Source organism: Campylobacter sp. IFREMER_LSEM_CL1097 (genome assembly GCF_025772225.1).
Lineage (GTDB): Bacteria > Campylobacterota > Campylobacteria > Campylobacterales > Campylobacteraceae > Campylobacter_D > Campylobacter_D lari_D.
In genome coordinates this window covers 56,929-114,599 of record NZ_JAKMRT010000001.1, presented here as the reverse complement: position 1 = coordinate 114,599, position 57,671 = coordinate 56,929, and the positions used below count along the sequence as shown (strand labels likewise).

Here is a 57,671-nt window from a genome sequence, read left to right as displayed (position 1 = left end):
TTTTAAAACACAAAAAAGAAATCAAGATTATCATACCTTAGAGTTCCTTTCAGAAGAAAAGGTAAATTCTGATGAGCTTTCTGCTGTAATTGCAGCTATATCAAACATAAGCGAAACAATAGCTTCTTTGCCATTAAATCTATACAAAAAAGAAAAAAATGGCTCTGTGTTGGCCACTAATCATCCTTTGTTTGATCTTATAAAAATTGCACCAAATGAAACCATGACACCATTTACACTTATAGAAGCTTTTATGGTGCAAATGCTTATTTATGGAAATGGTTTTTTATATCCTATGCGAAAAAGAAATGGGCAAATTTGCTCCATAGAACTTATAGAAAACAAAGATATTTCATTGTTTAAACAAAGTGGAAAATACTTTTATAGTGCATACTCTAGCAATGGCAGTGTTGTTTTAAGCTATGATGAAATAGTCAATGTTCCATACCACACAAAAGATGGTGTCAATGGAATAGCACCTTTAAGAAAAAGTAAAACCACAGCAAAGTTAGCTACAGCCATAGAGCAACATGGGCTTAGCTTTTTTCAAAATGGTGCTTTTACAAGTGGTGTTATTACTGTTCCAAATGAGCTTAGTGATCAAGCATATGATAGATTGAAAAAATCATTTAAAGAAAACTATAGTCAAAAGAAAGCTTACAACATATCCATTTTAGAAAGTGGCTCTACATTTACTCAAACTACAAGCGCAAATAAAGATAGTCAATTTATAGAAAGCAAACAATTTCAGATTATAGAAATTGCAAGATTATTTAACATACCCCCGCATAAGCTAGGAGATCTTTCTAGAGCAACATTTTCTAACATAGAACAACAAGAAACAAACTACATGGTTCAAACAATCACGCCTCTTACTACAAAAATAGAACAAGCATTTAATCGCTTTTTGCTTACTAAAAGCGAATGGGGAAAATATTATTTTAAATTTAATATCAATGCTATTTTAAGAGCTGATAGTGCTTCAAGATGGGAAAGCTATACAAAAGCTTTAAACAATGGAGTTATGAGTATTAATGAGGTTAGGGCATTAGAGGAGATGAACCCAATTAGCAATGGAAATGAACATCTTATAGCATTAAATTTAGGAAAGTTAAATGCACTAAAGGATGGGGTTTGGGAGAAATAGAAGTAGAAGGTCTTGTAGAATTAATGAAAGATTTAAACACACTGAGTAATTCATCATTATCAAAAGCTGCTAGAAAAGGCGCTATGAGTGTAAGCAAGGAAATAGCTAAGGTTTATAAAAAAACAGCACCTAAAGAAAGTGGTCTTTTAAGATCAAGTGTTAGGGCTGTTACAAGTAGAAATTTAGAAAAAGGTGTTTATAGGGCAGCTGCTGTTGTATTTAAAAAGAAAAAAGTAAGCCAAAAAAGATATGAAAAACTAAAAGGTTTTAAAAAATGGACTTTAGAGAAAAAGAATAAAAAGAAAAATAAAATAGAGTATTTTTCTAGTGCTTATTATGCACATTTTTTAGAGCATGGATTTTGGCATAGAGGAGGAAAAAACAAAAAAGGTAAAACAAGTTTTGTAAAAGGATATAAAACTATGGAAAATGCTACAAAAAAAATAGAACCAAAGGCAGATATTTTAGTTCAAAACGAATTAGAAAAAGAATTAAAAAAATTAGGGTTTTAAATGAAAATGTACAAAGAATTTTTAGTCCGCTTTCTACAAAATTTAGAAAATGAATTAAAACTAGATATTTATCCTATAAAAGCAACTATAGAAAGTAAAGAAAATTTTATAGTTTATGAAATAAGCAATGAAGAAATAGTTTTAAGTATTGATAATAAATTATTAGTAAAAGAAATAGAAATATCCCTTACCATATATAGTAAAAAGTATCAAAAGTTAAGAAATATAAAAGAAGATTTGGAAAATTTATTGTTTAGTATAGATAAAAAGCCAACAGATATACTCATAGCCGGAGAAGATGAAGAAAATGGTTTTTATTACAGTAATATGTTTTTAACTTTTAAATTTTAATACGCTTTCTAACGCCTCAAAGTTTTCTTAAAATCTATTTGTATTTTATTGCAAGGAGAACCAATGCCAAAAGAAAAAATAATTTCAGAAGCACCAGATGTTCAAGGTCTTAGAGTATTAGTTTTATCTCGTGCTATGGAAACAGCCGGATCTACACCAGTACAAGCAGGTTTTTTAACTAGCATTTCAGGACTTAAAGGAGGAAGTAGGGAAAGTCAAAAATTAAGCCCAATTAATGACAGAGATTATGAAGAAATAAATGCAGTAGGTAAAAAAACAAGTGCCACTGTGAATATGTCTTTGCTTTATAAATTTGTAAAAGATGGAAAAACGCAAGATTTTGAAGGTGTAAATTATCTTGAAAAGGCTTTTGAAGAAAATGAAGAAGTTTTTATTATTGTTGAGGTTAATGATGAAAGAAAAACAACTTTAAAAATCAAAATGAAAATAACGGGTTTTGAAGTTACCAGCGAAGCTAATAATAAATTTAGCGCAAATATTACAGCAGAAAAAATAGGAGAAGCAAAAGACATCACTCCTTTTAGATTTGAAGAAGGAGATAATATAGAGCATACTAGCGATGCGTTAAATGTAGGTGATGTTTATGCGGATAAAAAATCAAAAACGATCTATTACTATCCAAATCCAAGCACACTAAAAACGCCACAAACTAATGATGAAAGACTTGTATATATCTTTGATAGCGTTAGAGGTGTGTGTCCATATGCTAATAAGCAGATTTTTAATGAAAGTAAAGAATTTATAGATAGTGAGCAAGAACATGAGGATAAATGGGTAAAAGAAGATGATGAAAACATCATTCATGAAATCAAAAATGAGCCAACTCAAGGTCAAACTTATGAAGAATTAAAAGGCAAGACAATTTATTTTTATCCAAATCCTTTATCTCTTACATATCCAGCAAATAAAGATATAAGAAAAAAATACACATGCGATGGAAGCAGTGGTGTGGCTTCATCTGCCACTGAAGAAGAATTCAACATTAACAAATTTACACAAAAAGGAAGAAAAAAATGAATTTAAAAGATTTTTTACAAAACAATTCTCTTAAAACAAAGGAAATTAATATTGATGGCATTGATGAAAAAATAACCATAAAACAACTTTCTATGTTAGAACAATATGAGCTTATGAAAAATCATAAAATAGAGTTTAAAAAAGATAGTAAAGATGGTGATGATATTAATGAAATCAATATAGAAGCCATAAGCAACAACTCTAATTTTAGAACCGAAGTTGTCTTAAAAGGACTTGTAGAGCCAAGATTAAGCAAAAAAGAAATTACACAGCTTAATCAAGCTGCACTCGCTGTTATTTCTAAAATAGCTGATGAAATTTTAACCTTTAGTGTAGAAGTCCCAAAGCAAGAGAGCAAGGGCGATTAAAATATCGCCTAGCCCTTGCATTAGGAAAAACAATAGGCGAACTAGAACAAAGCATTACCCAGGCAGAATTTAATGAGTGGATGGAGTTTTTGTCTAATGAGCCTTTAGCTTGCGATAGAAATGAAATACAAATTAGTATTTTGCTTAGTATGATTGCATCTTTTATGGGAGTTAAAAACAAATGTGAAGATTTTTTACTAAGTGAGCATTTGAAGCCATCAATTAAGCAAAGTGCTAATACAAATCAAAATATAGATTTAAAAAAATTAGGTTTAGATTTTTTAGAACTTTTAGGATAATAAACTATGATCAATCTCCACGATAAATTCTTTTTCTTTTGGGTTTTCTTGCAAAATTTGACAAAACTGAACTTTTATATCATGATTAAAAAGATTGTTTTTTATACCAAATTGCATAGCTTTTGCACTAAGCAGAGCTTTTTGTGGTTTGTTTTCTTTAAGAAAAATATCAACAGCTTTAGTAAAGCTAGCAAGTTCTTCATCAATAATCTTTTCTTGAAATTCTTTTTTACTCTTAGTTTTAGCCATAAAAAACACCACAAGCAAAAACAGCAAAGTTATAAAAGTAAGTGGCTCATAAGAGTAAAAAAACATTCTAATACCTTTTTTTGTTTTCATTCTAGCTAAATTATATATAAAAGGAAATTAAAGTGGCAAAAAATGTAAAAGTTGGTATAAGTGTTGATACAAATAAAGGAGTGGTTAGTGTTAATAAGTTAAACCAAAGCTTTGTTAATCTAAATCAAAAAACAAAAGATACCAAAGAAAGCTTTTTGGGTCTATCTAAAGCGATACTAGATATGAATGCACATTTTGTGCAAAGCTATCATGGTTATAAAGCTATGTTTGATAGCGTGAGTAATTATGCCAAATCTTTTATAGAATTAAATGCTCAATATGAAAAAACAAAGAAGAATATAGCTTCCTTAATAGCTGTAAATTCATCCAATGTTACATCTTTTGGTAAGACACTAAATATACAAGAAAAATATCAATTGTCATTAAAACAAAGCGCTAAAACACTAGAGCAGTTTAATAATTTATCTGCTAAGTCAGGATATGCTGTATCAGATTTAGCGGATATTTTTTCTAGTTTTTATGCAGGTGCTTCAAAAAATATGAATTTTGATGAAAGTATAAAATCTTTTGAAAATTTAATGCAAACTCTTAAAATATCAGGTCTTGGAGTAGAACAGCTGAAAATGACAATAGATGGTCTTGGAGATGGAGCTGTATTATCAAGTTCTGATCTTGGTAGGTTTTTAAAACAAATCGGACTTACTAACGAAGCTATTAAAGAAGCTAATGCAAGTGGTAATCTATATAATTTAATTATTCAAAAAACAAGTGAAAATGTTAAGGTTGCTCAGCTAGCTCTTGGAGGATATGAAGATAATGTTAGACTTCTAAAGTCAAATATAGATAAATTAAAAAGAGAGCTGAGTAAGCCTATATTTGAAAGTGTAAATGAAAGCTTGTTAAAGCTAAATATTTACATGGAAGAAAATAAAGATAGTATTTCTAGTTTTATTAAAACTTTTCAGAGTTTAACACCTATACTTATTAATGTTTCTTTGGCTTTTGCTAGCTTAAAGGCATACTCTAAAATAGCTCCGATTTTATCTAAAGGATTTTTAGAACTAAAAGCTTCGATACTAGATACTAAAAATGCTTTATATCTACAAAGAGTCGGGTTGCTTTCTAATACTCAAAGTATAAATGAAATAAATAAAAGAACTATTGTTTTATCTAGGGGATTTAAAGCGTTATCAAATGTTGCCAAGAATGCTATACCTTTAGTTTTAATAGAAAGGTTGTTTGCTATAGAAGATGCTTTAGATAAAGCGTATGAGAAAACAGAAAAGTTAAATTCTTCTTTTAAAAGAAAAATTGAAATTTTAGATATAGAAGATTTGAAAAAACAAAAAGAGCAATTAGAAAAAGAGTTGGAAAGTATATCAGATATTGGAAGCTTTCAAAACACAATAGGAAATTTTTTAAAAGAATATTCATTTGAAATCATAGGGGATGATTATAAAAAAGCAATCTCTTATCTACAAAAAATAGATTTTTCTTTTATGGGGGCTATTAGAGAACAAAGTGTTGAAGATGCAAGAGAGATAGCAAATATTGCTCAAAAAATAGCATTTTTAGATGATAAAATTAAGCAAAATGCAAAAGAGGAGGTAAAACTAAAGAGTGTAGAAAAGCTCAATAAGGAGTTAAAGGATGCAGTTGAATTAATAACAAAAATTCAAATTCCAAAAATAGAAAGCCAAGAGTTAGAAAAAACAAACAAAGCTTTAGATGATTTAAATAAAAAATTATTAGAACTTGTTAGTATTAATAATTGGGAGCAAAATAATGCTTTAGTAGAGCAGGTAAACATTATATCTAATGCATTAGCTCATGCTGTTAAAGCTGATGAGGTTAAAAGAATACTAGATCAAGAAGAAAAAGCAAAACTTGCTCAAGAAAAGCATACTCAAATCATAAAAGAGCAAAATCAAGCACTCAAAGAACTTTCACAAATCACTATGAGTGAGTATGAAAAAAGCTTGGAATCTATCAATGAAAAATTAAAACATTTCAAAGAAATAGGTTTTGATAGTAAAACTATACAAAAAGCTAAAGAAGAAATGATTATAGATCTTGATTTAAAAGAGAGTGAAAAAGAATTTCAATCCTATAAGAGTTTAATGCTTGAATTTTATGAAAGTGTTGGTAAAAAACAAGAAGCTTGGGCTTTGAAAGAAATAGAATTAAGAGAGAAATTTGTAGATATTTTAGATAAAGAAGATCTCCAAAAACTTATAAAGACGCAAAAAGAAGCTTTTCTAAATGTAGAAAAAAATGCATCAAAAACATTTAAAAATGTAGAAAATGATTATCTTAAGATGATAGCAAATATGCAAAGAACCATAGAAAGTCGTTTTTTTGATTTTATAGAAGGAAAAATAAAAAATTTAAAAGAATTATTCATAGGTTTAGGCAAATCCTTAGCTATGGATATGCTATCACCTGCTATTAGTTCTATTAGCGGATCAATATCAAGCATTTTTACAAATTCATTAATGGGTGCGAACAATTCTTATCAAAATGTTAGTTTAATTTCTCAAGATTTAGGTTTAAAAAAAGATAATAATGGAAATTTTACCGGTGTTATAGATGGTAAAGAAGTTATTATATCTTCTAATGGAGAGGTTAAAAAAGGACAAGATGTGTTAAATGGTGTATCTAATGTGCTAAGTGGATTTAATGCATTAGAAGGTATTTTAAGTGGCTCTACATTTGAAAAAATACAAAGTTTTAGTAGTTTTAATTTTAGCAGTATTGGTGATAGTTTTACTTCTGTGTTTCAAAATTTTTCTAATTTAATAAAAAATATAGGAACACTAGGAAGCAATATTTTAAGTTTAGGAAGTGCATATCTTGGTAGTTTTTTTGGAGGGACTGCTTTAACTTCTTTTAGTTCTGGTGCTTTATGGAGTTCTTTAGGTATTGGCGGTATAAATGGAGCTTTAGCCGGTGGTATTGGTTCTACTTTGGGTTTTGTTGGTGGTTTAGCTACTAATGCATTAAGTGGTGGTCTTTTGGGTTATGGTATAGGAAAGCTTGGAGATATGTTATTTAAAGCTGATACTCATGCTGGAAGTGGTGGTGCTATAGGAGGAGTTTTGGGTTCTTTAATAGCACCTGGTATAGGTACTTTGGTAGGTGGTCTTTTAGGTAGTGTTATAGGTGGAATTTTTGGAAAAACTAAAGCTACCGGAAGTGGTCTAAGACTTTGGCAAGATATAAATTTTAAAGATCATTTTTCACAAGGAAATTTGCAAAGCTATATTGATTATCAAAAGAAAGGGTGGTTTAGTAAAAAAAGTTGGACTGAATATCAAAATATAAATGATAGAAAGATAAAAGAACTTAATCTATTTTTGGATAATCAATATGCATTATTAGAAAGGTTAGGGGCAAATTTAGACAAATACGAAATAAACGCAGGGAAATATAGTGGCAATTCTCTTATAGATACAGCCGTTCCAAATGCTTTATTAAAAAGTTTTTTAAATACTGATGATAATGAATTAATTAACGAACAAATCAAAGCCATACAGCAAGCTGCTAAAGAAGCAAATATATCTTATGCACAGCAACTTTCTAAGCAATTTGGTCAGTTTATGAGTATGCAAAGTAATATTTTAAGTCAAATATATAAAAATGATCCTGTGAAGGTGGCAAAAATTACTCTAGATGATACCATGTATGCACTAAAAACTGCCATTAGAAATGTAAGTGGTGGTTTTGATATCTTAGGGTTAAAAGAAGATGAATTTAAAAATATTTCACAAATTTCACTAGATAAACTTAATGAGGCTTATAATGAAAGCTTAAGAAATGATTTTTCAACTGAAAATGTAGAAGCTTGGGAGCAATTGTTACAAGCTTTAGCAAGTGCAAATGAGCAAGTAAATAACATCTTGCAAACCATTATTAATAAAACAAGTGAATTAATGCAGATAAATCAAAGTTTTGCAGGTGTTAATGGATTGGATACTAGTGTTTTTAAAGTTAATGATTTGCTTAATCAGTATGCTACTATAATGGGTGGATTAAAAGATGATCTAAGTAAAGAAGAACAAGATATTTTTAAAGATATTTTTAGTGCTAATGATAAGTTGTTAGAGCTTGGATATGAAGGAATAAATGATTTTTTAAGCACTGGTAATACTGAACTTAGAAAACAATTAATAGCCATTATCACTTCCTTTGAACAAATAATGAAAGAGCAAGGTGGTTTAGTTTTTTCATCAGAGCATTTGAATGAGTTAGCTAAGGTTGATGAGCTTATAAAAGCATATGAAGATGAGAATTCAAAAGAATATGCCAAAATTAAAATTAATGAAAACAATAAACTTTTAGAAAATTTAAACAATCAAAAAAATATTTTATCATCTCTTGCTAGCTTTAGTGATAATTTGATTAAGCAAACTATTCAAACACCTCAAATGATAAGTAAAAACTATGAAAAATTACTAAAAAAAGCTAGCGATGATTTTAAAAATAATAATTTTAATTCATCTTCCTTTGAAGAACTAAAGCAGGCAGCAAGTGCCAAAGCAAATGACTTAAGAAATTCATCATCTTATGAAGAATATCAATTTCAAATGTTAAAAATGGCTAATGATATGAAGGATTTAGGAGGTGAAGCTGATTTAAATACAATACAAGATGAGATTGCCAAAATCACATTAGAAAATGAAAAATTAAATGAAAAACTTCAAGAAACTATAAAAGATACATCTTCTATGACTTTAGAAGAATTAAAAAAATATAGAGAAACTCTTTTAGAGCAAAGCCAAAAAGAAGTTCAGGAAATGATTAAGTATCTTGGAAAAGATTCACCTATAGCAAAATACTTAGAAGGTATGATTAAAGAATTAAAAAATGGTAGTACTTTAAGTGTGGCTGCTATAGAAAATTTAAAATATGCTTTGCTTGCGTATCAAAACAATTCTAATAAAGTAGATAGTGAATTAAATCAAGAAATAAAAAACCCTAATAAAAAAGCGCTCGCTTTTGCAGATGGTGGAATAATAACACAAAAAACAAATGCTATTATAGGAGAAAATGGATATCCTGAGGCAGTTATTCCGTTAAAAGATGGTAAGGGATTAAAGGTTGATGTTTCTAATATATTTGAAAGATTAGAAACAGCTCTTTCTAAAGGTATAGATAATGGCTTTAAGCAATTAAATTCTAAATTTGATGGATTAATTACAAAAGTAGACAATGTAGATAAAGGCATTAAAAGACTTTGTATGGATATGTCAATTCTTACAAAACAAACAAGAGAAATTGTAGAAAGGATTGAGAAATGATTATAGTAAGACCTTTGGAGTTTATCATAGAGCAAAATACCATAAGCAAAGATAATACAGCTCTTTGGGATAAAGATAAAACATATAAGATCAACGATGAGGTTTCTTTTAAGGGATATATTTATAAAAGTGCTAGCGATGAAGACAAACATGAAGAACCAGATGTTTATTTCGATAAATGGGTAAAAATGCGTCCTACAAATGAAAATGCATGTTTTGATGATGAGGTAAATACGCAAAGTAAAGACAATAAAACTTGGAGTGTTATTATAGATGTTAAAGAAAGTTTTGATGCCTTAGCTGTATTAAATGCCAATTTATCCAAGATTAAAATACAAACATTGGATAAAAGGGTTATTTATGAAAAATCACTATTTTACAGAAAATCTCGCACATGGTGGGAATATTTTTTTGGTAGATTTAAAATCAACAAAGATGATTTTATATTTTTTAAATATCCCATTAATTCTAAAATAAAAATAACATTCTATGCTCTAAATGATATTGCTAATGTTGGACATATACTTTTGGGTAAAAAAGAAAAATTAGGTATTACTATACACCCTGCTAATCTTACTTATCTTAATTATTCTAAAACAAACACAAATGAATGGGGACATACTACTGTAGTAGATGGTAAAAAAGCGAAATTTTTAGAATTTATAGTTGCCTTAGAAAAAGCTCATTTTGATTACTATGATGATTTAATTGAAAGCATTTATAATAAAAAGACACTATTTATTGCAGATGAAAGTGAAAATGGGTTTAAAAAACTGACCACTTTTGGTATTTTAAAAGATTATTCAGCTCCTATTGAAGACTATGACTTTTTACAAATTAAATTAAATATACAAGGTTTGATATAAAATTTTTATATCAAGCTAACACGCATTTAAACGCCTCAAAAAATTTATAAAATCTATACAAAACATATTTTAAGGAAAAATATGAACTTTGTTAGATCAGATACTGCAAAAATAAGAAATATAGACAATGATAATAATATATTAAGTTTTGTCATGATTTCAAATTCTAATGCTTGTAAGCGTTGGGATTGGGATATGGGTGAATATCTTGAGGAATTAGATATCTCCGGTGCAAGATATAACGAATTAAGAACACTTTTTACAGACCATAATCCGAGCGTAGATAATGCTATAGCAAAAATTGAGAATATAAGAGTTGAAAATAACGAATTGGTTTGTGACTGTATTTTTGCAAAAGATGAGAGAAGTCAAAATATTTTTAAAAAATACAAAGATGGAATTTTAAGTGATGTATCTATCGGATATAAAATCTTAAAACAAACTATAGATAAAGACAGCAATCCCAAGAAAGTACTTGTAAATGAGTTTGAAATTTTTGAACTTAGTGCTGTTTGGAAAGGTGCAGATAAAAATGCAAAAAAACGCTTTTTTGATGAGCAAACACAAAAAGAAGCTAAAGCTTTAGCCCAAGCAAGAGAACGCGAGCTAGAGCTTATGATTAAAACACTTTAAAGGAGAGATAATGCAAAAAATAAGAGAAGAAATAGGTGCTTTACATAAGCAGATGTTAGAGCTTTCTAATAAAGCAAAAAATGAAAAAAGAGCATTTAGCACAGATGAAGAACAAAAATATAATGAAATGCTTAAAGATTTTGAAAGCAAACGCAGTGAGCTTTTAAGACTTGAAGAAGAGCAAAAAAGAGAAAAATTTTTAAATGAAGTTACAAGTATAAGATTAGAACAAAATCCACATCCACAAAAAGAAGAAGAAAGAGACTCTATGAGATCTTTTGTTAAATACTTAAGAAGTGGAGTTATAGACACATCTTTGCAAAGAGATGCATTAAACGAAGCTTCAGGTGATAAAGGCGGTGTTTTAGTTCCTACAACATTGCAATCAAAAATTAGATCAAAATTGACAGATCTTAGTGTAATTAGGAAAATAGCTACTGTGCAAAAATCATCCACAAATCAAGATATACCTATACTTGAAGATATAAGTGGTTTTGGTTGGATTGATGAAATGGCTAGTTTTAATGAGGCAAGTGCTTCTTTTTCAAAATTAACTATTGGAGCATACAAATTGGGAGGTATTATTAAAATTAGTGAAGAATTACTAAATGATAATATCTCAAATTTAGAAAGTTTTTTAATTAGAAAGAGTGCCGAAAAAATTGCACAAGCAGAGGAAGAAGCATTTATAAAAGGCGATGGAAATAAAAAACCAACAGGTATTGTAAATACAAAAACAAAATATGAATTAGCAAGTAATAGTGGCATTACAAGCAATGATGTAATTGATGCATTTTTTACATTAAAAAGTGCATATAGATCTAATGCATGCTGGCTTGTTGGGGATGATTTTATGAAAGCTCTTTATAAATTAGTCGATGGAGATGGTAGACCTTTATGGATGCCAGCGCTTAGTTCTGGTGGATATGACACTATTTTAGGTAAAAAAGTAATCTATTGTTCTTCATTAGATGGTTTTGGTGCTAATAAAATTCCTGCTATCTTCGGTGATTTTAGTTTTTATGAAATTTGGGATAGAGAAACTATGAGCTTTACGAGATTAAATGAATTGTATGCTCAAAATGATTTAGTTGGAATTAAAGTTAGATCAAGACTTGATGCTAAATTAATCACAGATGAAGCAGTTTGTAAAATAGTAACTCCTTCTTAAAGTCTAAGTCATGAAAAAAGTTGAATTTTTATTTTGTTTAAGTGGTGATGTTTTTTATAGAAAAGGTGATGTGGTAGAGCTTAATGATAAAGAAGCTCTACGACTTCAAAAGAGAAATATTGTAAAGATACTTATAGAGCAAGAACAAGTAGAAGAACAAGTAGAAGAACAAGTAGAAGAACAAGTAGAAGAACAAGTAGATGAACAAGTAGATGAACAAGTAGATGAACAAGTAGATGAACAAGTAGATGAACAAGTAGATGAACAAGTAGATGAACAAGTAGATGAAGCTCAGCAAAAACAAAAAGGTAAGGGCAAAAAATGATTATTAAAGAATTAAATGCACCTGAAAAAACTCTTATAAACATAAAAGAATTAAGAGAATTTCTAAGAATAGATAGTGAAGTTTTTGATGAAAGCATAAAGCAGTCTTTAAAAGCTGCCATAACAGAATTTGAAAACAGAACTAATCGCATATTGGTTAAGAATAATTATGAAATATCTTTTTTCAATGAAAGAGTTGTGTTAGCCCCATTTAATTCTTTAGAGAATGCACAATTCAAAGCAGAATTTAAAACAAATTCCAATGTTTTGTATTGTGAAGGTAGTGGAAGAATGATTGTTAATTTAGGTTATGAAGAGCTTCCAGAAGATATAAAGCTTTGGCTTAAAAACTATTGTTTGCACGCTTTTGAAAACACAAGTTTTCCTAATATAAGTAAAGCTCTTATCAATAGATATAAAATATCCTTCTTCTAAGGTTGTTAAATGAAAGCAAAAGAACTTAAACATCGTTTAAAAATATATAAAAAAATGCAAAGTAAAAATGAATTTCAAGAGCTAGATTATGATGAGGTAGTTTTTATAAAAGAAATATTTGCAAGTTGTAAAAATTTAATCGTTGAAAATAAAGAACAAGGCAACATAACAAACAAAACTTCTTTTTGCGAGTTCGAAGTTAGATTTTTAGAGCTTGACATGTCTTATCTGATCGAGTTTGAAGGTGGTAGATATGAAATTTTAAGCATACAAGATGAGGGTATGAGTAAAAGATTTTTAAAAATAAAAGCGAGAAAAATAGATGATTACAACTAAAATCAGTCAATTACCATCACCACCAGATTTAGAAAATCCTATAGATTTTGATAAGCAAGCAGATGCCTTTGTAAGATCTTTAAACCCTTTTGGAAAAGAATTAAATAGCTTGTCAAAAGAAATTAATGAACTTAGTGAATTTATTTCTCAAAAATCAGATGAATTGGTGTCTTTTATAAACTTAAAACTAGAAGAGATTGATTTAGAAGCAAATGAAGAAAAACTAAAACTCTTAAAATATGCAAAAGAATTAGAGCAAGCCTTATTTTTACATACACAAAATAAAACAGAAGAATTGCTAAGTTTGATAGATGAAAAGGGTTTTGAAATTATAGAAAGAATAAATGATAATTACTTAGGGGCTGATTACACTGCTTTAAGTCAATCTTTAGCTCATAATATTTCTATTGAGCGTTTTTTATGGGAAAGCAATATGATAAAGCTTAGCCAAAAAGAAATACCTAACAATGAGCAATTAATCATTGAAGTTTTAAACAACAAAGAAGATACTAAACATACTATAAAAATTTTAAAAGACTTATTAGATCTGCTTAATATGCAAAATGAAATAAATCAAATTTTTAAAGGAGAAGAATAATGAATCAAAAGCCTACACCTCTTATGCTTTATACAATTTTAGAACAAGCAAGTAAAGATATCATAGCTATAAGAGAATACTTGTACAATAGCAAAGAAAAAATAGATGAACATATATTAGAACATATTGATAAATTTGAAGAAAAGGTAAAAGAAGCTATAGCTTCTTATGAAGCTTTAAGCAAAGAAAAGCTTGAAATTCTTGAAGAACTTTATAAGCAAGTGGTTTATCCTTTTGATTTTGCAAGTAGTGATAATGAGCCGGTTAGTCCTAAATTAAACCAAATATGGTTTAAAAAATCAACAGCACAAATATTGCAATTTTTACAAAATCCGACAATAAACTTTATTCAAAAAACACCACCAAGTCAAAAAAAAGAAGGAAGTGTTTGGTTTAAACCTCTTGATGATGAAAACATTATGCAAGGGGAGATTTATGTTTGTGAGAAAGTTTTAGATAATAAAGCTTGGGTTAATCCTGCTTTGCCAAAAGAATTAAAACCTGCTTTTATCAGCGAAGAAGAACCAAGTAAGGCTAACTTGGGTGATATTTGGAAAAAACAAAGCACCGGAGAATATTTTGTATATGTACAAACTAGTAGCGGTAAAACTTGGACAAGTCCTGAAAATCCAAGTGTTTATATTCCAACTCACACCAGCGAAGAAGAACCAAGTAAGGCTAACTTGGGTGATATTTGGAAAAAGCAAAGCACCGGAGAGTATTTTATACATATAAGAACAACAGATGATAATGCTTGGATTTTAAAGCATGATTTAAAGATAGAGCCATATATTTGGGTTGATCAAAAAGATGAAAATATTAAATATATACTTTCTTTGCTTGGTGATTTGCAAAATAAAGATGATGTTCAAGAAAAACATGAGAATGAAGTATTAGAAAAAGAACAAGAATTAAATAGTAAAAAAGATGAATTAGAAAATATAAAAAATCAAATTCAAGAAGAGCTTAACAAAGTTCCACCTGGCGATGTATCTTCTTTAGAAGAAGAAAAAGCAAGACTTGAAGAAGAGATTAATCAAATTCAAAAAGATTTAGATGAAAAAAAAGAGGAATTGGAGGCTATATTAGAAGAAAAAAGACTTGTAAATAAAAAAATGTTAGATGAGGCTTTGAAAACAAAAGTTTCTATAGAAGGAAACAAGACAATAAACGGAAATATAACTTTAAGTGGTGCTTTAACGGCAAATGGAACTACTAATTTAAATGGAAATACTACTTTTAAGCTTATTCCAAATTGTGCAGTTAATCCAACAGCTGATAATCATTTAGCTAGAAAGTGGTATGTAGATTATGGTGGTGGTATTAAAAATTTAGGAACAGTAGGTTCAACAAACATAGACTTAAGACAAGCTCAACATTTTATTTTAACAGCAAATGCAAATACAGAGTTGGGTATAGCTAATTGGGGTGGGGCAGGTAAAAGTGGAACCATAACCATAAATAATTGTCAAAACATAAAATCTTTTAAAGCACCATTTAAATTTAGAATAGCACAAAGTGGTTTTAGTGGAACTGAGACCTTTGCTTATTTTTGCATAGCAGCAAATAACATCAGATTAGTAAGGTCTTAATATGAATACTCTAATGCTTGCAAATTCAATATTTCAAGTTAATTTACCTCCAGAACTTGGCGGAGGCGTGGCTAATTATAATTATATGTTTAGTTTAAATAATCTAGTAAGACCTAATGAATATGTTATGCCTGCTAATTTAGCAAATAAAGAAGTTTTAGTTGTAGGAGAAGTTTGGACTGCAAACAACATGAATAATAAAACTTCAGCAAATTCTATTGATATAACTTGGAATAATTATGCTAATTCACATCGTTTTTATGGTCCATCAAGATCATACACAGCTAATAAAAAAATACCAGTGAAAGCAAAAATAAAATTTGGCGCTATAAACTCAAATAAAATTAGATTTTCTTCATATCAAACAGGTAGTCACAACGCACAAGCAGGGTGGAATACTAGCGATTGTAATTTGCAATGTCGTGGAAACTTGACATTTTATTATAACTAAGGAGGAAAGATGTTTTACAAGATAGATGATAAGGTTTTTTTTAATGAAGATGTGTATTTAAAAAAAGTTATTATTAAAGTAGATGAGGAAGAATTAGAAGGAGAAGATACTTATTTTTTAAGTAAATTAAATGATGATGAGCTTAAAGCTCTTGGTTTTGCTAGAGTGAGTGAGCAAGAATTGCCAAGTTTTGATGAAAAAAGCCAAGAGCTTGTTAGAAAAGAAGAATTTGATGAGCTAAGTAATATCTTTCATATAAAATATGAAGTACGCCAAAAAAGCTTAGAAGAACTAAAAACAATCAAGCTTGATGAAATAAGAGCTAAAAGAGATGAAGCTTTAGAAGGCGGACTTATTTATAATGAGCATGCTTTCCAAACAAGAGAAAAAGACAAGCTTAATATCAATGGAGCTGTAACTAATTTAATGCTTGATATGCAAAGTGGAACTAACTCAATTTCTGAAATCATTTGGATTGATGTAAATGACGAAAAAGTAACTTTTACACCACAAGATTTTTTAAAATTTGCTTCAATGGTAGCTTTTCATACCCAAGAAATTACCTTTAAAGCAAATATTTTAAAAGAAAGAATAGAACAAGCTGAATCTGAACAAGATTTAGAAGCTATTGTTTGGGAGGATTAATATGTCGCATTTAGAAAATTCAGCCAATATAGCTTTATTTGGAGGTTCTTTTATCTTAGCTTTTTTCTTTCAGTTTTTAGCATATACTGGTATTAAAGAAGCTCAAGCTTTTACTTTGTTTGTTATTTTTATATTTTCAGCAATAGTAGGTTTTTGCAGAACTTTAGCTTTAAATGAAAGTGTTAAGGCTTATACCTTTTCTGATCTTTTGTCAAAGTTTTTAATGTTAGGAATACCTTTTATGTTTGCTTTGGGTGCAAAGCAAATAGATGCTTTATATTATTTTGTAGATTATAGTTTTAGCTTCTTGATTTTAGGAGAAATCCTTTCTGTGATGATTAATATTCAATGTATAAAAACAAGAAAGGCAATAGCTGAAGTAGATATTTACAATATTGCAGTTGAGAAAATAAAGAATTTTTCAAGCGGTTTTTTAAAAACAAATACTTATATAAAAGAAGAAGAAAAGGGTAGGCAAGATGATAAGAAAAACACTTAAAAGGGTTATAGTTAAACCTTTTGGCAAAGATAGATTTGAAGTTGTAAAAGAATTTGAAGTTAGTTTGTGTGGTTTAAATTTTATCGTGCCAAAAGGTTTTATTAGTGATGGTGCTTCAGTGCCACGCATTTTTTGGAGTATTTATCCTCCATATAAAAGTGAGTACTTTAGTGCTAGCATCGTGCATGATTATTTATGCCAAAAAGCATATTCAAAAGATGATTATAAGCTAGCAGATAAAGTTTTAAAAGAAGCTATGAGTGAGCTTGGTTGCTCTAAAGTAAAGACTTTTATTTTTTATCATGCGTGTAATACATTCCATGTGGTTAAATGTTTTTTGAAAGGAATTTAAATGCACAGTATATTAGAAGAAATTAGCAAAAACACAAAAGAACTAAATAAAGATTTTGATGAGAGTTTGAAAGTTTTAAAAGAGCTTTATAAAAATGGAGTGAAATTAGATGATGAGCAAGTTAAAAAAAATATATTAGAAATTTTAGGAAATGGCAATTATAAAGGCGAAAAAGGCGATACCGGAGAAGATGGAAAAAGTGCTTATGAAATTTGGCTTGGCAAAGAAGGCAATACAGGAAAAAGTGAAGATGAGTTTTTAGCTTCTTTAAAAGGCGAAGGTGTTTCCAAAGAAGAATTACAACCTATAGTGGAAGAAATTGTAAGTAATCTACCACAAAAAGATGCAGGTTTTATCACTTCTTATGAGTTGCCAAATCCTGATATAAAAGCTGAAGTTGGAACACTAATAAATTATGTTAATGAGGAAAGCTCTACTATTTATTTATGCATAAGAAATCAAGGAAAAGGTTCAGTATGGCTTGATTTGTTTTCTAAGAAAAAGTTAGCTAATGAAGAATATACAAAAATAAAATTTAAAGTCCGAACCTTATCAGGGCAATATGGTGGTTGTTTGAGTGATGTGTTATTTGCTTTTTCTAACGGCTTTGCTCATACTGTAAAACTTGATGAGAGTTTAAGCACAAATTATGATGAAGGTAATTTTATTATACAAAAAAGTGGTTTAGGTGGAACTTCTAATTCCGTACAACCACAAAGAATAGATTGTCTTTCTCAAGTATTAACTAAAGATGAAGTTTTAGGAAAAATTAAAACAACTGGTATTTATAGATCTACTCATAATATCCATCAATCTTTAATGCGTTATTTTAATTTTGACAATACTGCTGCAAGTGGTCAATCTTGGACAACTTGTAGCTTATGGAATTCAAATGGAGAGTATGAGGTAGAAATCATACTTTTTAACGATGAAGTTCCTAATAAATTTTTTGCAAGAGGTACTGGGTATTATGGACAAGTTTATATACATAGTTTAAGTGTTGAAAAGATTATCGCAAAAGCTGATGTAATTAAAGAGATTATTCCTTATGAAGTTCAAGTTTTACCACCTTTTGGTACTGCCAAAGAAAATGAAAATCACGCTGGATATATTTTTGAAAATGCAACTCAAGCTGAGTTCAATAATCAAACAAATACAAATAATGATGAAAATAATCTTTATAAAGATTATGGGAGATATGCAAATTTGTTTTTAATTACACCAAAAGGAGAATAAATGAAACTAAAATTAACTAGAAAGTATTTAAGAAATACTTGTGTCATAGGAGAGTTTAAAGTCTTAGATGAAAAAGAAAATATTCTTTTTGAGTGTTTTTCTTTAGAAGAAGATAAAGAAGGTGCTGAAAGAGATAAAGACTTAAGAGTTCCTGCTGGAGTTTATAATCTAAAAAGACATACACTATCTAGTTTTAATGATAAAGGTAAAAGGGTAGTAGCAGGAGTTAAGGTTTTAAACGATGATGATAGCGTTGTAAATATCTACAACGATGATGTACCTTTTGATAGACACATTTTAATCCATTGGGGAAATACAGACAAAGATACAAAAGGTTGTATTTTACTAGGTTTAACCAAGAGCGATGAAAGTGTCGGTCAAAGCAGACAAGCTTGTAAAAAATTATATGATTTGCTATATCAACAAGATTTATCAAATATAAAATTAGAAATCACGAACGAATTTTAGAAAGGAGATAAAAGTTTAAGTAGGCCAAAGGTGGTATTCTAGCTCCCCTTTTAAAGGGGAAATCAAAGCTAATAAGCCTTGACTATAATTATACAAAGTAGTATAATTATTACTAGAATTTTATGGTTCAATTTAATCACCACCTAACTGAGTGTTGATTAACACCAAAGGCGGCCACCTTTGGTGTTCCACCCTTTGAAATTATACTCAAATCTTACTTAAACTTCTAAAATAAGAAATGATAAATCTTTTATTTAAAAACACAAAGCTTTATATTGCTTTAGCTCTAATGCTTATGCTTAATGTATTTTTATATCTTAAGTTAGATAGCACTAAAGCAAAATTAGAAAAAAGTCAAAGTGACTTAAATTTGGCTTTGAGTGTAAATAATGAACTCACGAGGATTACTCAGGAGTTGAAAGCAAGACACGAACAAGAGCTAAAAGCACTCTTTCATGCAAATACTCAAAAAAATCAAATCAAAGTAAGGGTTGATGATGTTAAAAACTATATATCCAAAAGCAATGAAACTAACACTACTAAGCTTTTTAATGCTATGCTTGATAGGCTGTGGGAGCAAAACACAAGTATTAACCAAAATACAAATTCAAAAAGTGCAAATACCAAATGAGCTTTTAGAATTTGATAGAGCGCATAAACCTATAGTGCAAGATGAAAAAGATATATTAAAAGCTTATAGCGAGCTTTTTTACCACTATAAGCAATGTGAGATCAATATAGATAAAATTAAGGAGTTGAATGAGTGAGTAATAGTTCTGATAAGATATTTTTATCATATCTGGTAGTAGTTTTTATTAATTGTTTCTTTTTAAATTTATATTCATTTTGATTAATAAAATCATTAAATGCTCGAAATAGATTATTTGAATCTATTATTTTTAAGTATTTTTTATAATCGGATATACTAATACAATTTTGAGAATGTTCCGTAGAGTCATTAGCTGGAAGGCTAAAAAAATAAATAAAATCCATGTAAAATTGATTGTTGTTTTTAAAACAATCAATGATAGATTGAAGTTTATATCTATTAAAATTATCTATTTGGGAATTATGAAAGATTTTAAAGCCAGGTTCTTTATAATATTCAAATATCATTTCTATTCTATAATCTGTTTTGTGAAATTTTCTAGTATTTTCGTAAAATTCTGCATATTTAGGCTGAATAGCAATCAGTGTTCGTAATCTTTTAAAAGAAGTTAAATTACTATTACTTTTGAAAGGAATTGAATTGCCGTTGCTTTTAATAAAAAATTTTATGATTTCATCTGTAATATCTAGTTTTTTATTAGTTATCCTTTTATATAAATAAGCAATTTGTAAAAATCTTTCACAATAAAATTCTCCTTTAAAATTATCCCAAGAATATTTATCTTTAATAGATAAAAACATTTTCACAAGATCTTCTATTGCTTTACTATACTCTATATCATTGCTATTGTACGCATAAAACATATTATAAACAGTACGAAAATGCATATCTATTAGGTTTTGAAGACGACTAGTGAAATCATAATTTATTTTTTCTATATCTGCTTTATCTATAGTAAAAAAGTTTTTCATATAATCTGATGTTATGATATACATATCGTCAGTATTTTCAAATATATTTTCTGTTGGTATATAATAATCTGATATAGCTTGTAATATATTTGAATAGTAGTGATTTTTTAAAATATGTATAAAATTATCATGATTTTCTTTATTGTAAAATTTCATGAAACATATATCGTTGAAATGGTTTATATGTTCCAATGATTTTAGCAAAAGCCTTAAGTTGTTATTTAAATGCTCTTTATAATATGTAAAAATAATATTTTTTAAATCATCTTTTAAGACTTCATCTTGTACTTTTAATTTTTCTATAATAATATCTTTGGCAATTTCGTTATTGTCTTTTATGATATATTCGCAATCAACAACTTTTTCTTTGTATTCTTGATACCAGTCTTTAGTATCTTGTTTACCCTCTTTATTATTATCTGAATTGTCATTTTGTTTTTTTAACTCATCTTTATTGAGAATCATAACAACATTACATTCTTTTTCTTCTTTGAGTAAATTTACAAGTCCTAAAATTTCTTTCAAAGGAAGGTTATCTGATTTTCTTTCTATGTTATCAAGACATACAATGATTTTTTCAAAATCTTCTTTTTTTAAAAAGGAAAAAATAACATCACTATCTATATTTATTAAACCACCACTTGCACCTTTAATTAAACCTTCTAAACCTTTAAAAGTTTTTTTTGTAATATTATTATAATTTCCATGTAAACTTACTACTATTTCTTCTATTACTTGTTTATAGCTTTCTTTGCCAAAAAGATCTATATAGATAACTTTTTTACTATTAAGGTTTAAAGTAATTTCTTTTTCTATTTGTTTCCAAAAATATGTTTTTCCACAGCCCCAAGACCCCAAAATAACCAAACATTGTTTTTCTTTTGATATTAAATAATTGATAATTTTATTGTTAGTAAAAAAATACAGTTCTTTTTTATATACACTTTGAATCATGTATATTATTAAGCATATAATAAATATCCAATAAAAAATAGCACCTATGATCGCAAATATATACATTGTATTTTATCTTAATGATAGAAATTACTTTCTATCATTATATGACTTGATGATCTTATCTTGCAATTTATACAAATCTTCTAGTTTTTCTATTTGTTCGTATGTGTCATCTGGGAAACTTACCCATTTTTTTGTTTTTGTAAAATTTAACCTACATATCCATTTTGTTACTCTATTTTGATACAAGATTGCAAAATAGCTTAAAGTATCTTTGTAGGATATATCTTGCAAGTTAGCACCCGCGCTAGCAAGAATAGATTTTACTATGTAAAAGCCTTGAAGTTCTTCTTCTGTTGTTATAATTTCTTTTTCATCATCGTAGCTTTCTTCATCTTCATCGTTGTTAATTTCTTGAAGATTGTTTTTTATACTAGTGATTTTATCATATGCTATATCATTTATAAGTTCTTTAAAAGATTTTTTTATATAAGTTCTAAATTCCTCAATAGTTGAGGCGGTCATTCTTTTGTCTGTGAGTTGTTTTGCAAAAAGAACAACAAAATCATCACTTGGGTTTTCTATCTCTCTTTTGAAGATATCTTGTATACTTTGATAATATTTTTTTTCTTTTGCTGTGTTTAGTATCTCATCTAGATTTAAATCTGAACATATAAATTTTTTTAAATCTTTAATATCTCTAGCTTTTAATTTTTCAAGATTAATTGTTAAAAAAGGAATTTGATCCATTATATTTATTTGATCAAGATCTGTAAAAAATCTATATTCTATTCCATTTGTTAAAATAGCAAATTTAACACTAGGTGATGTGTTAAAATATCTAGTTAGTTGGTTATTGTGATTGCTTAAATTTTCAGTGTGATTTTTAGCTTCTATGTATATAAAAGGTTTTCCATCTTTGAAAATAGCATAATCTACTTTTTCACCTTTTTTTGTTCCAATATCGGCTATGTATTCAGGGACTACTACGCTTGGATCAAACACATCATACCCCAATGCTTTTAAAAACGGCATGATGAAAGTCATTTTGGTTGATTCTTCAGTATTTACTAAATTTTTTCTTTCTGCTATTGTTTCCGCTATAGAATTTATAGAATTTTCAAAATCCATATTTTACCCCTTAATATAATTACCAAATAAAATTTTGGTAATTATATTATAGCTATATTTAAAAAGATATTATTTATATATTTTAAAATCATTATTTTTTTAATTGCATTCTTGGGTTGTGAAATTAGGCTTGTTTGTAATTAAGTTAAATGCAAATTTAGTGTTAAAAGGGGATATAGATACTTTATTATCTCCTAGTATATGTATATATGAATCAGGTGATATTTTTGAGCATATTTTATTATTTTGATAATATGAACTTATATGAATAATATTAGGAGTAAAACTAAGTGCATTAAAATACACATTCGTTAAAAAAATTAAAAAATACAGCATGGATAAAGTGCCAAAAAATGCAAAATAAATAACATGGAGTTCGTTTTTAAAATGAGTTCGCTTAAGTATAAAACTAAAAATTATTTGATTTATAAAATTAAATTTTATACCTATAGTGCTAAGTATAGTTTGCAATATATATATTAGTGTAGATATTAATAAAATAACTATCAAAGGGAGTGATATAAAAAAAATCAATATTGAAATAATATGTATAATATTTAAAATATTAATAGCATAGCTATAGCTATCTGGTACATTATCTACAACTATATAAACTACATTTCTTGAAAAAAATTCAGCTATATAATACAACCCAAAAAATACCAAGATATTATATAGTTTGGTAAGATTAATTTTTTTAATAATATGATATAAATCTATAATTGTTACAATAGTAATTAATATAAAACCCAAAATAAGCAAGAAAGAATGTAGTTTAAAACACAAAATAAAAACAATTCCTATCAAATAAAGAACATGATAACCTAGATTGTCATCTATAAATTTTGATAGTTTAGAAGGAATATAATATTTTATTTTAAACCCTTTCTATTTGATTTAAGAATATTTTAGTGTTACACGAGCAAATTACAACACCTAAAAATACATAGTCTTTTAATGCAGATTTTTTAATTTTTTTGTCTTCAAAACCTATATTATCACTACTTATGATAATTTCATCATCAAGGACATTTTTTCTTATGCGTTTGCAAAATAATTCACCATCGTATCTAAAAATAGCTACATCAGCATTTTTGATCTTATCGAGAGAATTTTTACTAGTATCAACTATAACAAAACTTCCATTTTGTATAAAAGGTTCCATGCTATCGCCAAATATTTTTATCATATCATATTGTGTTTTGTAAGGAATACCTAATATTTCTACTAAAAAATTTTTATCAAGACATATAGTTTGAAAGTTTTCATCGCTGTTACCGTTTCCAAAACCTGCACTAGCGTAAACATTAGGAAAATATCTGATTTTAACTATATTTTCTATGTCGTTTGTGTTATTTATATTCATTTGAGTATATTTAAGTATATTTTTTTCAGGTATATAACCTCTTTGTTTCCAAACATCTATGGTATTTGCGGCAACACCTAGGTAATCTGCTAGTTCTTTATAGGTTTTCAAATTTTGTTCTAGCATCCATTTTTTCAATATTTCTTTTACTTCCATAAAAAGATACCTTTCAAATGTAAAATATAACTTGACAAATGAGTATATTTTTTTTATAATTTCACAAAATAATTAATTTTAAAACATAAAAATAATTATTTTTTAGCAAAAAGAATACCAACTTTTTGCTTAAGTATAAAAAAGGATACATAATGCAAGATTGGATTATAGCTGGTGTGATTATAGCTATCTTATCGGTTATGTTTGTAATCATAAAGATAAAGGAAACAAAATGATAAGAGCATACGCAAACACCATATCAAATATACTCAGCAAAGAAAAATCTATAAAAAAAGACACGCTTTTTAAAAGAATGAACATAAAAGAAAGTGAATTTAATGAAGCTTTGAATTTTTTACTTGATCATAATTTTGTAAAACTAGAAGCTATTAGTGATGGTTTATTTGAAACCATCATAGTTCATTATGAGGGTAATTGAATGTGCATTAAAGAGAAAATTCAAGAAAAGTTAGGGTTAAAAACTTTTGATGAAATGGAAAGAAAATTAAATTTGAAAAATCAAACTTTAAAGGTTTGGCTTAGCAATAAAAGCAAAACAAATTCTAAAGTAGAAAAAGCACTTTTAAGACTTGGTTTTTTGAATGAGGATTTGAGATTATCTAAGAGATTGAAAGATTTAAAACTAAAGCATAAAAAATTTACAGCTTTGATAGAAGAAAAAACAAAAACCATACAGGAGATTTCTGAACTTTTAAAAGAAATTGATGAGGTAGCTTGAAAACCTCATTAAGCACATTTTCTAAGTGTGCTTAAAAGGTTTTTAAAAGCTTGAAACTAGGTTTTAAGTGAATTTCCTTATAGCTAGCTTGGTGATCAAGCTAGCGTGTTCTTTATTTATCACACTCCACGGCGACGGGTGGGAAAGTGGGCTTTTTTAAAAAGCTTTGTTAAATGGTCAAAATACCAAAAGTTTAAATAACTTTGAATGCAGGCTCTATGTTTTGACATAAGTAGTGTTTAAATGGGAGTTAAACTCCCTTATAAGCCATATTAGCTTTCTTTATTTTGAGTAACCACCTTTATGGTGGTTTTTAACTTCCATTTATGCACTATAAAAAGGAAGAAAATGTCTTTTAAAGAAAAAATTAACACAGCCATAGAACACGCAAGAGCTTTGGCTTTAATTAACAAAGAATGCTTAGATTTAATTGACTACATGGAAGAGTGCGATGAGGATGATTTAAGATCTAACCTAGATGACCTAAAAAAACTCTTGATAAAAGCAAAAGAATTATTGAAAGGATAGTAATGAATTTTAAGCCCATACAAAAAGAAAATGATGCATTTAAAAAAGCAAGAGAAATAGAAAGTTTAATAAGTGAGCTTAGCTCAAAAGGATTTAAACTTACAAAGGCAAATTCAAAATCTTTAGTTATGAAAAAAGGTTTTGATAAGGTAGCAAAATAACAAAAAAAGAAAGGAATAAAATGCAAAACATAGGCTATGATAGTATCAAATTTGTAATCCCAAAATTTGCATTTTATAAATTTCTTAAAAAACATGATTTATATACAAAGCTTAGAAAAACAAACCGCAATAAAGCTATAGAAAAATACACAAAAGAGAAGTTTAAAAATATCAAAACAAAAGATAAGTTTTATGAGTTTAAGGTTAGGTACATAAACATCAAACCTAGAAATAAAAGTTTATCAAATACCATAATAGTGATAGAAAATTCAAAAGACACCCATGAAGTTGCTAGAAAAAATAAAAAGAAAAAAGACTTTTATGTAGAAGTACAGTTTAATGGTCTTTTTCAGCCTAGCAAAAGTGTGGTAGCTGATGTGTATAAGGTGTTAAGTAAAATGGTTAAGAGGTTTAAGGCTTATAGTTTTGATATAGCTTGTGATTTTTGTGATGAAAGTGCTTCTATGAGAAAATATGAAGAACATTTGCATGAGTTGTCTTTAAATAAAAAAATCAAAGGCGAAATGGTTTTTTATAAAAAATCTCTTTATGTAAATGGGGTGCATAGTAATTTTTTTGATCTTGATAGAATTTTGATTTATGATAAGTATGAAAAGCAGACTAGTTATCACAAAGAAAAAATCAAAGAAGAATTTAAAGACTGGAAAAGATTAGAATTAACTTTCAAACTAAACTATAAATTTTTAAAATACATACAGCATAAACACATTCACGATGCTTTGGATTTTATATATGATTTTATAGCTTTACTAGGTAAAACATATAGCTTTACAAAAGAACTATTACTTATTAAACAAACAAAATATTTAATCAATCCAAGATGGACAAAAGATATAAAACCATATGCATTAAAGGATGTTGCATGAGTATCATAACACATATAATTGAAGCTAATGAAATAGCTCGTGCATGTTTAAAAAATGACTTAAAATATAGTTTGAAAGAAGCAAGGATTATCAATAGTGCAAATGAAAGAATGCTGTGTTTTTATTTTGATAATCCTTTTGCTATAGATTTGTTTGAAAGAAACAAAGAAAGTATCAAAAATGACTTAAGATGTGAATACAAGAAAAAAATCAAACTTTATAAACGCATTGATTTTGTATTTTACGATATTTGCTCAAAAAACACTAATGAGCTTAAATCAAGAACAACAGAAGAAAAACAAATACTTCAAAGGGGTATAGATATGCTTGAAAATATTATAAAAAGGAGTAAAAATGGAAAACATAGATAATCAAAATAATCTAAAAGAGCTATCTATGAAAATTGTATCTTTACATAAAGCTATAGAGCATGCAGAGTATGAAAGAAGTGCTTTAAATTCAGCCATTAAAGAATATAAAGAAGATTTAAAAACAACCATAAGAGAGCTTGAGCAAATGAAAGAACCTAATCTTTTCAATCAAGAAAATAAAGAAGAATAAACAAAAGGATATTACATGCTACAAATGATGAAAGATTTTTTAGATCAAAGAAATTTGATAGAAAAACACTTAGAAGAAATAAAACAACAATTATCAAAAATGCTTAAAGAATTTCTTTCTATAAGAAATGATCTTTCGTTTTCTAATGGATGTAACTCTTTAGAAGAAGAAATTAGACATTATTGGAAGATAGAGGCTTGGCTTGATGTAGAGCTTAAAAGAATATGTATAAAACTTATAGATACAAGAGTTTCTTATAATAGTTTTGATTTTGAGAATGTCAAAGTATTATTAGCACATACTTTAAGTTATGAAGAGCAAAAAGCCATTATAAAATCACTCAATTTAGAAACAAACATTAAAAAGGATTAATATGAAATTATTAAGTACAAAAGAAGTTGCACAGTATTTGGGTTTTAGCGTTGATAGGATAAGAAAAATGAGAATGAGAAAAAATCAAGCCATTTATAACTTTCCAAAGGGTGTTAGAGTAGGAAAAGTTTTAATGTATGAAAAGAAAGAAATCGATGATTGGATAAAATATTGCAAGGTTAGCTAAGCTTTCCTGCAAGTTTTTCTATATAATCTCCCCACCACTGCATTAATCTTCTTTTTAATTCTATATTTTTACTTCTATTGTAAGCTTTCAATATTGCATTTTTTTGCTCATGAGCTAAGCATTGCTCTGCTATATCCATACTTACTCCATGTTCTAATTGCTTTTCGTTTGCAATGCTTCTAAACATAGCACGAAATCCATGTGCGCTTTGAATTCCTTTATATCCTAAGCGTTTATTGGTATTGCATGTGATATTTTCACTATTACATCCTTTTTTAGAAGAACCAGCAAAAACATAATCATTGACTTTAATTGCATATTGATTTTTTAATATACTTATGGCTTGTTTGCTTAATGCTATATTATGCTCTTTACGCATTTTCATTTTTTGAGCTGATATAGTCCAAATTTCATTTTTAAAGTCTATCTCATCCCAAGTAGCTTTTATAACATTGCCAGGTCTTTGGGCTGTTAAAAGCACAAAAAGCATTAAATTTTTATGACTTTGTTTGATATCTGAATGTATTAGAGTATTTATATATTCTTTAATATCAGATTCATCTAATAGGGTAGGTTGGTGTATAACCTGATTTGGTTTTTTAAATACAATATTGTTTTTGATAGAAGCTACGGGATTGTTTTCTATGATCTCAAGTTGTAAAGCATATTCAAATACTTTATTTATCCATATCTTTGCTTTTTGAAGCGTAGCGCTTTTATGCTCTATGGTCTTTAAAATATTAACAATATCTACTCTTTTTATATCATTAATATTTTTATATTCTAAAGATTTAAAAATACCTTCTTTGTAGCTTAGACCTCTTTGGATTGTTTTCGCTGCTAAATTACTCTTTCTTGCATTTTCTAATACTTCATCATATAATACGCCAAATTTCAATCTTTTTGCATTGCTTATGTTTTGACCCTTGGCTTTTAGTTTGTGCGAATTTATAGCTATTTCTCTAAGCTCTGCTAGGGAAAGCAAGGGGTATTCCCCAAGTGTTATATAAGTATCATTAGCTTGTCTTGTTTTAAATAGTTTTCTACCACTAGGATAAACAAAAACATATAATCCCTTTATACTAGGATCGCTAAATTTTATAAATTTTTTACCATTATCGCATTTTACGCTTTTTAAGAAACTATCTGTAAGTTTATTAATTTTTGCCATTTTTATTCTTTGTATTATTGTAAAAAGTAACCCATTTAGTAGCCCACTTTTTTAAAAGTAACCCACTTTTTTTGCAATATTTTAACACAAAAAATAACAAAATAGAATAAAAAAGAATGTTTATATAATCCCTTAAATATAGGATTTTAAAGATAATTTATTGAAAAATAACATTTGGGAGTAAAAAACAAATGGTGCCCGAGGTCGGACTCGAACCGACACAAGGTTGCCCTTACCAGATTTTGAGTCTGGCGCGTCTACCAGTTTCACCACTCGGGCTTTTTGAAAGTTTTAAAATAATTAAATAGAATATGGGATTATACTAAAAAAAAATTAAAACAATATAAAATATTTTATATAAAAAATTTAAATATCATTAAAATTTGGAACTTTTTTTGCTTGTAAATAATTAAAAAATTTATTTGCGGAGCAAAATAATGAGAATTAGCAATCAGTATAATTACTACACTTCTATACAAAACTACACAGATGGTCAGTCTTTGCTTAATAAATATAATTTGCAACTACAAACAGGTCAGCTTATTCAGCATTCTTGGGAAAATGCAAATGTTTATATTAATGGCTCAAGATTAGAATATGAGATGGCAAACATAGGTCAAATAGTTCAAGGAACTCAATCTGCTATGGAGCTAGCAAAAAACACAGATACTGCCTTGAAAAATATCACAGAACTTTTAGAAAAATTTAAAACATTACTCACAAAAGCTGCAAGTGATGGTAATTCTCAAGAATCAAGAGAGGCTATAGCAAAAGAACTCAAACTTGTAAGAGATTCTATTGTAAATATTGCTAATACTAGTATCAATGGGCAATATCTCTTTGCAGGATCAAATAGTGCAAATAAACCTTTTGATAATTATGGAAATTATACTGGGAATAAAGATAATATTTTTGTAGTAAGTGGCGCTGGCACCCAAATTCCTTATAATATACCTGGATGGGATTTATTTTTTAAGCCTGATTCAAATATCAATAAAATTATTTCAACAAATGTTTCTTTTACTGATGCTCGTTATCCGGACAAAAAAGAATTTTTAACCGGAGAATCTAAATTTTCACATTTAATAGGCCAAAACTATGTTCAAAATGGAAAACTTGATCCAGATAAAAATTTTCAAGATAGTTATGATGATAAACTTCCTTTCCCGCATTCAGCTATGTATATTCAAGGTGTTAGACCTGATGGAACAAGTTTTAAAGCTACTTTAGATATAGATCCTGATGCAAAAATTGAAGATGTATTAAAAAATATTGGAAGATTATATGGAAATACAGAGGGAAATGAGGTTGTTAAAGTAGCATTAAATGATAGCGGACAGATAGAAATAAAGAGTTTAAAAGAAGGAAGTAGTTCTTTAGATTTTCATGCTGTTGCTTTAACTCCACAGCTTCAAGATGCAGAACAAATCAAAGCCTTAAGTGCTGCTGCTCAAAGAGAAGGTATTAGCATGGAGGATGTAACCAATCGTATTATGCAAGCAGCACACGGAGGAAATTTAAATAACACTAGAAATCCAGTAACAGTAGAAGTTGGCGGCGAGCAATTTACTGTAAACTTGCACAAAACAGATTTTATTAAAAGTAACATCAATGGTGATAAAACTAATGGGGCTAGTTATGATGTGCCTTTTGAAAAAGATGGAAATACTGTTTTTGGCAATGTTTCTCAAGTGATTAAAGGTACAAGTGAATATGCTACTGATAGTACAAAGTTAAGTGAAGTTGTAGCAAATGCCAATGGAAGCATGCAAGGTCAACAACTCCAAATGGAAATTGTTTCTAAAAGTGGACAAACTTATAATGTAACTATAAATTTGGAAACTTCAACTGTAAGTTATGTTAATCCAAACAATCCTAATCAAACTATAAGTTTTCCTATTACTCACTCTCAATATAATGAAAATACAGGTAATGCAGTGGGTATACAAACAAGACCTGAAGATATTACTTATGGCCAGTTAAACGATATTATCGGTATGTTTGCAAGTGATAATGTTCCCACAGCAACTATAAATGCAAATGCAAATGGTACTATTAATAATAATGATTTTCAAACTATCCAACAAGACATAGCTGATTCTAAAGGTTTTGTTGAAGTTAGTATGGACTATAAAGGTCGTATAAGTATTACTGATAAATTTTCAAGTAACACTAATATAGGTCTTACTATTAAGGATTCAAATTCAAATAGCGGTTTTCCTCCAGCAGGTACTTCTGTAAATGGATCAGGTTTTGTATTTAGTGCAAATAATTCTTTAACTATTGATGATCCAAATGTTGATTTGATTAAAGATTTAGATGAGATGATAGATGCTGTTTTAAATGGCAGTATGAGAGCTGATTCAGAAGGAAGTGATCCTAGAAATACAGGTTTACAAGGGGCTTTAGAAAGAATAGATCATTTGCAAGATCATGTTAGAAAAATGCAAACAACCATAGGAGCTTACACTAATAATATAGAAGAGACAAATAAAAGAATGACTTTTTTAAATATCAATGTAGCTTCTATTAAAAGCGGTGTAACTGATGCTGATTATGGGCAAACTTATATGCAGTTTATGCAAACTATGGTATCTTATCAAGCTATGCTTTCGGCTACTTCTAAAATTTCTCAAATTAGTTTATTAAACTACTTATAATTTTTTGATATAATAGCTTTTTTCTTTATAAAGGATATATTATAAAAAAAGAAGCTATTTTTGTTATTTCTAATATTTTTATTTTTTATTTTTGCTTAAGTGCTTTGATACCCGATCAAGCTTTAGTAAGTATTATAGGGTATTCCTTGGCAAAACTTAGTTATTTTTTATTTGGATCATTGACTAAATTTTACCCTTTTGTCTTTTTTTGGTTTAATTATCTTTTGTATAAAAATAACTATAATTTTGAACTTATAGAGCGTAGATTTAGTGTGGCTGTTTTTGCTTGTATTTTTGCTTCACTTATTTTTGCTTCAGCGTTCTTGCAAGATAAAGGCTATATAGCCTCTGCTATGTTTGTAATCTTAGATGGACTTTTTGGAAAAATAGGAAGTTTGATCTTGGTGATTTTGCTTTTAGCTTTTGCTTTTAGTATTTCTTTTCCGCAAATTATCAAAGAGGTATTTAAAATAGAGCTTGATTTTGATTTTTATTTAAAACTTGAAACTTTAATTAAAAATAAAATTTTTGGCTTTTTTGGTGGCGATAAATATGAAAATGAAACCAAAGAAGAACAAGAAAAGCTCAAGCAAGAGCTTTTAATTAAAGATAAAACAGAAGAACTTATCAAGGAAAAAGAGCTACCAAAAAAAGAAATCCAAGAGAATAAAAAATTTAATCTTGAAGATTTAAAAAATCAAGAATTAGAAGAGGTTGTGATTAGTGAAGAGGATAAAAAGCTAGGTTCAAGTTATATTCATGAGCTTTCAGAGCCTATTGCAAGTTTTGCTCAAAAAGCTAGTCAAATAAATATAAAGGAAGATGAAATGACCCCTGAAGAGTATTTATTAAAATACAAAAATAAAAGTGAAGATATTTATACTCAAACTTTAAAAAGTAAAAATTTAGATGAACCAAGCTATAAAAGACGCAATATGGATTTAAACGAAAACAAAGAAGAGGTGATAGAAGAAAATTCTTTGTTTGCCAAAGAGCTTAAAGAGCGTGAGCAAATGCTACAAAAAGCTAAATTGCTAGAAGAATATAAAGCCTTGCAAAAAGAAAAAATCTTAGAAGAGCTTAATGAGGATTTTAAAAAAATTGAAGAATTAAATGCTATAGAAGCACAAAAAGAAGCTGAGTTTAAAAAAATTCAAAATAAAACTAGCTTTTTAGGGGTAAAAGAATTTAAAGATGAAGATTTTATTCCGCAAAATGAAGTAAAAGAACTTGATTTTAGTGAAGATGATTTTGCTAAGCCTATTAGTATAGAAGAGCTAAGAAGTAAAAGAAACTATGAAAGTCCTTTTGTAGTAGAAGAAGCGCAAAATGAAGTTAAAGAAGAAAAAATTCCATTTGAGATTACCCAAGAGCCTATAATAGAAGTAATAGAAAATAAAACACACCATTCTATCACTAATGAAGTGAGTGAAAACAAAGCCTTGTTGAAAGATCTTGATTTTGGAAATTTTGAAAAACCAAAAGATTTTTCTTTACCACCTTTAGATTTTTTAACTATGCCAAAAGAAGGCAAAAGCGAGATAAATGAAGAAGAAATAGATAGAAAAATTTATGATTTATTGGAAAAATTAAGACGCTTTAAAATAGGTGGAGATGTAGTTAGAACTTACACAGGTCCTGTTGTAACTACTTTTGAATTTCGTCCAGCAGCAGATGTTAAAGTAAGTAAAATTTTATCATTACAAGATGATTTAGCTATGGCTTTAAAAGCTCAAACTATAAGAATTCAAGCTCCAATCCCAGGTAAAGATGTAGTGGGAATTGAAGTTCCAAATGAAAAAATCGATACGATTTACTTAAGAGAAATTTTAGAAAGTGAGGTATTTAAAAATTCTAGCTCACCTTTAACTATAGCTTTAGGTAAAGATATAGTAGGCGATCCTTTCATCACAGATCTTAAAAAGCTTCCTCATCTTTTAATAGCAGGAACTACAGGAAGTGGTAAAAGTGTGGGTATAAATTCTATGCTTTTATCTTTGCTTTATAGAAATTCGCCAAAAACACTAAGATTAATGATGATAGATCCAAAAATGCTTGAATTTAGTATTTATAATGATATTCCACATTTACTTACACCGGTAATTACTGATCCTAAAAAGGCAGTAAATGCTTTATCAAATATGGTGGCTGAAATGGAACGCAGGTATCGTTTGATGGCTGAAGCAAAAACTAAAAATATAGAAAATTACAATGAAAAAATCAAAGAACAAGGTGGAGAAATTTTACCATTTATTGTAGTGATTATCGATGAGTTGGCTGATTTAATGATGACAGCAGGTAAGGATGTAGAGTTTTATATAGGTCGTTTAGCACAAATGGCAAGAGCAAGTGGAATTCACTTAATCGTAGCCACACAACGCCCTTCAGTAGATGTTGTTACTGGTGTTGTAAAAGCAAATTTACCAAGTAGAATTTCTTATAAAGTAGGACAAAAGATAGATTCTAAGGTTATTTTAGATTCTATGGGGGCTGAAAGTTTATTAGGGCGTGGAGATTGTTTATTTACTCCTCCTGGTATGAGTGGTTTAGTGCGTTTGCACGCACCTTTTGCAAGTGAAAATGAAATCGAAAATATTGTAGAGTTTTTAAAAGCTCAACAAGTAGTAGAATATGATGAGAGCTTTTTAAAAGATGATAGTCAAGATGGAGCCTATAAAAGAAGTGAATTTGATGATGGAGATTTAGATGAACTTTATGAAGAAGCAAAGGCTGTAATCTTAGAAGATAGAAAAACTAGTATTTCTTATTTGCAAAGACGCTTAAAAATAGGCTACAACCGCGCAGCAAATATTATAGAACAACTTTCACAAACAGGTGTTTTAAGCGAACCTGATGCAAAAGGTCAAAGAGAAATTTTATAATCAATTTCTTATTGCCTTATTATGATCTTTTAAAGTAGAGGTAAAAATATGCTTATTGGTTTTTTTATCTCTTACAAAGTATAAATATTCTGTTTTAGCAGGAAAAATAGCTGCCTTAATAGCTTCAAATGAAACATTACACACAGCTTCTTTTGGTATGCCATTAAATTTATAAGTATTGTAAGAACTATTATCTGATCTTATTCTTTGTGGAGTGATTTTTTCATGAGAGTATTTTCCATAATTTAATGTCCCATCCATTTGAAGCTTCATGCCTTTTCTTAAGCGATTTCTAATCACAGATGAAACTATAGGCATTTCTTCATTACTCGCTGCTTCTTTTTGTATAATGGAAGCAATGATGATATATTCATGCCATTTTTTTTCATTGTATTCTCTAAAAATTTTATAAGAAAGTTTTTTAAATTCACTTGCAGAGTAAGCCAAAAGATATTTTACTAAAAGCTCTTCTGTAATGCCTTTTGGAATTTTATAAGTTTCGGGAAAAAGCATACCTTCTTTAAAAGGGCTTTGTTTGTAAAATTCTTGCATTAAGGTTTTGGCATTTAAATTTAACTTTGGTGCTAATTCTTCAAAGAAAATTTCAGTCGTTTCCCCAGGAATTAAAGTAATAGTTTCAAGTGCTGCTTTAGCGACGGTAAGCTTATGTAAAAATTCAGCTCTATTTAGTTCTTTTGTGCCTATATTTATCCAGCCAGATTGTGGATGGCCTAAAAAATATAAAGTATATTTGTCAATATTGCTCATTTTATAGTTATTTTTATCTAATTGCGTTATAATCTTACTAACAGAACCTTGTGGTATAAAAACTACAGAGTTTGTTTTTATAGGTAAAAGTAGATAGTAAAAAATGGATAAAAGAAAAATTAAAATCAAATCACAACATATTAAAAAAATTCTTAAATTTTTAGCATTACCTATGATACTTTTCATTGTTTTGTTTGTTTACCTCAAAAATGGAATTTACATAGAAAAATTAGAAATTTCTTCTATTAATTTGGAGAAATTATATATTAAATTAGATAAAAAACTCATTTTAAATGCAAAAAAAGTTATAGTAAATTCTCAAAATCAAAACACTCAAAATGAAACTAGTGCGAGTAAAGCTGTACAGCTTATCAAAGATGTAAAATATATTTATTGGTTTTTTCAAGAAATCAATATAGATGAAATTTTTGTTAATAACTATCCCGTGGAATTAATTTATAAAAATAATCTATTTTTTGTAAACAGTAAAAATCTTTTAGTAAAAGTCAATTTAAAAATTAGTGATAAAAATATACAAGCTAATATTGATAATTTTCTTTTAAAAGATCATAACCTTAGTGTAGTTGGCTCTTTACTTATCAATCCTAAGACAAAATTTTATACTTTTAAAGGAGAAATTGATAGTGATTTTTTAAAAAGTGATGTTAAATTCTCACTTAAAAGAGAAGAGATTGCTTATGAATTAGAAAATATAAGCTCAAATAATATTTCAAAAATTTTTGATATTTTAGTGGAAAATGGAGTGCATTTGCCTTCTAATCTTGCTCTTTGGGTGGGCGGTAAGGTAAAGGCTGATTTTTATTTTATAGAGAAATTAAATGGCTTTGCAGATTTTGGAAAACATAGATATTATTTGAATGATATTAGTGCTAAAGGTTATGTAAATAACTTGAAAGTGGTTTTAGATAAAGGTATAGATCCTATCATTAGTCCTTTTGTAAGGCTTGAATTTAATAAACAAAAACTAGAATTTATCTATGATAAATTATATTTTAACAATTACAATCTTAATCAAAGTCAAATTTATATAGACAATATGCTAAATGAAAAAGCAGGAATTTATATACGCATAAAAAGTGACAATGCTAGAGCTGATTATAGAGTGAATAAAATTTTGCGTTTATATGATATAAAATTACCATTTTTACAAAACAATGGTGTTGCAAAGACTGATTTAATTTTAAAAATTCCTTTTGAACACCCTGAAAGAATTTCATATAAAGGAAATTTTGATATTGTAAATTCTAATATAAATATAAGTGACTTTAAAATCATACAAGCAAATATTGATTTACAAAAAGATAAATTAGAGATTAAAAATGCAAGTGTACAAAGTGAATTAATCAGCGGTGATTTTAATGCAAGTATTGATTTAAAGCAAAAAAAAGGTGATTTTAAGACCTTTATAGCAAATTTAAAATTACCACAAGATAGCTTAAAAATGGAAAATAAATTTCTTGATTTAGATCTTAACTATGATAAAAATATCAGTTTATATAATAAAGAGCTTACTACGACTTTAAATTTTGATCAAGGTATGTCTGTTTATGTTGCTAAGCTTGCAAAGTATAAGACTTATTCTAAATTAATGCAAAAAAATAATGTGCATGATGGAGAGTTGTCATTAGATACTTTAAATTTTAAAGATTTTGATGTAGATATAAATAATACTACTTTTGAATCATTTTTACTCTATAAGGATAATAATCCTTATGAGTATGATAGTTTTAGTATAAAAATAAAAGGAGAAGATTTTAATTTAACTAGCGCAAGTGGTAGTGTTTTTGCACAAAAAGACAATGATGATATTAACATTACTTTAAATAATGTTAATTTATTATTTTCAGAACAAGATACAGAAAACACACTAGATAATCTTGAAAATTCAAATTATAATATCAGTGCTAAAAATATAGATTTGATCTTAAAAGATTTTAACAAAACTTTAGATTTTGATCAATTTAATGCTAAAATCAAAAAAGACTATATAAAAGCTTGGGCTAATAGAAATGAGTCTAAATTTGAGCTTTTGCTTAAAGAAAATCAAATGCAAATTAGAGCTTTAAAAATGGATGATGATTTTCTAAATACTTTTATGCGTCAAAATGTTTTTGAAAAAGGCGAGTTTAATCTTTATGTAGATGGTAATAGTACTGATTTTTTTAAAGGCAAATTTTTATTTAAAGATACTTATTTAAAAGATTTAAAATTTCATCAGCAACTCTTAAGTTTTATTGATACCATACCTAGTTTGATTTTATTTAAAGCCCCAACTTTTAATGAAAAAGGTTTTAGTGTAGAAAATGCTGGTATAAGTTTTAATCGCAAAAAAGATCTTTTTGAAATAGATGCGCTAAATTTTAATGGTGATAGTGCAGATATTTTAGGTCAAGCTAAAATCAATTTAAGAAGTAGTCAAGTGGATGGTTTATTAGAGCTTAGAACGCTAAAATCAGCTAGTTCGGTTATTTCTAAAGTTCCAATTATCAATCAAATTATATTAGGCAAAGACAGGCAAATTAGCACACAAATTAAACTAGGTGGAACAATTGATAATCCCGAGTTTAAAACTCAACTTATCGCACAGAGTTTGCAACTTCCTTATCATTTGATAAAAAATATTTTTGAATTACCGACAAATTTAGTTAAATAATACCACAAAGGAGCTAAGATGAAAATTACCATCATAGGAGCAGGAAATGTCGGTGCAAGCATTGCTTATGCTTTAATTTTAAGAGAATTAATAGATGAGATTATATTGATTGATATTAATAAAGACTTGCTTTTTGCTAGAGAATTAGAACTAAGTCAAAGCATAGCCGCTTTTAATTTTGATATTAAAATAACTTGTACGGATGATTATACATACTCAAAAGATTCTCAAGCGGTTATTTTTAGTGCAGGTGTAGCTAGAAAAGAAGGTCAGAGTAGAGATGAGCTTTTTGCTATTAATTCTAAAATTATGCTTGAGTGTGCAAAAAATATTAAAAAATTTAACAACGATCCTTTGTTTATCATAGTAAGCAATCCTGTAGATTTTTTACTCAACGCTCTTTATGAAAGTAAATTATTTTCATTAAAAAAAATCATTGCTATGGCAGGTGTTTTAGATAATGCTAGATTTAAATACGAAGTGAGCAAAAAATTAGATATAAAAACTTCTTATATAGATACTAAGCTTATAGGTTTTCACAATGATAGTATGGTTTTGGTAAAATCTCAAAGTAAAGTGCAAAATAAAGCTTTAAGTGAAGTCTTAAATAAGCAAGATATTGTTCAAATTGAACAAGAGGTTAAAACCGGTGGTGCTAAAATTATAAAATATTTAAAAACTTCAGCCTATTTAGCTCCTGCTAGTGCTTGCGTGAGAATGATAGAGGCTTTAAAAAGTGGAGAATTTTTACCAGTATGTGTGATTTTAGATGGAGAATATGGCATAAGAGAAAAAGCTTTTGGAGTTATGGCAAGGATTAGTCTTGACGGGGTGCTTGAAACTTTAGAATTAAAATTAGACAATCAAGAACAAATTGCATTGGAAAATTCTTTTATTCAGTATAATTATAAATAATTTTTTAGGAGTTTTTTACTCCTAATGTTACTTTGTGTTATAAAATCTTATTAGTTTTATTTTATCTTTTAAATAATATTTAATCATGCTATAAATTCGCTATAATAAAAAGTTTGTTTTAAAAATAATTTTTAATAAAAAATCATTAGAAAATTACAAAAAACTAGAAAGGAATATTAATGATTGCTCCAGAGAATACACCAGTTTGGGTTGATGAAGCAAGATGTAAAGCTTGTAATATCTGTGTTAGCTATTGTCCAGCCGGAGTTTTAGCAATGAGAGATGAAATCAGTGCAGTTTTAGGACAGATGATAGAAGTGGTTCATCCTGATTCTTGTATAGGCTGTAGTGAATGTGAAAGTCACTGTCCTGATTTTGCGATCTTTGTTGCCAAAAGAGATGAATTTAAATTTGCAAAGCTTACACCAGAAGCTAAAGAAAGAGCACAAGCTGTTAAAGAAAATAAATATAAAAAACTAAATGCATAGGAAAACAAAATGAGAGAAGTTATATCAACAGGTAATGTTTTAGTAGCCAAAGCTGCGATTGATTGTGGCTGTAAATTTTTTGGTGGTTATCCAATTACCCCAAGTTCTGAAATAGCACATGAACTAAGCCATATGTTACCAAAAAATGATGGTACTTTTATACAGATGGAAGATGAAATTTCGGGTATTAGCGTGGCCTTAGGTGCTTCTATGAGTGGAGTAAAATCCATGACAGCAAGCAGCGGGCCGGGAATTTCTTTAAAAGCTGAACAAATTGGTTTGGGTTTTATAGCTGAAATTCCACTAGTAATTGTAAATGTTATGAGAGGTGGTCCTTCAACTGGTCTTCCAACAAGGGTTGCGCAAGGTGATTTATTTCAAGCAAAAGCTCCAACACATGGAGATTATGCAAGTATAGCTTTAGCTCCTGCTTCATTAGAGGAAGCTTACACTGAAACTATTAGAGCTTTTAATTTAGCTGAAAAATACATGACTCCAGTATTTTTGCTTTTAGATGAAACCATAGGACACATGAATGGTAAGGCAAAATTACCTGATTTAGAAGAATTAGAAATTATCAACCGAAAAAAATTTACGGGTGATAAAAAAGATTACAAACCTTATGCAGCAGGTGAAAATGAAGCTGCCACATTAAATCCTTTCTTTGAAGGTTATCGTTATCATATCACAGGACTTCATCATGGAGACATAGGCTTTCCAACAGAAGATGGAGCAATAGTAGATAAAAATATCAAAAGATTATTTGGTAAGATTAAAAATAATACCGATGAAATTTTTACTTATGAAGAGTTTATGTGTGATGATGCGCAGTTTTTAATCATCGCCTATGGTAGCGTTGCAAGATCTGCTAAAGAAGCTATTTTAAGACTTAGAGAAGAGGGTTTAAAAGTAGGGCTTTTTAGACCTATTACCCTTTATCCAGTAGCTGAGAAAAAAATAGCTCAAGTAGTATCTAAATTTGAAAAAGTTATGGTAAGTGAGCTTAATATGGGGCAATATTTAGAAGAAATTCAAAGAGTAAGCAAAAGAGATGATTTTATTAGCTTGCACCGTGCAAATGGTCGCCCTATAACCCCAAGTGAAATTATTGCTAAAGTAAAGGAGAATATGTAAAATGGCTTTTAATTATGATGAATATTTAAGAGTAGATAAACTTCCAACACAATGGTGCTGGGGTTGTGGGGATGGTGTTGTTTTAAAAGCTATTATTAGAGCTATTCAAAAACTTGGCTGGAATATGGATGATGTTTGTTTAGTTTCTGGTATAGGTTGTAGTGGTAGAATGAGTTCTTATGTAAATTGCAATACAGTCCATACTACTCATGGTCGAGCTATTGCTTATGCAACAGGGATTAAACTAGCAAACCCTAAAAAACATGTAATCGTAGTAAGCGGAGATGGCGATACTTTAGCAATTGGTGGAAATCATACCATCCATGGATGTAGAAGAAATATAGATTTAACTCATATTTTAATCAATAATTTTATTTATGGTCTTACAAATTCACAAACTTCACCAACTACCCCACAAGGCTTTTACACTGTTACAGCTCAAGCAGGTAATATAGACCCAAATTTTGATGCTTGTGAGCTTACTAAAGCCGCTGGGGCTTCTTTTGTAGCAAGAACAAATGTTATAGAGGCAAATAAGCTTGAAAATATCATTTTTAAAGCTTTATCTCACAAAGGTTATAGTTTTGTAGATGTATTTTCAAACTGCCATATTAACCTAGGTAGAAAAAACAAAATGGGCGAAGCTGTAAGCATGCTTGATTGGATTAAAAATCGCTGTGTTGAAAAGTCTAAATTTGAACAATTAGACTATGAACAAAGAGCGGATAAATTCCCTACAGGAATTTTACACCAAGATGAAAGCAAAGCAGAATATTGTGAAGCTTATGAGGAAGTTAGAAGAGCCTTGAAAGAAAAAAGAATGGTTGATTTGGGAGTATTAAAATGAAATATCAATTAAGATTTTGTGGTGAAGGTGGACAAGGGGTTATCACTGCAGGTGAAATTCTAGCTAAAGCCGCCATTAAAGAAGGGCGTAATGCTTTTAAAGCTTCTACTTATACTTCTCAAGTTAGAGGTGGGCCAACTAAGGTTGATATTATCGTTGATGAAAATGAAATCTTTTTTCCTTATGCAGTAGAAGGTGAAGTTAGTTTTATGCTTTCAACTGCTGATAAAGGTTATCATAGTTTTAAAGACGGTGTTTGTGATGGTGGTGTTATAGTTATAGAGCCAAATTTAGTTCATCCAAGTAAAGAAGATTATACAAGATGGAAAATTTTTGAAATTCCTATTATTACTATAGCTAAAGAAGAAGTAGGGAATGTAGCTACTCAATCAGTCGTTGCTTTAGCTATAGCTGCTTATATGAGTAAATGTATTGATATTGATGCATTAAAACAAACTATGCTTGATATGGTACCTGCAAAAACTAAAGAAGCAAATGCCAAAGCTTTTGATTTAGGTATAGAATACGCTAAAAAAGCACAAGTGGTTTCTTGATTTTCAAGAAACTCTTTCTTGTAAAATAATATTTATTAAATTATCGTTATAATATTTTCCATTTTAAGCAAAAAGGTAAAATAATGAAAGAGCTAAATGGCTCGCAAATGATTTGTGAAGCATTAAAAGAAGAAAATGTTAAAGTAGTTTTTGGTTATCCTGGTGGTGCGGCTTTAAATATTTATGATGAAATTTACAAGCAAACTCATTTTAAACACATTTTAGTCAGACACGAGCAAGCGGCCTTACATAGTGCTGATGCTTATGCTAGAATGAGTGGTAAAGTTGGTGTGGCAGTAGTTACAAGTGGACCTGGTTTTACTAATACAGTTACAGGTTTAGCTACCGCTTATAGTGATTCTATACCTTTGGTTTTAATTTCAGCTCAAGTTGCAAATTCTTTAATAGGAACAGATGCTTTTCAAGAAATCGATGCTATAGGTATTTCAAGACCTTGTGTAAAGCATAATTATTTAGTAAAAAATATCGAAGAATTACCTAAAATTTTAAAAGAAGCTTTTTATATTGCTACAACAGGTAGAAAAGGGCCTGTGCATATTGATATACCTAAAGATGTTACTGCTGCTATGGGTGTATGGCATTATCCTAAAGAAATTTCTATGAAAACTTACAAGCCAACCTATAAAGGAAATATCAAGCAAATTAAAAAATTAGTAAGTTTGATTAAAAATGCTCAAAAACCTTTATTTTACCTAGGTGGAGGTTGTATAGCTTCTAATGCTAGTGACAAATTAAGAGAATTAATTCATTTTTGTCAAATTCCTGCAGTTGAAACTTTAATGGCTCTAGGGACTTTAAGAAGTGATGATGAGCTTAATTTAAAAATGGCAGGTATGCACGGAAGTTATTGTGCAAATATCGCTTTAAGTGAGTGTGATTTACTCATTGCTGTGGGTGCTAGGTTTGATGATAGGATTACTGGTAAAACAAGTGAGTTTGCTAAGGGTGCAAAAATCGTTCATATTGATATAGATCCAAGCTCTATTTCTAAAATTATCGAAGCGCATTTTCCTATAGTTGGGGATATTAAAAGTGTTATTTTAGATACCTTAGAAGAATTAAAAAAAGAAAGTTTTGACAACACAAAATATCAAGAATGGTTTAAAACTTTACAAAACTATCAACAATTATATCCTTTAATCTATGAAGATAATGATGAAGTTTTAAAACCTCAATGGGTTATAGAAGAATGTGCTAGATTAGCTCCTGATGCAAGGATAATTACTGATGTGGGGCAGCATCAAATGTGGGTAGCGCAATTTTATCCTTTTAATTATGCAAGACAACTTGCAACAAGCGGTGGGCAAGGAACTATGGGGTATTCTTTACCGGCTGCACTTGGGGCTAAATTAGCTGTCGGTAAAGAAGTGGTGATAAATTTTGTAGGTGATGGTTCTTTTTTAATGAATATACAAGAGCTAATGACAGCAAGTGCTTATGGAATCAAAGTGATTAATATTATTTTAAATAATTCTTTTTTAGGTATGGTAAGACAATGGCAAAGTATGTTTTATAAAGAAAGATTTTCTAATACAGATCTAACAAGTCAACCTGATTTTGTTACTATTGCTAAAGGTTTTCATTGTGAGGGTTATAATGTTTTTAATAAAGAAGAATTTCAAAAAGCTTTTAAAGCAGCCTTAGAATCTAAAAAAACTTGTGTTTTAAATGTAGCTATAGATCGTTATGAAGATGTATTACCTATGGTACCTGCGGGCGGAGCTATTTATAATATGATTTTACCTAGCTATAAAAACAAGGATAAAAAATGAAAAGAAGAGTAATTTCTGTCATTGTATTAAATGAGCATGGGGTATTATCACGCGTTGTCGGGCTTTTTTCAGGACGCGGTTATAATATAGAATCTCTTACGGTTGCTCCATTTGATGATAAAGAATTCTCAAGGATAAATATCGTTACTTTAGGCGATGAAAAAGTTTTTGAGCAAATCATAAAACAACTTCATAAACTCATACCTACTTATAAGGTAATTGATTCTAGTGATTTTATAGAAAAAGAAACAGCTTTGGTAAAGATTGCTTTAAATGAAAATTTTGCAGGTTTAGATGCCATATTAAAAGCTTATAATGGCAGTGTGACTTATAGTGATGATGAGTTTATTATAGTAATGGCAAGTGATGATGCAAAAAATATCGATAACTTTTTAAAAACTATGAAAAAGTATAATCCTATTAGTGTAGTTAGAAGTGGTTCTATTTTAATGGAGGTAAAATGAAAATTAGTGAAATTGCTAAATTTTTAGGCATAGAATATTGCGGAGATGATATAGAAATTACAGCTTTAAATTCATTAAATAATGCAAGTTTTACTGAACTTAGTTATTGCGATGGAGAAAAAAACTCTAAAAAAATTGCAAGTAGTGGAGCTGGGGCTATATTAGTCTCAAAAGAATTCGAAAATTTAGTTTCAAAAGATTGTGTTAAATTAGTTGTTGATAATCCACATTTATCTTTTGCGCTTTTAAGTAAGCTTTTTGCTAAACCTTTAATTTCTAGTGAAAAGAAAAATTCCAAAATCGCTAAAAGTGCCAAGATTATGCCAAATGTTTATATTGGAGAAAATGTCCAAATAGCTGATCATGTAGTGATAATGGCAGGAGCTTATATAGGCGATAATGTAAGTATAGGTGAATATACTACAATCCATCCAAATGTTGTGATTTATAATGACACTAAAATAGGTAAAAAATGCCATTTGCTAGCAAATTGTGTTATAGGTAGCGATGGTTTTGGTTATGCACATACAAAAAATGGCGAGCATTATAAGATTTATCACAATGGGAATGTTATTTTAGAAGATTTTGTGGAAGTTGGAGCTTGCACGACTATTGATAGAGCAGTTTTTGAAAGCACTATCATAAAGCAAGGCACAAAGATTGATAATCTTGTTCAAGTAGGGCATAATTGTGAAGTAGGGGAGAATTGTCTTATAGTAGCTCAAAGTGGAATTTCAGGCTCAAGTATTTTAGGTAAAAATGTTACCATGGGTGGGCAAAGTGCTACAAGCGGACATTTAGAAATAGGGGATTTTGCTACCATAGCCGCAAGGGGCGGGGTCACTAAAAATTTAGAAGGTGCTAGGGTTTATGGTGGTTTTCCTATTATGCTTCAAAAAGATTGGTTAAAATTTCAAGCAAAAATTATCACAGCGTTTAGGGATAAACATGAGTAAAAAAATATTTAAAACTATAGAATTACATGGTAGTAAAAGTGGAGAAATAAGTCTTTGTAATCTTTCTAATCCTTATGGTATAGGAAGCAATGATGTCTTAAGTATAGGTGTGGCTTTGAAAAAAGAAAATGGAATAGATTGGAAAGTTCATATTCCTTATGAAAATTTAAAAGATCTTATCCATGCACTTCAAGAAATAGAAAAAAGCAAGGCCTAGTTTAAAAACTAGGCGTTTTTAAATCCCTTTTCCTTCCTGCGCTAATAATTAAAACAAAATTAAGTACAATCAAAATATACACAAAAGTTGGTATAGGAAAAGCATCACCATTTGCATAAGAATGAAGCCCAGAAAGGTAAAAATTTACTCCAAAATAAGTCATTAATATACTATAAAAGGCTAAAACACTAGCACTTGCAAAAACAAAAATAAAATAAGCTTTAAAAATAAATCTTAAGTGTAATACCATGGTATAAACTACAATAGAAATCAAAGCCCAAGTTTCTTTTGGATCCCAACCCCAATATCTTCCCCAGCTTTCATTAGCCCAAACTCCGCCTAAAAAATTTCCTATTGTAAGCATTGCAAGCCCTATTATCATAGACATTTCATTAACACAGTGTAATTTAATGATGTTTAAATCTATATTTTTATTTTTACCTCTTAAGGCAAAAAGAAATAAACTTAAAATTCCTACAATAAAACAAAGTGCTAAAAATCCATAACTTGCTGTTATAATAGAAACATGAATATTAAGCCAATATGATTTTAAAACAGGTACTAAATTCCCAATTTGAGGATCCATAAAGCCAAGATGAGCCACAAAAAGTGAAATGCCTGCTAAAAAACTCGCACCACATAAAGCCAAGAGTGATTTTCTAAAAAATATCACAGCACTCATCACACAAGCAAAAGCTATATAAATCATGCTTTCATAAGCATTACTCCAAGGAGCATGCCCACCTACATACCAACGAATGATTAAAGCTAGTGCATGTATGATTACACATATACTTAAAATGATGTAAAAAAATCTATATACAAAGGTAGATAAAGAAATATTTTTTAATATAGTATAAAAACTTAAGAAGAAAAATACTAACGCAAAGCTAATATAAACAAAAGTTAGATTATCAAAGATATTATAATGATTAAGCAGTATTTCAAGATCTAATCTTTCTTTTGGCGGTAAAACACTACTTCCATAGTGATTTTGAAAATCTTTTAAAGATTGCAAAAATTCATTTGCATCTTGCCATTGATTATTTTCAACACCATTGCGAACTTGTAAAAAATAGCTAACTAAAAGCATTTGTAAACGCTCTACATCTTCTTTTGCAAAAGGTAAAATTTGCACCGGAGAATACCACTTTAAACTTTGCTCATTAATATCAGGAAAAATAGTTAAAGCTTGACCGCTATAAATATAATATGCATGATTTATTTTTTCATCTAAGGCTAGTAAATCTTTATCAAAGCTAGTTCTTAATGAAGGCTTTTTGCGGTTAGCTTCTTCAACATAATTACTAAGTTTATATACCCCATTATCAAACACATCATCAAATGCTATGTATTTTTCATTTGTATCTGCGCCTATTAATTCTCTTAGCTTGCTTGTTTTTGTAGCTATCATTTTGATTTTTCTAAATTCTTTAGGATAAATCATCATTGCTAGAAAAATTTGATCATAGTGAAGATTTAAAAATTTTTCTTTTTGAGTGATTTTATAAACAAACTCCATTGCCAAAGTATCTAAAGGTTTGATTCTACCATTATGATCTTGCACAAGTAATCTTGCAAAATTTAAAGAATGCTCATAGGAATTTTTTTGTAAATTTGAGATTAAATTTAAAATTTCATTTTTATTTTCTTGTGCAAAAAGCGGAGTTTGTAAATTTGCAAAAAGCAAAATAAACAATACAAAGCTTTGACCTTTTTTTAAATAAATGCTTAAACGATGAAATCTTGAGTTTTTATCAAATAAAACCCATAAAAATCCCAAAATCAATAAAGTATAACCTATATAAGTAGGGATTTTACCAGGATCTTTATTGACTGAAAGTATAGTGCCTTGCTCATCTTGATCATAAGAACTTTGAAAAAATCTATATCCACCATAATCAAGAACATTATTCATAAAAATATCATAATCTAGATTAATATTATTTTGCTTATCTATGATTTGAATTTTTGAAGTGTAAGAAGATGGACTCATAGAGCCTAAATAACGCTCTAGTATAAAATCTTTTAAGTGTAATGCAAAAGGAAGCTTAATTTCTCTTGGTCCCCAATTGATAGTAAAATTTTTTCCCTGTAAGTTAAAATGCACTGCTTGTTTGTTTGTAAAATTTGGATTTAAGATTATTTGTGTATTTGCTTTTTGATAATTAATATTTAATTTTAAGCTAGCAGGTGTGATAGAGTCTTTTTGTGGAGTGTATTTGATAGAGCTTATGATTAATTTTTCACCATTTAAGTCAATAGTTTTTTCAAAATGCTTTTGAGTTAGCGGGGTAAAGCTAATAGGAAATTCAAAACTGGCATTAGTATCAAAATCAGTAATTTTTATAAATTCTTCTCTAGTAACTATGGTGTTAGAGCTTTGATTTTCTCTTATATGCATTCCACCTTCTAAGCCAAAATATCTAGTAAGTCCAGCACCGATTAAAATCACTATAAAAGATAAATGTAAAAGCAAGATAGAGTATTTTTTCTTTTGAAAAAGCTTGTTATAAAATATCACTCCGATTAAATTTAAACCTAGTAATAAATGCAACATATCAAACCAAGCATTATTATAAATCAAAGCTTTAGCTGCGCTAATACCAAAATCATTTTCTATAAAGGTTGCCACAGCACAAGCTATGGCATATATACTCATTAGTAAAAAACTCATTGCAAAAGAAAAAAAATACTGCATTTTTAACCTTTAAATATTATTTTCTTTATAAAAATGTATGAGTTTTTGTGCTATGGTTGCTTCGTCTAAATTTTGATTTTCTTTTTGATTTAAAAACTCCATTGTAGCGCTTAGTCTTTTTGCGCTAATAAAACCAGGATAATTTAGCAAAGTTTGGCTGTTTTTGTTTAAAATTACAATAGTAGGGGTGGCTACTATATCATAAATACTAGAAAGTTCAGCTGTACTTAAGTCACTTTTATGGTTTTTATAAAATGTATGAATTTTTTTATAGCTTATATTTATATAATATGAGCTGTATTTGTCTTTTATAAGTTCTTGTATTTTTTTATCATTTTTAATTTCTTCTTTTAATTTATCACAATATAAGCAGTGATTTGCGCTAAAAATGATTAAAATGTTTTTATCATCACTTTTTATATTTGTATTATCTTTAAATAAATAGGCTATTTCTTCATAAGATTTTTTATCTAAATCATTTGCTTTTTGTAAATTTTCTTTAGAAAATTGTGTACCGCTTGAGATTAAATTAGAATCAAGTTTTTCTTCATTAGAACAAGCTATAAAAAAAATACTTAAAAAACTAAGTGAGAGTATTGTTTTAAACATTTAAAATCCTTGAAAAAATTAGAAAAAGTCCTTATTCGCTATTATAGCGAATAAGGTTATAAGATAGTGTTAAAGAAAGTATAAAGCATTAAAAATAAAAATACTAAGCCAGTGATTAGCATTGCAAATCCTACAAGCTTAGCTAAGTATTGATATGCCTTGAAATTACTTTTATTTTCATATAAAGTGCTTAATTTTCCACTTTCTTTTAAGCGTTTATACCATACGCTTCTTTCTTGTTTAATCTCTTCTTCACTAATACTTCCTGAAAAAATCACCATATCCATAGGGAAGCGATCTGCTCTAAAATGCGTATTAAAGAAGTGAATTGCAAAAAATAAATCCTGTAGCAAGTAAAGCTTCATCAGAGTGAAGTAGGGTTGCTAAGTTGATTGCTTCACCTGGTAAAAATTTACCAAAGAAAGTAGGAAACCATAAAATAAGCCCTGAAATACCAATGATAAACATACCCCAAAATACTGCTAGATAGTCAAATTTTTCCCAATAAGTCCAGCGGTCAAATTGCGGTCTTGGTCCAAAACCAAAGAACCATTTAAAATGATCTTTCATATCTTTAAAATCTTGCCAATTTGGCATTAAAGAATCAGGCCCAAAAGTAGCTTTTAAAACTTTCATAAAGCTTATTTTGCCAGTTATTGGATCCCTTGCTACATCACGGCGTTTCCAATTTACGATGATGATTTCTCCAATGTGAGAGAAAAATACTGCAAACATTACTATGGCTGAAATATGATGTATGGTTGCAGCGTTAATGATATCTCCACCCATTAAATCAATCATAGGTTTAGCCCATGCTGAATCATAGAATTTTTGCGGTAAGCCTGAGAATGCAAGACCCAAAAAGCTAACTGCCATAAAAAAATGCTGAATTCTATGAAAAGTGCTAAATCTTCTTACTCTTACTTTATCTTCATGTGCTGCTTTTCTTGCTTCTTTCCATTCTTTAGGATATTTTATACGCATAGCAATTAAACGCAAGCACCAAAGTATAGTATGGGCTCCAAAGAAAACAAATACAGAAATGACCAAAATAGTCATGAATATATAAGCACCATGTAATCCAGGATATTTTTCGCCATCACTATGATCAGCATGTGCCATCCAATTTGCGAAATTTTCATTTGCATTTGGGTGGCATGATTTGCAAGTTTGAACACGGTTAATTGGCGAGAGAGTTGAGCTTCTTTCGCTTGATTTTAAAATATTATGTTTTCCATGACAATCAGAACAAGTAGCAACACTTGGAGTTTCACCTGGAGTGCTTAAAAACATACCTTTACCATGAAAAGTCATATGAAAAGTTGCACTTTTTTGTTTATGACATTGTGTGCATTTTTGATCAACTAATTGTTTTTGTGAATAAATTCCTGAATGTTTTGGGGTAATATGAATAGAGTGACAAGTTGCACAAGATGGTTTTTCTTTTTTCTTTTGCATATCTTGAGCGGGTAAGAACTCTTGCACCCCATGAGCGCTTTTTGCTAAAGCATTGCTTGCTTTTTCATGACAAGTTGCACATTTTTGATTGATTAGGTTTTTATTTGCTGCAATATCAGCTCTAATGCCTTTACCTTTTTGAGCATGACAATCACGACAAGATGGGGTGTTGCTAAATTTAAATCTTGAGTGGATAGTGTCTTTAAATTCGATAATTTCTTTAGCTTTTTCCCATTTAACTGTGTCTATTTTTTCAACTTTTCTACCTGAAGTTACCCATGATTCTATACCATCAAGCATTACAACAGAGTTTTTATAGCCAAGTTCTATAGCAACTGCAGCTGCTTGAGAAGCTTCAAATCTAAAACGATTTAAACCATAAAATACTAAATTTGCATTTTTATCATTAGGTAATAAATTTTGCCAATTTTCCACATAGGTTGATATGGAATTAGGTATATAACCATTAGCTTGTCTATCTTGCTCTGAATTGACATCAAAAAAATAAGTATTGTTTTGATCTAGCATTTCTTGAGCTTGTGCTAAGCTAATGCTTTTTACACCTTCTATTGAGCCTATTTCTCCATTAGCCTCAGCAAAAATAAATCCTGATGGCATAAAAAGAGTAAAAAGCACAATAAAAAGTCGAGTAATTAAATTTTTCAAGACTAGCTCCTTATTTTAAGGAAGAATTTTTCATTCTTCCTTTGTTTTTATTTACTATTTAGGATATTTTGTGCTTCTTGGATATAAATTAAAGCTTCTTCTATGATTTTCTTAGAATAAGCAGGTCCATGAACACCCCAAGAACCATCTTTTTCTAGTCTATCAGCTATGGCTTGAGCTTGATTAGTTAGGCTTAATACTTTTGATTTTTGCTCTATTGAAAGTTTATTTTTTTCAGCAAAAGTTTTATCAATATTTGCTATGCCTTTTCTAATTTTCTCATATCCTTCTTTAACAGGGTTTTGCCACTGCATTACTTTATCATAAATCATTTCTTGATTGCTAAAGTGAAGTTTTTCAGGTAAGGTTGATTGTACAGGACTATGACAACCACTTGCACCAGGACCCATTAGGTTAATATCACTAAAACTAGTTCTACCACAACTCCACATTAAATCAAGGAAAAATCTACCTTCATCATCTCTAGCTATAGTCCAACCACCAACTTTAGGCGATCTTTCTTTACCTTCTGGTGGATTAAGTGTTTTTGCGGTTTTATCTACTTTGATATTCCAAATATGTGAAGCTCTAACATTATCAAATCCACCTTTATCAGGGTTTTGAACCGCTCCAAAGTTTTCGCAACTCATCATATTTGGCATGTGACAAGCTGTACAGTTATCTTTTGCGTGAATTCCACCTTTTTTGAAAAAGCTTGCTTGAGTTTCATGACAATCTTTGCAAGTTTTTTTAAGTTTTGTTTTAGTATAACCGCTTTTCCAATCATTAAAAGTTACTTCATGTGGATCATGACAAGTATTACATCTCATACCCTTATCGTAGTGTGCTGAAGAATACATTTGAGCACCTTCTGTTCCACACGCAGGACAACTTGATTTAAAATATGCGTTGAAAGGTTTTCTAGGATTGATTTTAGCATCGGTTTCATTATATGAAAATCTTTGATGACATCTTTCACAATTTGATGGCATGCCTGCACCTCTTGCTCCATAAAGATGTGCTCCAGCCCCATGGCATTCCTCGCAAGTAATACCTTTTGAGATGGTATGTTTTTGAAGTTCTTTTGGATTACCTAGTGCTTTGTAAAATTCTTCCTTACTCTTAAAATCAAATTTAAAAGTATGACAGGTTTCACAATATGCAGTAGCAGGTTGAAAAACTGCTTTTTCTTTATAAGTTGCAGCATAAGAGTTTGTTCCCCATACTTGAGAGCCATTTCCTCCAAAATCTTCCATTTTAGTAGGAAAACCAGGTGCAAATGCAGCTATTTTTTGTGCCATTTCAGGGGTTAAAAACTCACTCCAAAGTCTTGAGAATTGATTACCTCCGGCGGTTAATTTACCACTTAAATCACTCAAATTTCCATCTTCAACATGGTAAGTTCCGCGCACAAGCCATCTATCTATAAAACCATATTTTGTTCTTGGTGTTCCAATGAGAGCATAAACATCATTTGGATAGATTCCATCGGGTAAAATAGTAGCTTGAGAATTATACATAGGTTTTTTCAAACCTTCAGCTCCACCAACTTCTTCCATTTCATGTGGAAAACGCACGGTTTTTGCATGACGAGAGCGCTCCCAAGAAGCATATTGAGCAGGATGGCATTCGCCACATTTTTTTGGACCCACAAATTTGTTTGGAAAATCCAAAAAAGATTCATAAGGCAAGCGATAAGTAATAGAAGCTTGTTTTAAATCATGCTCGGCAGCAAATTTAGCTCCATTTTGATTTACAACCCAATTTTCAGTTCTATCACTATGGGTAAATTTACCCACCAAACGCCCTTCTTTTTCATATTTAAAAATAGGGTGATTTTTATAAAGATAATCAAAAAATGCATCTTCTTGAGCCACATAACCATCAAGGGTTCTAGGCTCTGAAGAAGCAAAAGCTTGTGTAGTCAAACTAATGCCCAATGCTAAACAAGCATAAGTGGCAACTTTAGCTAGTTTATGTTTCATAACTTCCCTTTCATGTAGTTTTGTTAAAAGATAAAAACACTCTTATTTATTATCTATTAACTTTTAAAACATAATTTTGACTATTTTTTAATAAAAATTAACTTAAAAATATAATTTATTAACTTTTTATTAATTTAAATAATAAAAATTATCATATAGAAAAAGAAGTTATTTGCTAAATATTAAATTCTACTAATAGTCCCTACTACCTTACCTACAATTAAAAAGTCTCCATTTTGATAATGAACATCCGCATAACTTAGGTTAAAAGAGTGTAAATAAACTCCGCCTTTATTGCTTTTAAAAATTTGTTTGATAAATAAACCATCTCTGGTATTTACTGCAAAAACTCCACCTTCTTTAAAGCTTTTGCTTTTATCTACTAAACACAAAGAATCATCTTTGATTTCAGGCTCCATGCTATCGCCTATACATGGGATGATATCACAATCTTTAGAGCCAAAAAAATCACTTAGTTTTTCATCTATAATCACTTCTGAAAAACTTACATTATCATTTAAAGCTCCACCTCCCATAGAAGCATTAACATCATAATATTTTAAGACATTATAGTTTAGATCATGCGTTAGAGTATTACTCTCAAGGGAATCTTCATAAAAAAACGCATTGATATTGATATTTCTTTCATTTAAAAAATGAAGTATTTGTTTATAAGGTATGGAATTTCTAAATTTCATACTATAAAAGGTATCAGGATTGATATTTAGCATCTTAGCTACATCAGAATCTTTGGCGTTTTTTATTCCTTCTTTTTGGAGTATAAATTTTAATTTATCAGTAATTTCATTCATTTGCATAAAAATCCTTTTAAATAAAAAGTATTTTAGCAAATTTACTTTTATTTTGCAAGAATTCTTTTAAATTAAAAGATATTTAGCTTCCAAATTTATGGAAGCTAAAAATTATTTATTAGTCAGACTTTTGATGTATTGATCTACCATGTATAAGCCATTACCATTATCGCTTATGAGTTTGATTTTATCTACTATACCTCTAAAAAGCGCTTCCTCTTCGTGTTGTTCGCTTACATACCATTGTAGAAAATTAAAAGTAGAATAATCTTTACTTGAAAGCATAAAATCTACAAGATTATTAATAGAAGCAGTGATACTTTGCTCATGCTCAAAAGTTTTTTCAAATACATCAAGCAATGATTTAAAATCACTATCAGGTTTTTTAACTTCTTTTAATTCTACTTTAGAATCAGTTTCATTCAAATAAGTGATGAGTTTTCTAGCATGATCACTTTCTTCTCTTGCATGCTCGAACAAAAACGCCCCTGCACCATCAAAACTATGCTCATAGCACCATGAACTCATACTCAAATACAAATTTGCTGCATACATTTCTTTATTAATTTGCTCATTTAATAAAGCTACTACTTCTTTTGAAAGCATTTTCTCTCCTTTAAGTGTTATTGCTTTATTATATTAATATAGTTTTATTAAAAAGATATTAATAATAAAAAAATTATTTTGTATTTTTTATACTAAAAGAAAAAACACTGCCTTTTTGTGGGTTAGATTGAATTTTTAAAGAACTTTTGTGTAAAGTGAGTATTTTTTTAACTAAAAACAATCCTAGTCCAAAAGAATTGTTTTGGCTAGTATTGATTTTATAAAATTTTTTTGTGATTAATTTTAAGTATTTTTCCTCTATGCCTATGCCTTGATCTTGTATAGTAAATTCTTGGTTTTTAACTTCAATAAAAATATCTTTTTGACTATATTTTAGTGCATTGCTAATGAGATTAATAATAACTTGCTCAATGAGAAAAGAATCTGCTTTTATGAAAGTTTGCTCTCCTTGAATTTTAATCCTGCTTTCATTAAAATTTTCAACAATATTTTTACTTAAAGCATATAAATCAAAATTTTCTTTATTTAAAGATGTGATATTTAAATTAAAAACAAAATTTAGTTTGTGTGTTAGTTGGTTGATTTTTACGCTTTGCTTGTGAATTTTTTCAAGCATAAATTTTCTCATAGTTTCATCATTATGTTCTTTTTCTAAAGATTGCAAACTTAAATTTATAACACTTAAAGGATTTTTTAACTCATGTGAAATAGCACTGATTAAATTTGAAAGTTGAGTGTTTTTCATTTTAATTTTTTTGGCTTGTTTTTTATTTTGTAATTCTTTCTCATAAAATAATTTTTTTATTTTTAATAATCTTAAATTTAAAGAATTTAAATCATAAAAAAAGTTCTTTGTAAAATGAAATTCTGATTGACTCTTTATATTTTTAATAAACAAAAGTAATTCTTGAAAGTATTTTTTAAAAAAGTTAAATATAAAAATATATATTGCAGTTAATACTGCTAAAAAAAGCAAAAAAATCAAAATATTTTTTATCCAAAAATCTTGTATTTTTGCATTTATTTTTGGATAAACAATGATGATGTATTTATATCCTTCATATTGATAAGCTTTATAATAAATTTCTTTATTATTAAAAAATTCATGTGTAAAATCTGCGTTAAATTGATTTTTAAAAAAATCAAAATCATCTAAAGATGAGATGGTTTTTCCATCTTTTTTGATGATAAAATCTGCTCTTGTTTGTTGAGAAAATTCTTGAATGTTGTTTGTATTGAGTGTTTTTATAATGCTAAATTTTAATGTATCATTCAAGGTTTTTAATTTTTGCTCATAAGTGCTTTTTATAGTGTTGTTTATATATTGCTCATTAACAAAATAAAACAATCCTATAAAAAATATACAAAAACATATAAAAAATAAAGCAAAAAAATTTCTGATTTTTAACACAATTTATAACCCACCGAGCGCACTGAAATGATATTTTCTTTAATTTGTGGAATTTTTTGTTTTAATCTTAAAATAGCCGTATTGATTGTCTTATCGCTTGTTGTGTCATTTTTCCATACCTGCTCACTTAAAAATTGACGGCTTAGAAGTTGATTTTTGTGATTAAAAAAACACTTGAGTAATTCTACATCTAGGGTTGATAAATTTTCAAATGTATTTGTTTGATAAATTAATTTTCTTTCTTCTATATATAAAGTAAAATCTTGATAAGAAATTTGTTCTTTTGGAGTTTTATTTCTTTTAGTTACGGCTTTGATTCTAAATAAAAGTTCATTAAAATCAAAAGGTTTGCATATATAATCATCACAGCCTTGCTCAAAACCTTCTAAAATATCTTTTTGTAAAGTCTTTGCGCTAAGAAAAATCACAGGCTCCATATAACCTTTTTTTCTTAATTGTTTTATCATCTCTACACTATCGCCACTTGGTAAATTTCTATCCATGATGATTAAGTCTATTTCATTTGTATCTAGAAAGGTTTCTAAGTCAAAAAAATCAAAATAATTATAAATTTTTATATTTTCTTGACTAAGTCTTAAACTAATTAACTCATTTAAATCTTTATCATCTTCTATCAAAATAACATTTAGCATATAAAATTATATCAAAAAATACATGTATCCAAAATGTTTCCAAGTTTTTTTAAATTTTCATTACTTTTTTAAAACAAGGAGAAAAAATGAAAAAACTTTTGGCTTTAAGTGTGGCTACCTTTGTTAGTCTAAACGCAGCAGAATTAAAAATAGCAGGTTCATCTACTGTCTATCCTTTTACTTCTTTTGTTGCTGAAGAGTATGCTTCTATAAAAAATACAAAAACACCTATAGTTGAAAGTCTTGGCACAGGTGGTGGTTTTAAAGTGTTTTGCGAGGGAATTACTGATATTTCTAATGCTTCAAGAGCAATCAAGCCAAGTGAATTTGAAACTTGTAAAAAATCAGGTGTGAGTGATATAGTCGGGATTATGATAGGTTATGATGGCATAGTTTTAGCTCAAAATAAAATCAATGCTCCATTAAATATAAGCTTACATGAGTTATTTTTAGCTTTGGCCAAAGAAATTCCACAAGATGGAAAATTAGTCCCAAATCCTTATACAAATTGGCAACAAATCAATAAAAATCTACCAAATAGAAAAATTACAATCTATGGTCCTCCATCAAGTTCAGGAACAAGAGATAGTATAGAAGAACTTGTAATGGTAGATATTTCTAAAAAAATTCCTGAATATAAAGGTGCATATAAAACTATACGCCAAGATGGAGCATTTATACCAAGTGGAGAAAACGATAATTTAATTGTTTCAAAACTTTCTGTTGATAAAGAAGCTTTTGGGCTTTTTGGATACGGATTTTTGGCTAGCAATGATGATAAGATTAATGCAGTTGATATTGATGGTGTAAAAGCTGATGAGAAAAATATTTCCGAAGGAAAATATAAACTAGCTCGTTCTTTGTTTATATATATGAATGCTAAGAAAAATCCAGAAGTATTTGAATTTGCAAAAATTTATATGAGTGATGATTTAGCTAAAAGCGGAGCAGAATTAGAAAAAATAGGATTGGTTCCTTTGGATGAAAAAACTTTAAAACAAATCCAAAAACATATAGAAGAAAAAGGTTTATTAACTGATGAGCTTGTTAAAGCAGGGAAAGTTTTTTAATTTTTAGGATGAAAAATTGATAAAAGAAAAAATAATAAAATTAACGCTTTTTCTTTGTGCTTTTGTTAGCGTAGTAGTAAGCTTTGCTATTATGCTAACTATTTTAATAGAGGCATTAAAATTTTTTCAAAAAGAAAGCGTATTTACTTTTTTATTCTCAAGTCAGTGGGCAGCAGATGCTGCATTTGTAGGTGCTGATGGAAGTAGCAAGCATGGGGTTTTTGGTGCCTTGAGTTTATTTTGGGGAACTTTTTATATTTCATTAATAGCAATGCTAACAGCCTTACCTTTAGGTGTAATGTGTGCTATTTATCTTGGAGTATTTGCAGGTAAAAAATCTAAAAACTATTTAAAACCTATTTTAGAAATCATAGCAGGAATTCCTACTGTAGTTTTTGGATTTTTCGCAGCCATAGTTGTAGCTCCTTTTATAGTGTGGTTTTTTTCTCTTTTTGGTATAGAAGCTAGTTTTCAAAGTGCCCTAGGTGCAGGTTTTATCATGGGTATTATGATAGTTCCTATAGTGGCTTCACTCTCACAAGATTGCATTGAAGCTGTAAGTTTAAAAAGGATAAACGGAGCTTATGCTTTAGGTATGACTAAAAAAGAAGTTGTTTTTGCAGTAATTTTACCAGAAGCAATGCCAGGTATAGTTGCAGCTTGTCTTTT

60 protein-coding genes, 1 tRNA gene and 1 pseudogene (2 of these 62 only partly in view) are annotated in these 57,671 nt (G+C 28.8%); 46 read left to right on the top strand and 16 right to left on the bottom strand.

What is annotated here, in order from left to right; all coding sequences use genetic code 11:
- From L8W64_RS00630 to L8W64_RS00605, 6 genes are all read left to right on the top strand, one after another.
- Positions 1-1,147 carry the 3' portion of a phage portal protein gene (locus L8W64_RS00630; protein WP_214098814.1) on the top strand. Its footprint begins 23 nt before the window's first position, so 1,147 of the gene's 1,170 nt are visible here — the last part of the coding sequence; its start codon lies off the left edge, out of view; it ends in the stop codon at positions 1,145-1,147.
- Positions 1,135-1,659, top strand: coding sequence for an HK97 gp10 family phage protein (locus L8W64_RS00625; RefSeq protein ID WP_240388413.1), 525 nt, complete (start codon positions 1,135-1,137; stop codon positions 1,657-1,659). Before L8W64_RS00630 ends, L8W64_RS00625 begins: the two co-directional genes overlap by 13 nt.
- On the top strand, positions 1,660-2,010 hold the full coding sequence (locus tag L8W64_RS00620; protein ID WP_214126407.1) for a hypothetical protein: 351 nt from the start codon (positions 1,660-1,662) through the stop codon (positions 2,008-2,010).
- A 63-nt stretch (positions 2,011-2,073) separates the two neighbouring features.
- Positions 2,074-3,048 carry a hypothetical protein gene (locus L8W64_RS00615; RefSeq protein WP_220568433.1) on the top strand — a complete coding sequence of 325 codons (975 nt, stop codon included), beginning with the start codon at positions 2,074-2,076 and terminating at the stop codon, positions 3,046-3,048.
- Positions 3,045-3,416, top strand: coding sequence for a DNA repair protein (locus L8W64_RS00610; protein WP_214098817.1), 372 nt, complete (start codon positions 3,045-3,047; stop codon positions 3,414-3,416). Before L8W64_RS00615 ends, L8W64_RS00610 begins: the two co-directional genes overlap by 4 nt.
- An 80-nt stretch (positions 3,417-3,496) precedes the next feature.
- Positions 3,497-3,715 carry a hypothetical protein gene (locus tag L8W64_RS00605; protein ID WP_214126405.1) on the top strand — a complete coding sequence of 73 codons (219 nt, stop codon included), beginning with the start codon at positions 3,497-3,499 and terminating at the stop codon, positions 3,713-3,715.
- On the opposite strand, the gene L8W64_RS00600 is transcribed toward L8W64_RS00605, so the two are convergent.
- Entirely contained in the window at positions 3,707-4,030 is a 324-nt protein-coding gene (locus L8W64_RS00600) for a hypothetical protein (RefSeq protein WP_257395613.1), read from the bottom strand. The two genes, L8W64_RS00605 and L8W64_RS00600, sit on opposite strands and share 9 nt — an antisense overlap.
- A gap of 56 nt (positions 4,031-4,086) precedes the next feature.
- Between L8W64_RS00600 and L8W64_RS00595 the strand changes: the two genes are divergently transcribed.
- The 17 genes from L8W64_RS00595 to L8W64_RS00515 all read left to right on the top strand — a co-directional run bounded on the left by L8W64_RS00595 (position 4,087) and on the right by L8W64_RS00515 (position 19,688).
- Positions 4,087-9,315, top strand: a complete 5,229-nt coding sequence (locus L8W64_RS00595) for a hypothetical protein (protein ID WP_257399148.1) — start codon at positions 4,087-4,089, stop codon at positions 9,313-9,315.
- Positions 9,312-10,181, top strand: coding sequence for a hypothetical protein (locus L8W64_RS00590; protein WP_139493088.1), 870 nt, complete (start codon positions 9,312-9,314; stop codon positions 10,179-10,181). Before L8W64_RS00595 ends, L8W64_RS00590 begins: the two co-directional genes overlap by 4 nt.
- Positions 10,182-10,262: 81 nt before the next feature.
- The gene (locus L8W64_RS00585; RefSeq protein ID WP_066006888.1) at positions 10,263-10,814 is read left to right on the top strand and encodes an HK97 family phage prohead protease; all 552 of its coding nucleotides are present in this window, start codon (positions 10,263-10,265) and stop codon (positions 10,812-10,814) included.
- Between the two features lie 10 nt (positions 10,815-10,824).
- The gene (locus tag L8W64_RS00580; protein WP_012661561.1) at positions 10,825-11,985 is read left to right on the top strand and encodes a phage major capsid protein; all 1,161 of its coding nucleotides are present in this window, start codon (positions 10,825-10,827) and stop codon (positions 11,983-11,985) included.
- A gap of 10 nt (positions 11,986-11,995) precedes the next feature.
- The gene (locus L8W64_RS00575) at positions 11,996-12,310 is read left to right on the top strand and encodes a hypothetical protein (protein WP_263672598.1); all 315 of its coding nucleotides are present in this window, start codon (positions 11,996-11,998) and stop codon (positions 12,308-12,310) included.
- Positions 12,307-12,744 (top strand): head-tail connector protein, encoded by a 438-nt coding sequence (locus L8W64_RS00570; protein WP_012661559.1) that lies wholly within the window; start codon positions 12,307-12,309, stop codon positions 12,742-12,744. Before L8W64_RS00575 ends, L8W64_RS00570 begins: the two co-directional genes overlap by 4 nt.
- Positions 12,745-12,753: 9 nt before the next feature.
- Complete coding sequence (locus L8W64_RS00565; RefSeq protein WP_012661558.1) at positions 12,754-13,080, top strand: hypothetical protein; 327 nt, start codon at positions 12,754-12,756, stop codon at positions 13,078-13,080.
- Positions 13,067-13,678 carry a hypothetical protein gene (locus L8W64_RS00560; RefSeq protein ID WP_257395770.1) on the top strand — a complete coding sequence of 204 codons (612 nt, stop codon included), beginning with the start codon at positions 13,067-13,069 and terminating at the stop codon, positions 13,676-13,678. Before L8W64_RS00565 ends, L8W64_RS00560 begins: the two co-directional genes overlap by 14 nt.
- Positions 13,678-15,270: a hypothetical protein gene (locus L8W64_RS00555; protein ID WP_257395771.1), complete on the top strand. Its 1,593-nt coding sequence runs from the start codon at positions 13,678-13,680 to the stop codon at positions 15,268-15,270. The genes L8W64_RS00560 and L8W64_RS00555 overlap by 1 nt, the downstream gene beginning before the upstream one ends.
- Before the next feature lies 1 nt (position 15,271).
- Positions 15,272-15,721, top strand: a complete 450-nt coding sequence (locus L8W64_RS00550) for a hypothetical protein (RefSeq protein ID WP_012661555.1) — start codon at positions 15,272-15,274, stop codon at positions 15,719-15,721.
- A gap of 9 nt (positions 15,722-15,730) precedes the next feature.
- Positions 15,731-16,366 (top strand): DUF4376 domain-containing protein, encoded by a 636-nt coding sequence (locus tag L8W64_RS00545; RefSeq protein ID WP_263672597.1) that lies wholly within the window; start codon positions 15,731-15,733, stop codon positions 16,364-16,366.
- A 1-nt stretch (position 16,367) separates the two neighbouring features.
- A complete protein-coding gene (locus tag L8W64_RS00540) occupies positions 16,368-16,865 on the top strand; it encodes a hypothetical protein (RefSeq protein WP_214135135.1) in 498 nt (165 codons plus the stop codon).
- Positions 16,846-17,217: a DUF1353 domain-containing protein gene (locus tag L8W64_RS00535; RefSeq protein WP_214098826.1), complete on the top strand. Its 372-nt coding sequence runs from the start codon at positions 16,846-16,848 to the stop codon at positions 17,215-17,217. Before L8W64_RS00540 ends, L8W64_RS00535 begins: the two co-directional genes overlap by 20 nt.
- Positions 17,218-18,453 (top strand): hypothetical protein, encoded by a 1,236-nt coding sequence (locus tag L8W64_RS00530; RefSeq protein ID WP_257395773.1) that lies wholly within the window; start codon positions 17,218-17,220, stop codon positions 18,451-18,453.
- Positions 18,454-18,921: a DUF5675 family protein gene (locus L8W64_RS00525; RefSeq protein ID WP_257395774.1), complete on the top strand. Its 468-nt coding sequence runs from the start codon at positions 18,454-18,456 to the stop codon at positions 18,919-18,921.
- Positions 18,922-19,159: 238 nt separating this feature from the next.
- Positions 19,160-19,552: a hypothetical protein gene (locus L8W64_RS00520; protein WP_257395775.1), complete on the top strand. Its 393-nt coding sequence runs from the start codon at positions 19,160-19,162 to the stop codon at positions 19,550-19,552.
- The gene (locus tag L8W64_RS00515) at positions 19,536-19,688 is read left to right on the top strand and encodes a hypothetical protein (protein ID WP_235362394.1); all 153 of its coding nucleotides are present in this window, start codon (positions 19,536-19,538) and stop codon (positions 19,686-19,688) included. The genes L8W64_RS00520 and L8W64_RS00515 overlap by 17 nt, the downstream gene beginning before the upstream one ends.
- Here L8W64_RS00515 and L8W64_RS00510 read toward each other — a convergent pair.
- The 3 genes from L8W64_RS00510 to L8W64_RS00500 form a co-directional block, all read right to left on the bottom strand.
- Positions 19,669-21,456: a KAP family NTPase gene (locus tag L8W64_RS00510; RefSeq protein ID WP_263672595.1), complete on the bottom strand. Its 1,788-nt coding sequence runs from the start codon at positions 21,454-21,456 to the stop codon at positions 19,669-19,671. The two genes, L8W64_RS00515 and L8W64_RS00510, sit on opposite strands and share 20 nt — an antisense overlap.
- A 90-nt stretch (positions 21,457-21,546) precedes the next feature.
- On the bottom strand, positions 21,547-22,590 hold the full coding sequence (locus L8W64_RS00505; RefSeq protein WP_214126394.1) for a type I restriction endonuclease: 1,044 nt from the start codon (positions 22,588-22,590) through the stop codon (positions 21,547-21,549).
- A gap of 877 nt (positions 22,591-23,467) precedes the next feature.
- Positions 23,468-24,112 carry a S24 family peptidase gene (locus L8W64_RS00500; protein WP_263672593.1) on the bottom strand — a complete coding sequence of 215 codons (645 nt, stop codon included), beginning with the start codon at positions 24,110-24,112 and terminating at the stop codon, positions 23,468-23,470.
- Between the two features lie 232 nt (positions 24,113-24,344).
- Between L8W64_RS00500 and L8W64_RS00495 the strand changes: the two genes are divergently transcribed.
- From L8W64_RS00495 to L8W64_RS00455, 9 genes are all read left to right on the top strand, one after another.
- Positions 24,345-24,551, top strand: a complete 207-nt coding sequence (locus tag L8W64_RS00495) for a hypothetical protein (RefSeq protein WP_263672591.1) — start codon at positions 24,345-24,347, stop codon at positions 24,549-24,551.
- On the top strand, positions 24,552-24,851 hold the full coding sequence (locus L8W64_RS00490) for a hypothetical protein (RefSeq protein WP_012661541.1): 300 nt from the start codon (positions 24,552-24,554) through the stop codon (positions 24,849-24,851).
- A 348-nt stretch (positions 24,852-25,199) separates the two neighbouring features.
- Positions 25,200-25,379 (top strand): hypothetical protein, encoded by a 180-nt coding sequence (locus L8W64_RS00485; protein WP_263672590.1) that lies wholly within the window; start codon positions 25,200-25,202, stop codon positions 25,377-25,379.
- Positions 25,380-25,381: 2 nt separating this feature from the next.
- The gene (locus L8W64_RS00480; RefSeq protein WP_012661539.1) at positions 25,382-25,540 is read left to right on the top strand and encodes a hypothetical protein; all 159 of its coding nucleotides are present in this window, start codon (positions 25,382-25,384) and stop codon (positions 25,538-25,540) included.
- A gap of 20 nt (positions 25,541-25,560) precedes the next feature.
- Complete coding sequence (locus tag L8W64_RS00475; RefSeq protein ID WP_257395780.1) at positions 25,561-26,427, top strand: hypothetical protein; 867 nt, start codon at positions 25,561-25,563, stop codon at positions 26,425-26,427.
- The gene (locus tag L8W64_RS00470) at positions 26,424-26,798 is read left to right on the top strand and encodes a hypothetical protein (RefSeq protein WP_047208322.1); all 375 of its coding nucleotides are present in this window, start codon (positions 26,424-26,426) and stop codon (positions 26,796-26,798) included. The genes L8W64_RS00475 and L8W64_RS00470 overlap by 4 nt, the downstream gene beginning before the upstream one ends.
- Positions 26,782-26,988 (top strand): hypothetical protein, encoded by a 207-nt coding sequence (locus L8W64_RS00465; protein ID WP_263672589.1) that lies wholly within the window; start codon positions 26,782-26,784, stop codon positions 26,986-26,988. The genes L8W64_RS00470 and L8W64_RS00465 overlap by 17 nt, the downstream gene beginning before the upstream one ends.
- 15 nt (positions 26,989-27,003) lie before the next feature.
- Positions 27,004-27,360 (top strand): hypothetical protein, encoded by a 357-nt coding sequence (locus L8W64_RS00460; protein ID WP_012661535.1) that lies wholly within the window; start codon positions 27,004-27,006, stop codon positions 27,358-27,360.
- 1 nt (position 27,361) lies between these two features.
- Positions 27,362-27,547: a helix-turn-helix transcriptional regulator gene (locus tag L8W64_RS00455; RefSeq protein WP_012661534.1), complete on the top strand. Its 186-nt coding sequence runs from the start codon at positions 27,362-27,364 to the stop codon at positions 27,545-27,547.
- Here L8W64_RS00455 and L8W64_RS00450 read toward each other — a convergent pair.
- On the bottom strand, positions 27,540-28,718 hold the full coding sequence (locus tag L8W64_RS00450; protein WP_047208317.1) for a tyrosine-type recombinase/integrase: 1,179 nt from the start codon (positions 28,716-28,718) through the stop codon (positions 27,540-27,542). The genes L8W64_RS00455 and L8W64_RS00450 overlap by 8 nt on opposite strands.
- A gap of 192 nt (positions 28,719-28,910) precedes the next feature.
- A tRNA-Leu gene (locus L8W64_RS00445) sits at positions 28,911-28,997 on the bottom strand.
- 158 nt (positions 28,998-29,155) lie between these two features.
- On the opposite strand from L8W64_RS00445, the gene flgL reads away from it, so the two are divergent.
- Together flgL and L8W64_RS08940 are read left to right on the top strand one after the other, a co-directional pair.
- Positions 29,156-31,378 (top strand): flagellar hook-associated protein FlgL, encoded by a 2,223-nt coding sequence (gene flgL / locus L8W64_RS00440; RefSeq protein WP_263672588.1) that lies wholly within the window; start codon positions 29,156-29,158, stop codon positions 31,376-31,378.
- A gap of 1,361 nt (positions 31,379-32,739) precedes the next feature.
- Positions 32,740-34,260, top strand: a pseudogene (locus L8W64_RS08940) (DNA translocase FtsK); the annotation flags it as partial.
- On the opposite strand, the gene mltG reads toward L8W64_RS08940, so the two are convergent.
- Complete coding sequence (gene mltG / locus L8W64_RS00430) at positions 34,261-35,214, bottom strand: endolytic transglycosylase MltG (protein WP_133318850.1); 954 nt, start codon at positions 35,212-35,214, stop codon at positions 34,261-34,263. It lies immediately after the preceding pseudogene.
- On the opposite strand from mltG, the gene L8W64_RS00425 reads away from it, so the two are divergent.
- The 10 genes from L8W64_RS00425 to L8W64_RS00380 all read left to right on the top strand — a co-directional run bounded on the left by L8W64_RS00425 (position 35,201) and on the right by L8W64_RS00380 (position 45,070).
- On the top strand, positions 35,201-37,702 hold the full coding sequence (locus L8W64_RS00425) for an AsmA-like C-terminal domain-containing protein (RefSeq protein WP_263672587.1): 2,502 nt from the start codon (positions 35,201-35,203) through the stop codon (positions 37,700-37,702). The genes mltG and L8W64_RS00425 overlap by 14 nt on opposite strands.
- A gap of 18 nt (positions 37,703-37,720) precedes the next feature.
- A complete protein-coding gene (locus L8W64_RS00420) occupies positions 37,721-38,617 on the top strand; it encodes a malate dehydrogenase (RefSeq protein WP_263672586.1) in 897 nt (298 codons plus the stop codon).
- 173 nt (positions 38,618-38,790) lie between these two features.
- A complete protein-coding gene (locus L8W64_RS00415) occupies positions 38,791-39,105 on the top strand; it encodes a 4Fe-4S binding protein (RefSeq protein ID WP_133318853.1) in 315 nt (104 codons plus the stop codon).
- A 9-nt stretch (positions 39,106-39,114) separates the two neighbouring features.
- The gene (locus L8W64_RS00410) at positions 39,115-40,239 is read left to right on the top strand and encodes a 2-oxoglutarate synthase subunit alpha (protein WP_263672584.1); all 1,125 of its coding nucleotides are present in this window, start codon (positions 39,115-39,117) and stop codon (positions 40,237-40,239) included.
- 1 nt (position 40,240) lies between these two features.
- Entirely contained in the window at positions 40,241-41,086 is an 846-nt protein-coding gene (locus tag L8W64_RS00405) for a 2-oxoglutarate ferredoxin oxidoreductase subunit beta (RefSeq protein WP_133318855.1), read from the top strand.
- Positions 41,083-41,640, top strand: a complete 558-nt coding sequence (locus tag L8W64_RS00400; RefSeq protein ID WP_263660781.1) for a 2-oxoacid:acceptor oxidoreductase family protein — start codon at positions 41,083-41,085, stop codon at positions 41,638-41,640. The genes L8W64_RS00405 and L8W64_RS00400 overlap by 4 nt, the downstream gene beginning before the upstream one ends.
- Positions 41,641-41,723: 83 nt before the next feature.
- Entirely contained in the window at positions 41,724-43,433 is a 1,710-nt protein-coding gene (locus L8W64_RS00395; RefSeq protein WP_263672583.1) for an acetolactate synthase large subunit, read from the top strand.
- Entirely contained in the window at positions 43,430-43,897 is a 468-nt protein-coding gene (gene ilvN / locus L8W64_RS00390; RefSeq protein WP_263672582.1) for an acetolactate synthase small subunit, read from the top strand. Before L8W64_RS00395 ends, ilvN begins: the two co-directional genes overlap by 4 nt.
- Positions 43,894-44,853 (top strand): UDP-3-O-(3-hydroxymyristoyl)glucosamine N-acyltransferase, encoded by a 960-nt coding sequence (lpxD, locus tag L8W64_RS00385; RefSeq protein ID WP_263661691.1) that lies wholly within the window; start codon positions 43,894-43,896, stop codon positions 44,851-44,853. The genes ilvN and lpxD overlap by 4 nt, the downstream gene beginning before the upstream one ends.
- Entirely contained in the window at positions 44,846-45,070 is a 225-nt protein-coding gene (locus L8W64_RS00380) for a hypothetical protein (RefSeq protein WP_133318859.1), read from the top strand. The genes lpxD and L8W64_RS00380 overlap by 8 nt, the downstream gene beginning before the upstream one ends.
- Before the next feature lies 1 nt (position 45,071).
- On the opposite strand, the gene ccsA is transcribed toward L8W64_RS00380, so the two are convergent.
- From ccsA to L8W64_RS00335, 9 genes are all read right to left on the bottom strand, one after another.
- Complete coding sequence (gene ccsA / locus L8W64_RS00375) at positions 45,072-47,771, bottom strand: cytochrome c biogenesis protein (RefSeq protein ID WP_263672581.1); 2,700 nt, start codon at positions 47,769-47,771, stop codon at positions 45,072-45,074.
- A gap of 9 nt (positions 47,772-47,780) precedes the next feature.
- Positions 47,781-48,380, bottom strand: coding sequence for a SoxW family protein (locus L8W64_RS00370; RefSeq protein WP_133318861.1), 600 nt, complete (start codon positions 48,378-48,380; stop codon positions 47,781-47,783).
- 56 nt (positions 48,381-48,436) lie between these two features.
- On the bottom strand, positions 48,437-48,667 hold the full coding sequence (locus L8W64_RS00365; RefSeq protein WP_263672580.1) for a hypothetical protein: 231 nt from the start codon (positions 48,665-48,667) through the stop codon (positions 48,437-48,439).
- A 28-nt stretch (positions 48,668-48,695) separates the two neighbouring features.
- Positions 48,696-50,504 (bottom strand): rhodanese-like domain-containing protein, encoded by a 1,809-nt coding sequence (locus tag L8W64_RS00360; protein ID WP_263672579.1) that lies wholly within the window; start codon positions 50,502-50,504, stop codon positions 48,696-48,698.
- A 47-nt stretch (positions 50,505-50,551) separates the two neighbouring features.
- A complete protein-coding gene (locus tag L8W64_RS00355; RefSeq protein ID WP_263672578.1) occupies positions 50,552-52,489 on the bottom strand; it encodes a cytochrome c family protein in 1,938 nt (645 codons plus the stop codon).
- A gap of 182 nt (positions 52,490-52,671) precedes the next feature.
- The gene (locus L8W64_RS00350; protein WP_220566402.1) at positions 52,672-53,307 is read right to left on the bottom strand and encodes a helix-turn-helix transcriptional regulator; all 636 of its coding nucleotides are present in this window, start codon (positions 53,305-53,307) and stop codon (positions 52,672-52,674) included.
- 105 nt (positions 53,308-53,412) lie between these two features.
- Positions 53,413-53,907, bottom strand: coding sequence for a non-heme ferritin (gene ftnA, locus L8W64_RS00345; RefSeq protein WP_220566403.1), 495 nt, complete (start codon positions 53,905-53,907; stop codon positions 53,413-53,415).
- Between the two features lie 73 nt (positions 53,908-53,980).
- Positions 53,981-55,144, bottom strand: coding sequence for a sensor histidine kinase (locus L8W64_RS00340; RefSeq protein WP_263672577.1), 1,164 nt, complete (start codon positions 55,142-55,144; stop codon positions 53,981-53,983).
- A gap of 128 nt (positions 55,145-55,272) precedes the next feature.
- Positions 55,273-55,932, bottom strand: a complete 660-nt coding sequence (locus L8W64_RS00335) for a response regulator transcription factor (protein ID WP_043019788.1) — start codon at positions 55,930-55,932, stop codon at positions 55,273-55,275.
- 86 nt (positions 55,933-56,018) lie between these two features.
- On the opposite strand from L8W64_RS00335, the gene L8W64_RS00330 reads away from it, so the two are divergent.
- Both L8W64_RS00330 and pstC read left to right on the top strand, forming a co-directional pair.
- Positions 56,019-57,002, top strand: coding sequence for a substrate-binding domain-containing protein (locus L8W64_RS00330; RefSeq protein ID WP_263672576.1), 984 nt, complete (start codon positions 56,019-56,021; stop codon positions 57,000-57,002).
- A gap of 16 nt (positions 57,003-57,018) precedes the next feature.
- Positions 57,019-57,671 carry the 5' portion of a phosphate ABC transporter permease subunit PstC gene (gene pstC / locus L8W64_RS00325; protein ID WP_047208303.1) on the top strand. Its footprint extends 262 nt past the window's final position, so the window shows 653 of its 915 coding nt (coding positions 1-653); it begins with the start codon at positions 57,019-57,021; its stop codon lies off the right edge, out of view.

Excerpts from the sequence above, each read along its gene's own strand:
- L8W64_RS00620 (WP_214126407.1), top strand. The coding sequence starts at position 1,660 with ATGAAAATGTACAAAGAATTTTTAGTCCGCTTTCTACAAAATTTAGAA.
- L8W64_RS00615 (WP_220568433.1), top strand. The coding sequence starts at position 2,074 with ATGCCAAAAGAAAAAATAATTTCAGAAGCACCAGATGTTCAAGGTCTT.
- L8W64_RS00610 (WP_214098817.1), top strand. The coding sequence starts at position 3,045 with ATGAATTTAAAAGATTTTTTACAAAACAATTCTCTTAAAACAAAGGAA.
- L8W64_RS00605 (WP_214126405.1), top strand. The coding sequence starts at position 3,497 with ATGGAGTTTTTGTCTAATGAGCCTTTAGCTTGCGATAGAAATGAAATA.
- L8W64_RS00600 (WP_257395613.1), bottom strand. The coding sequence starts at position 4,030 with ATGTTTTTTTACTCTTATGAGCCACTTACTTTTATAACTTTGCTGTTT.
- L8W64_RS00590 (WP_139493088.1), top strand. The coding sequence starts at position 9,312 with ATGATTATAGTAAGACCTTTGGAGTTTATCATAGAGCAAAATACCATA.
- L8W64_RS00585 (WP_066006888.1), top strand. The coding sequence starts at position 10,263 with ATGAACTTTGTTAGATCAGATACTGCAAAAATAAGAAATATAGACAAT.
- L8W64_RS00580 (WP_012661561.1), top strand. The coding sequence starts at position 10,825 with ATGCAAAAAATAAGAGAAGAAATAGGTGCTTTACATAAGCAGATGTTA.
- L8W64_RS00575 (WP_263672598.1), top strand. The coding sequence starts at position 11,996 with ATGAAAAAAGTTGAATTTTTATTTTGTTTAAGTGGTGATGTTTTTTAT.
- L8W64_RS00570 (WP_012661559.1), top strand. The coding sequence starts at position 12,307 with ATGATTATTAAAGAATTAAATGCACCTGAAAAAACTCTTATAAACATA.
- L8W64_RS00565 (WP_012661558.1), top strand. The coding sequence starts at position 12,754 with ATGAAAGCAAAAGAACTTAAACATCGTTTAAAAATATATAAAAAAATG.
- L8W64_RS00560 (WP_257395770.1), top strand. The coding sequence starts at position 13,067 with ATGATTACAACTAAAATCAGTCAATTACCATCACCACCAGATTTAGAA.
- L8W64_RS00555 (WP_257395771.1), top strand. The coding sequence starts at position 13,678 with ATGAATCAAAAGCCTACACCTCTTATGCTTTATACAATTTTAGAACAA.
- L8W64_RS00550 (WP_012661555.1), top strand. The coding sequence starts at position 15,272 with ATGAATACTCTAATGCTTGCAAATTCAATATTTCAAGTTAATTTACCT.
- L8W64_RS00545 (WP_263672597.1), top strand. The coding sequence starts at position 15,731 with ATGTTTTACAAGATAGATGATAAGGTTTTTTTTAATGAAGATGTGTAT.
- L8W64_RS00540 (WP_214135135.1), top strand. The coding sequence starts at position 16,368 with ATGTCGCATTTAGAAAATTCAGCCAATATAGCTTTATTTGGAGGTTCT.
- L8W64_RS00535 (WP_214098826.1), top strand. The coding sequence starts at position 16,846 with ATGATAAGAAAAACACTTAAAAGGGTTATAGTTAAACCTTTTGGCAAA.
- L8W64_RS00530 (WP_257395773.1), top strand. The coding sequence starts at position 17,218 with ATGCACAGTATATTAGAAGAAATTAGCAAAAACACAAAAGAACTAAAT.
- L8W64_RS00525 (WP_257395774.1), top strand. The coding sequence starts at position 18,454 with ATGAAACTAAAATTAACTAGAAAGTATTTAAGAAATACTTGTGTCATA.
- L8W64_RS00520 (WP_257395775.1), top strand. The coding sequence starts at position 19,160 with ATGATAAATCTTTTATTTAAAAACACAAAGCTTTATATTGCTTTAGCT.
- L8W64_RS00510 (WP_263672595.1), bottom strand. The coding sequence starts at position 21,456 with ATGATTCAAAGTGTATATAAAAAAGAACTGTATTTTTTTACTAACAAT.
- L8W64_RS00505 (WP_214126394.1), bottom strand. The coding sequence starts at position 22,590 with ATGGATTTTGAAAATTCTATAAATTCTATAGCGGAAACAATAGCAGAA.
- L8W64_RS00500 (WP_263672593.1), bottom strand. The coding sequence starts at position 24,112 with ATGGAAGTAAAAGAAATATTGAAAAAATGGATGCTAGAACAAAATTTG.
- L8W64_RS00495 (WP_263672591.1), top strand. The coding sequence starts at position 24,345 with ATGATAAGAGCATACGCAAACACCATATCAAATATACTCAGCAAAGAA.
- L8W64_RS00490 (WP_012661541.1), top strand. The coding sequence starts at position 24,552 with ATGTGCATTAAAGAGAAAATTCAAGAAAAGTTAGGGTTAAAAACTTTT.
- L8W64_RS00485 (WP_263672590.1), top strand. The coding sequence starts at position 25,200 with ATGTCTTTTAAAGAAAAAATTAACACAGCCATAGAACACGCAAGAGCT.
- L8W64_RS00480 (WP_012661539.1), top strand. The coding sequence starts at position 25,382 with ATGAATTTTAAGCCCATACAAAAAGAAAATGATGCATTTAAAAAAGCA.
- L8W64_RS00475 (WP_257395780.1), top strand. The coding sequence starts at position 25,561 with ATGCAAAACATAGGCTATGATAGTATCAAATTTGTAATCCCAAAATTT.
- L8W64_RS00470 (WP_047208322.1), top strand. The coding sequence starts at position 26,424 with ATGAGTATCATAACACATATAATTGAAGCTAATGAAATAGCTCGTGCA.
- L8W64_RS00465 (WP_263672589.1), top strand. The coding sequence starts at position 26,782 with ATGGAAAACATAGATAATCAAAATAATCTAAAAGAGCTATCTATGAAA.
- L8W64_RS00460 (WP_012661535.1), top strand. The coding sequence starts at position 27,004 with ATGCTACAAATGATGAAAGATTTTTTAGATCAAAGAAATTTGATAGAA.
- L8W64_RS00455 (WP_012661534.1), top strand. The coding sequence starts at position 27,362 with ATGAAATTATTAAGTACAAAAGAAGTTGCACAGTATTTGGGTTTTAGC.
- L8W64_RS00450 (WP_047208317.1), bottom strand. The coding sequence starts at position 28,718 with ATGGCAAAAATTAATAAACTTACAGATAGTTTCTTAAAAAGCGTAAAA.
- flgL (WP_263672588.1), top strand. The coding sequence starts at position 29,156 with ATGAGAATTAGCAATCAGTATAATTACTACACTTCTATACAAAACTAC.
- L8W64_RS00425 (WP_263672587.1), top strand. The coding sequence starts at position 35,201 with ATGATACTTTTCATTGTTTTGTTTGTTTACCTCAAAAATGGAATTTAC.
- mltG (WP_133318850.1), bottom strand. The coding sequence starts at position 35,214 with ATGAAAAGTATCATAGGTAATGCTAAAAATTTAAGAATTTTTTTAATA.
- L8W64_RS00420 (WP_263672586.1), top strand. The coding sequence starts at position 37,721 with ATGAAAATTACCATCATAGGAGCAGGAAATGTCGGTGCAAGCATTGCT.
- L8W64_RS00410 (WP_263672584.1), top strand. The coding sequence starts at position 39,115 with ATGAGAGAAGTTATATCAACAGGTAATGTTTTAGTAGCCAAAGCTGCG.
- L8W64_RS00405 (WP_133318855.1), top strand. The coding sequence starts at position 40,241 with ATGGCTTTTAATTATGATGAATATTTAAGAGTAGATAAACTTCCAACA.
- L8W64_RS00400 (WP_263660781.1), top strand. The coding sequence starts at position 41,083 with ATGAAATATCAATTAAGATTTTGTGGTGAAGGTGGACAAGGGGTTATC.
- L8W64_RS00395 (WP_263672583.1), top strand. The coding sequence starts at position 41,724 with ATGAAAGAGCTAAATGGCTCGCAAATGATTTGTGAAGCATTAAAAGAA.
- ilvN (WP_263672582.1), top strand. The coding sequence starts at position 43,430 with ATGAAAAGAAGAGTAATTTCTGTCATTGTATTAAATGAGCATGGGGTA.
- lpxD (WP_263661691.1), top strand. The coding sequence starts at position 43,894 with ATGAAAATTAGTGAAATTGCTAAATTTTTAGGCATAGAATATTGCGGA.
- L8W64_RS00380 (WP_133318859.1), top strand. The coding sequence starts at position 44,846 with ATGAGTAAAAAAATATTTAAAACTATAGAATTACATGGTAGTAAAAGT.
- ccsA (WP_263672581.1), bottom strand. The coding sequence starts at position 47,771 with ATGCAGTATTTTTTTTCTTTTGCAATGAGTTTTTTACTAATGAGTATA.
- L8W64_RS00370 (WP_133318861.1), bottom strand. The coding sequence starts at position 48,380 with ATGTTTAAAACAATACTCTCACTTAGTTTTTTAAGTATTTTTTTTATA.
- L8W64_RS00365 (WP_263672580.1), bottom strand. The coding sequence starts at position 48,667 with ATGGATATGGTGATTTTTTCAGGAAGTATTAGTGAAGAAGAGATTAAA.
- L8W64_RS00355 (WP_263672578.1), bottom strand. The coding sequence starts at position 52,489 with ATGAAACATAAACTAGCTAAAGTTGCCACTTATGCTTGTTTAGCATTG.
- L8W64_RS00350 (WP_220566402.1), bottom strand. The coding sequence starts at position 53,307 with ATGCAAATGAATGAAATTACTGATAAATTAAAATTTATACTCCAAAAA.
- ftnA (WP_220566403.1), bottom strand. The coding sequence starts at position 53,907 with ATGCTTTCAAAAGAAGTAGTAGCTTTATTAAATGAGCAAATTAATAAA.
- L8W64_RS00335 (WP_043019788.1), bottom strand. The coding sequence starts at position 55,932 with ATGCTAAATGTTATTTTGATAGAAGATGATAAAGATTTAAATGAGTTA.
- L8W64_RS00330 (WP_263672576.1), top strand. The coding sequence starts at position 56,019 with ATGAAAAAACTTTTGGCTTTAAGTGTGGCTACCTTTGTTAGTCTAAAC.